Origin of the sequence: Serratia sp. 2723 (genome assembly GCF_050434425.1) — a bacterium.
Taxonomy (GTDB): Bacteria; Pseudomonadota; Gammaproteobacteria; order Enterobacterales; family Enterobacteriaceae; genus Chania.
Map to the genome: position 1 here is coordinate 1 of NZ_JBNDIN010000015.1, position 57,671 is coordinate 57,671.

A 57,671-nucleotide genomic window follows, 5' to 3' on the forward strand; every position below is an offset into this window, starting at 1 on the left:
CCTTTGCATTGCGGACAGGAAACCAAATGCCCTACCAGCGCTACGTTCGTCCCGCAGAACTGCATCACTGAAGATCCCTGTAACACGACCCCACCGTGAGAGGTTTTGTCGCCTTGTAAAATCACGGCCTTCCCTGCCATACGCCCACCATAGTTAGTATTTTCTTATCAGATTACAGGATGTTTTGAATTGAAAGAAGCAGAAAGATAATGGCTATTAATGAATATGTGAGCGGTGTGGGATACGGTGAATCTTTTAGCATTAATCTGGAATGGTTGAACTTTATCACCAGTGAAATACACGCTGGCTCGGCTTTGCTGTTCAACACCAAACTACCCGAAGAAGTTAGAGCGATTTTTCGTGAGAAGCTAGTGAATAGCGAACGCCTCCAACTCAAGGCAATCAAGAGTAACTACAGTCAACATCTAATGGCATACCGAGAAACATCGAAAACAAAAACCCCCAAGCTTATTATAAGCTTGGGGGTCAGGATATGGCGGAGGAGCAGAGATTCGAACTCTGGAACGGTTTCCCGTCGACGGTTTTCAAGACCGTTGCCTTCAGCCACTCGGCCACCCCTCCGTAATGCAGCGAACTATAAACACAGCCGATCCCGTTGTAAAGCCTGAAACCGTTCAACCGAACGAAAAAACGGCATCTGCAATCTAACCGATGAAGAAATCAGCAATCAGGGTTCAGCAATACCCCAGTAGTCACGTAGGGTAAAGAATGGTAAACAATCTTTAATCAATGGCTTGCACTGCAGTATCATCATAATCAATTTTGTGATGACCTGATAAGAGAGATCATATGGACCGCATTGTCGTCTCATCCTCCTCGCGCGACTCTTTGCTAAGCACGCATAAAGTCCTGCGTAACACCTATTTTCTGCTGTCGTTAACGCTGGCCTTTTCAGCACTGACCGCAACCGCCAGCACCATGCTGGGCTTGCCGGCTCCTGGGCTGCTGTTAATGCTGGTCGGCTTTTATGGTTTGATGTTCCTGACCCATAAGCTGGCCAATAGCCCTGCCGGTATTCTGGCAGCCTTCGCCTTCACCGGTTTTATGGGTTATGCCCTTGGCCCGATCCTGAGTTCGTTCCTGAACGCTGGCGCGGGTGATTTGATCATGCTGGCGCTCGGCGGTACCGCAGTGGTGTTCTTCTGCTGTTCGGCTTATGTGCTGACCACCCGTAAAGACATGTCGTTCCTGTCTGGCATGATGATGGCGGGCTTCGTGGTGCTGCTGGTAGCGGTTATCGCTAATCTGTTCCTGCAGATCCCTGCCCTGCACCTGGCCATTAGCGCACTGTTTATTCTGTTCTCTGCCGGTGCCATGCTGTGGGAAACCAGCAACATCATTCATGGCGGTGAAACCAACTATATCCGTGCCACCGTCAGCCTGTATGTTTCGCTGTACAACATGTTTATCAGCCTGCTGAGCATTCTGGGCTTCGCCCGCAGCAACTGATACAGCGCTTTTGTTTTGACCAGAGCCAGAGCCCCGCAATGCGGGGCTTTATTTTTGCCGGAGCAAAAGTTTGCTAGACTGTGGCCCGCAATGAATTACCGATCACCGAGGCTGTATGTTGGAGTTTGAAGGTCAGACGATAGAAACTGACGCCCAGGGCTACCTGAAAAACAGCGCCGACTGGCACGAAGGGCTGGCCCCACTGTTAGCGGCACAGGAAGAGATTGAACTGAGCGAAGCGCATTGGGAAGTCGTACGCTTTGTGCGTAGCTTCTATCAGGAATTTAATACCTCACCGGCCATTCGCATGCTGGTAAAGGCGATGGCGCAAAAATACGGCGAAGAGAAAGGCAGCAGCCGCTACCTGTATCGCCTGTTCCCGAAAGGCCCGGCCAAACAGGCCACCAAGATCGCCGGGTTGCCAAAGCCGGTGAAGTGTATCTAACCACCGGTTAATAGCGAATACTGAAGCCTTTATATTCGGCAACTCCACGCGGTTCCACCAGCACGCGGTCAACGCGAGCGCTGCGTGGGCCGCCGCTTTTCAGCCACGCCATCAGTTGGTCAACGGCCTGTTGTTCGCCACAGGCCAGCACTTCCACGCTGCCATCATCCAGATTACGCGCATAACCGGTTATCCCCAACGCGGTAGCTTGGTGTTGGGTGTTATAGCGAAAACCGACCCCCTGCACCACACCATAGACATACGCGGCAATACAAACTTGTGTCATAATCGGCTCCTGATCGATTTCATTACAGGCATTCTCTGCGCTGATGCCCAGAGTGTGTCACTCTTTTTTCTCTATCTGGCAGCATACTTAATTATGACCGCACGCTTGATCCTTGCCAAAGGACGTGAAAAGTCCTTACTCCGTCGCCATCCGTGGATTTTCTCTGGCGCTGTTCTCCGTGTCGAAGGTAAAGCCCAGTCCGGCGAAACCATCGATATCCATGACAGCCAGGGCAAATGGCTGGCACGCGGTGCCTATTCACCAGAATCGCAAATTCGCGCACGCGTCTGGACCTTCAAGCAGGACGAAGAGATTGATATCGCTTTCTTTATCAGCCGCTTGCAACAGGCACAGAGCTGGCGTGATTGGGTCGCAAAGCGTGACGGGTTGGACGGTTATCGCCTGATCGCCGGTGAATCTGACGGTATGCCGGGGATCACTATCGATCGCTTCCAGAACTTCCTGGTTTTACAGTTACTTTCCGCCGGTGCCGAATATCAGCGCGCCCCGCTGCTTTCTGCTCTCCAGCACTGTTATCCAGACTGTGCGATCTACGATCGTTCAGACGTTGCCGTACGAAAGAAAGAGGGCTTGCCACTCACCCAAGGCCCGGTGCTGGGCGATCTGCCCCCGGCCCTGCTGCCGATCACCGAGCATGGTATGAAACTGCTGGTGGACATTCAACAAGGCCACAAGACCGGTTTTTATCTCGATCAACGTGACAGCCGGTTGGCCGCGCGTAACTATTCCGCAGGCCGTCGCGTGCTCAACTGCTTCTCGTACACCGGCGCTTTCGCAGTGTCTGCCTTGATGGGCGGGTGCGAGCAGGTCATTAGCGTAGATACGTCGCAGGCCGCGCTGGACATCGCCAAGCAGAACGTCGAACTGAACCAGTTGGATTTGAGCAAGGCCGAGTTTGTACGTGATGACGTATTCCAACTGCTGCGCAATTACCGTACGCAGGGTGAAAAATTCGATCTGATCATCATGGACCCACCGAAGTTTGTCGAAAACAAAAATCAGTTGGCCAGCGCCTGTCGCGGTTATAAAGACATCAATATGTTAGCCTTCCAGTTGCTGAACCCTGGCGGTATTCTGCTCAGCTTCTCTTGCTCTGGCTTGATGCCGACCGATTTGTTCCAGAAAATTTTGGCCGATGCTGCTGTAGATGCCGGGCGTGATGTACAATTTATAGAGCAGTTCCGACAGGCTGCCGATCACCCGGTGATTGCGACTTATCCTGAAGGCTTGTATCTGAAAGGGTTTGCGTGCCGGGTGATGTAACTTGAAATGCGCTGTTTTTGTCCTCATATAGAGTTCAATGCATTGTTTCTCAGGAGGTCATATGATAGCCAGCAAATTCGGTATCGGTCAGCAGGTTCGTCACCGGCTGTTGGGGTATTTGGGGGTGGTGATTGATGTCGATCCAGAATACTCTCTGGAGCAGCCAAAAGCAGACGAGATTGCAGCCAACGACGAGTTGCGCCTCGCCCCGTGGTATCACGTGGTGATGGAAGACGATGAAGGCCAGCCGGTCCACACTTATCTGGCCGAAGCACAGTTGGCGGGGGAAGCACAGGATGCGCACCCTGAACAGCCTTCTCTGGATGAGCTGGCAGAATCCATTCGCAGCCAGTTGCAGGCCCCCCGGCTGCGTAACTAAACGTCGAGCCTGAGAAACCGACGCCGAGCGGGTTCAGCATGCCGCCACCCACGTAGCATAACGGGTTGAAGTCTACCGCAGTCTCAAACGCCAGGGCCAATCCTGGCGTTTTCACTTAATCAGCGTGCCAGCCCCAGGCGCGGGATCTCAATCTTCGGGCAGCGATCCATAATCACCGTTAACCCGGCCTGTTTGGCCAATGCCTCCGCCTGTTCGTTGATCACCCCGATTTGCAACCACAGCACCTTGGCACCTATTGCAATGGCCTCCTGTGCCACCCCATACGCCGCCTCCGAGTTACGAAATACATCCACCATATCGACAGGGTGAGGAATGGCCCCCAATGTGGCATAAACCTCCTGCCCAAGTAGAGTCTGCCCGGCCAGCTTCGGACTCACCGGAATGACCTGATAACCTTGCGCCAATAAATAAGCCATTACGCCATAGCTGGCTCGAGCCGGTTTATCACTGGCCCCCACCAACGCAATGGTTTTGACCTGCTTCAGTACCTCTGCAATTGCTAGGTCTTGCATTTTTCGCTCCTGATTTTTTGCCGGAAAAGCCCTTTCATCAGTGTAACCGAAACACCAACATCGGTTAAAACTGGTTATCAGTCTGCGGCTATACTGCTCGCAGGCCGGTTTGACCCAACATAATATTTCAAATGCCATCAAAATATGTGTAAATGTAAACCAAACGGCATTTTGAAAAGATTTGACATAACTAGTGGCGTATCCAACACTAGTCATCCTGTTCCACGAAAAGGAAGTAACAATGAAATTTGGTCTGGTGGTTGCGGGGCTGCTTGGAATGTCACTAAGCGTTTCGGCCGCAGCTACGACCCTGAAGCTTTCCCCGGACATCGAGCTTATGATGGTGGACGGCAAGCAAATGACGGGCTCGTTGTTAAAAGGAGCCGATAGTCTGGAATTAAATGGCGGGCAGCATCAATTGTTGTTCAAAGTCACCAAATCCGTACGTAAGGCACCACGATCTCAGATGCTTTACACTTCACCCGCACAGATTGTGGTGTTCAACAGTCAAAACGTCAGCGCCGTCACCATTGAGCTACCTCGTATCGAGAATGAACAGGATGCCCAACGGTTTGATAAAGCGCCGAATTATAAAATTCTGGGTAACCACGGCAAGCCGTTGGCAATCAGACACGATGTATTACCGCTAACAACCTCGCCCAAGGGGAATGACCTGGAAAAGATCGTTGCCGATTACAACGCTCAAAACCGCCAGGCCTCCGTTCCGGCGTTAGCAAATCTGCGTGCCAGTGTGATCGCAGCGGCATCGGGTAGCCCAGAGGTTACCCCCCTGAACGGCGACAACGTTGCCGAGAAAATACTGCAATACTGGTTACTGCGCGCCGATCTCGATACGCAAAAACGGTTTGTCGCCTGGGTTGGCCAATCTCGCAACCGTTAAATGCTGACTACCCCGCCTTTATCCCATAAAGGCGGGTTTTGTTCGCAATTTTCCGCGTTAACACTAGGCAGTGAAATACGCTTTCAGTAATCTGTGGCGAGTCATTCGATTTTCCGAGGATAGCGCCATGGAACAAACCACCCGCACCATCGCAGCACGCAAGCATATTGCGCTCGTTGCTCACGACCATCGCAAGCAGGCCTTGCTGAAATGGGTTGAAGACAATAAGAAAATACTTGCCCAACATCAGCTGTATGCCACGGGCACCACCGGCAATTTGATCCAGCGGGCCAGTGGTATCCCGGTGCAGAGCATGCTGAGTGGCCCAATGGGCGGCGATCAGCAAGTGGGTGCAATGATCGCCGAAGGCAAGATTGATATGCTGATCTTCTTCTGGGACCCGCTAAACGCCGTACCCCACGATCCCGATGTCAAAGCCTTGCTGCGCCTGGCCACGGTCTGGAACATCCCAGTGGCGACCAACCGCTCCACCGCTGATTTCCTTATCGACTCCTCGCTATTCAAGAGCGAAGTGACGATTGCTATTCCTGATTACGAAAAATACCTCGCCGAACGCCTGAAATAATGCCCAAGGCCTGGTGAAGTTGCCAGGCCTGTGGTTTACGGTTTTCTCTGCAACGGCACGCCAATCTCTTGCAACTGCTCGATAAATACCGACGGGCGTTCACGATCTTGTAATAACCAGACCTGGTGCCTGGCCCGCGTGAGGGCGACATAGAGCAAACGCCGTTCCTCCGCATCCGGGAAATTCTCTGGCTGAGGCAATAATACCTCTTCAAGCACAGACTCACGGGCCTCCGCCGGGAATCCATCCTTGCCTTCATACAGCCCGGCAATGATCACGTAGTCGGCCTGTTGGCCTTTGCTGGCATGAATGGTCATAAACTCGAGGTTCAGCTTCGGCCAACGCGTCACCGCCTTTTGCAACACCTCCGGCTTGAGATGATGGTAACGGGCCAGCACCAAGATCCTTTCTTGCGGCTTCGCATAGCCACTTAACTTGTCCAGCAACGCTTCCAACTGCTCCTGCGGCAGGATAACCACTGACTTCTTATTGCCCTTGCTCAGGCTATTGAGCGGCTTTTTCAACTGGTGCGGGTTTTGCTGTATAAAGCCGTTGGCCACTTCACCGATCCGATCGTTAAAGCGGTAGGTGGTATCCAGCGCACACTGATCGCCTACGCCAAAATTCTCGGCAAAGGCGGTGGTCAGCGACAGTTCTGCCCCGCTGAAACGGTAAATCGCCTGCCAATCATCGCCGACGGCAAACAGGCTGGTCTGCTTGTTTTGCTTGCGCAGTGCAGCCAGCAGTTGCGCACGCTGCGGTGAGATATCCTGGAACTCGTCCACCAGAATATGCTTCCATGGGCTGATAAAACGCCCCTTTTCCAACAGATTAACGGCTTGATGGATCAGCCCGGCAAAGTCGACCGCTCCCTCATCCTTCAGCGCGGTTTTCCACGCTTTCAGCAACGGTGCCATCAGGCGAATGCGTTTGCTGAACAGATCGCGGATCTCTTCGTCGGCCTGCTCTATCATTTCTGCCTGGCTACCTCCGTGGGTGCGCATCAAGCCAAGCCAGCGCTCCAGACGCCCACTCAAACGCTCAGCCAGACGCTGATCATGCCAGAAGTCGCCCTCAGGCAATTCCCACTCCAGCTCTTCCGTTAACCATTGCCGCCAACCTTTGGCCTGTGCTTTCTTCTCGCTGCACTGCTGTTGCCAGTGGGTGATTAGCAGCCTCCGGCGCGCTTTACTGTCGCTTTCCAGCTTGCTGATCGCTGGCGCTTTGCGGCTTCCTTGCTGAATAATCTGCAGCGCCAGCGCATGAAACGTTTTCGCCTGGATCGCCACGCTGCCCAAGCGTTCCTGAATGCGTTCGTTCATCTCTTCGGCAGCTTTGCGCCCAAATGCCAGCAACAGGATCTGTTCAGGTTCGGCCTCCTGACGCAGTAACAGCCAACCCGCCCGCGCCACTAGCACCGAGGTCTTGCCACTGCCAGCCCCTGCAAGAACCAGCACGGCATCCTCGCCGTTCACCACGGCCCGGCTTTGCGATTCATTCAACGGTGACGTTTCAACGGTCTGGAAGAAATCCTGGTGGGTTTCCAGCATCCGGTCGCACCACCTTTGATTACGTTGCGCCACACTGCGCAGGCCAGACTTGAGCCACTGCTGGCACAGGTGATAACTTTCTCGGCAGTTTTCAAACTCATCCAGCCGCGCCACCGGCATTGGCAAAGCGCCAAACGACTGGCGGATCTGCTGCTGCAAGTTGCTCAATTCGGCGCGCTTGAACCACTTGTCCCGTTGCTCTATTTGGTGGATATACTCGACCTGCTGTTGCAATACCTCGGCGCTCACTTCACTCATCTCGAGGCTCCACTGCTGCCAGGACTGCTGCAGATAGTGGTAAAAGCGCTGGGTTTCCTGCCATTCGGTACCGTGTAGGCGCACAACCTTTTCATCCGGCAACTCGAACTCAAGCTCCCCCCAAACGATCCCGCGTTTACAACGCACCTGGATCAACTGATTGAACGGGATCAGGTATTCATGCTTCTCGCCACTCACCTCGACGCCGGCATGCAACAACCGTACGCGGTTGTAAGGATGCTGTGCCAGGTGTTTGCCCAGCGATGTCGACTTTAGTTCCATATACCCACGCCATAATCATGTTGAGATATACCCGCCGTCTTTCAAGCTGCAGGCACTTGAAATCCGTTGGGTAAGGTTGCCGCCAGTTTACCCGCGTTAAGCAATGGCACTCTAGCGTTAAAAAAAGGGTAGAATAGTTTTTGCGTTATGCTGATGAATACTTCCCCCGTGCCGTTTGGCCATCATTAGAGCAGAATGACGACTATGCGTACTGTATTGAACGTTCTTAATTTCGTATTGGGTGGTTTTTTCACCACGCTTGGCTGGCTGATCGCCACCTTCTTCAGCGTCGTGCTGATTTTCACCCTGCCATTGACCCGTTCCTGCTGGGAAATTACTAAAATCTCCTTGCTGCCATTTGGCAACGAAGCGATCCATGTCGATGAATTATACCCAGAGAAAAGCAATGCCCTGCTGGCTGCTGGCGGTTCTTTGCTGAATATCGTCTGGCTGGTCCTGTTCGGCTGGTGGCTGTGCCTGTCACACATTATTGCGGGTATCGCCCAGTGCATCACCATTATTGGTATTCCGGTAGGCATCGCCAATTTCAAGATAGCCGCTATCGCCCTATGGCCGGTCGGCCGCCGTGTCGTTCCCGTTGAGGTGGCCCAACAGGCGCGGATCGAGAACGCCCGCCGCCGCTTTTAATCGCGTTAACTTTTCTCCCATTTAGGAGCTTGTTGTGCTCTCTTTTGCACCCAAAATTCGGCGTTATACCTATAACAGCAACCTGCTTTATAACCTGCGTATTTTTATCGCTCTGGCCGGGGCCTCTGCGGTGCCGTGGTGGTTGGGGGTCCCTAAACTGACCATACCGTTAACGCTGGGGGTCGTTGCTGCCGCGCTAACGGACCTGGATGACCGGCTAGCAGGAAGATTGCGAAATCTGCTCATTACGCTAGTTTGCTTTTTTGTGGCCTCAACCTCGATTGAACTGCTGTTTCCTTACCCCTGGCTGTTTGCCCTCGGGCTCACGACCTCAACCTGCGGCTTTATCCTGCTGGGGGCATTAGGGCAGCGTTACGCCACTATCGCCTTCGGTGCCTTACTGATCGCCGCCTACACCATGCTTGGTACCTCCATGTACGACACCTGGTACCAGCAACCTGCTCTGCTGATTATCGGTGCCGTGTGGTACAACTTGCTGACGCTGATCGGTCATCTGCTATTCCCTATCAAGCCCCTGCAGGAAAACCTGGCCCGCTGCTATGAACAGTTGGCCAACTATCTGGATGCCAAGGCCAACCTGTTCGATCCAGATGCCGAATCGGACGCCGATTTGCCCTGGGTGGATGTGGCGATGGCCAACAGCACGCTGGTCACCACGCTAAACCTGACCAAGGCTTCACTGCTGACCCGCTTGAAAGGCGATCGTGGCCAGCGCGGCACCCGCAGAACACTGCACTACTATTTTGTTGCGCAGGATATCCATGAACGTGCCAGTTCTTCTCACGTACAGTATCAGGCTCTAAGCCAACAGTTTCGCCACAGCGATATTCTGTTCCGCTTCCAGCGGCTGTTGGCCAAGCAGGCTCGAGCCTGCCAGCAACTGGCGCAGTCGATACTGCTACGGCAGAAATATCTGCATAACCCGCGTTTTGAGCCCGCTTTTTCGCGCTTGGAAGAGGCGCTGACCCGGATTACCGTTACTCCAGAAAATCGTGAACTGACCAGAGCGCTATCCCACCTGCTGAAGAATTTACGGGCAATTGACGCCCAGTTGGCCAATATCGAGTCTGAACAGTCCTTGGCGAGTGGCCAGACCGAGGAAAACAGTCTGTCAGACGACCGGCTCACCGGCTGGAGCGATATTCGCTTGCGTATCAGCCGCCACCTGACACCACAGTCAGCCCTATTCCGCCACGCCATCCGTATGTCCGTGGTGCTGTGCGTGGGTTATGCGTTTATTCAACTGACCGGGATGCAGCACGGTTATTGGATCCTGCTGACCAGCCTGTTTGTCTGCCAGCCAAACTACAACGCCACCCGCAGGCGCTTGGCATTACGAATTGTCGGCACTCTGGCGGGCATTTTGATCGGCCTGCCGATCCTGTATTTTGTGCCTTCGCTGGAAGGGCAACTCATCCTGATCGTTATCTCTGGAGTGTTGTTCTTCGCCTTTCGAACCGTGCAATATGCCCACGCCACGATGTTTATCACCCTGTTGGTCTTGCTATGCTTTAACCTGCTGGGCGAAGGGTTCGAAGTGGCTGCCCCGCGCGTCTACGATACCCTGCTGGGTTGTGCCATCGCCTGGGCTGCGGTGAGTTTTATCTGGCCAGACTGGAAGTTCCGTCAGTTACCGGCCATGGTGCGTAAGACACTGAATGCCGACTGCCGCTATCTGGATGCCATTCTGGTGCAGTACCATCAGGGCAAGGATAACGGTCTGCCTTATCGTATTGCCCGCCGCGATGCCCATAATAGCGATGCCGAGTTGGCGTCGGTGATCTCTAACATGTCTGCCGACCCTAAAGCCGATAAAACCATTCAGGAAGCGGCATTCCGCCTGCTGTGCCTTAACCATACCTTGTTGAGCTATATTTCCGCCCTGGGTGCCCACCGTGAGCGCCTGGAAAGTGCCGCCGTGCTGGACTTGCTCAACGATGCGGTTTGCTATGTTGATGGCGCATTACACCACGACGCTCATGATCAGCAGCGTATCACGCAGGCACTGGAGGCCCTCTCCGAGCGTATTACTGCGCTGGTTCCGGAGCCGGAAAGCAAAGAACAGCTGGTGTTGCAGCAAATTGGTCTGGTGCTCGAGTTGCTACCAGAGCTGACGGTACTTAATACGCAAATTACTCAAGCCGGTTGATAGTTCAAGGATGTGAGCCGCAGGCGCGGTCTTCTGGCCGCGGCTCAAAGCAGGGAAAGAGCACGTTATTTTCGAACCATTCGGTCAACGCTTCCCTTTGCAGATGGGGCAAGGCGGCATGATGGTAGCCCGCCATGGCCCCCGCCAGTGACATCAGCACTTTCATGCCCAGATTTTTTTGCTGTTGCAGTAGCTTCAGAAAGCTCTCTCTGGCCCCCAACAGGCGAAAATCATAAATATTGCATATGCCTGCTCGCCACAGCTGGCGCTCTAATGTGGCATCAATATTCGGTAAATCTTTCAATCTGCCATTGCAGCGTTTTTTCACCTTAATCTCTTTACGCGTCTCACAGAGAGCCTGCCAGGCAAGCGTACACAGTTCGCGACGCTGCCGCCAAAGTTCTTCATTCACCCAGTAATAGCGCATGACCATGGGGACCCCACGCTTTAAATAGGTCATATTCACCATGCCACGCTCACGGAATGCGCTTTCCAGGCTTTCTGTTGCTCGTAAATACAGCTCACCTTCGGTAATGACCGCAAACATTGTGCCGTCCGCCAGCAGGCCATAGCCGCCAAACTGCGAGCGTATGGCAATATTTCCCAGGGCGGCAAAGCAGGCTTTCGCCTGTTCGATCCTCCTTAGCGATCCTCCATTCATTTACCTCTCCTTATATAAGGCACAACCATTAGGAATTTTTTAGTTGGAATAAACGTAACCGGAACAACTAATTAAAAAAAATACGCATTATCCCCAGCCGTGCCAATCATAAATTCAAGGCGTATAAAAAATAATCCCAATTATGCGAAGCGTTACGAAAATTTGGGTTGATCTTCTGTTTCGATGGCTATACTGTACATACATACAGTAACACTACGGGCGGGAGACGACATGCGTACTCAATCACTTTATCAACCTCATTTTAGCCAATCCTCAATGCCTGCGGAGCAAGCGGTGAACCCTGTGCAACAGGGCAACGAAAATGGCCTAATCAGTGAGCTTGTTTACAATGAGCGGCAACCCGCCGTAGCCCAGTTATTGGTGCCTTTATTGCAGCAGTTGGGCAGGCAATCACGTTGGTTACTGTGGTTGACCCCGCAGCAGAAACTGAGCAAAACCTGGCTGCAACAGGCCAGCCTGCCGGTTGATAAGGTCGTACAGCTTAATCAGATCAATCCACTGGCTACCGTAGACGCCATGGAGAAGGCTTTACTGACAGGAAATTACAGTGTGGTGCTAGGCTGGTTACCGGAATTGACACAAGAGGATCGTCTAAGGCTCAGTCGAGCGGCAGAACTGGGCAATGCCTATGGGTTCATTATGCGACCTCAACGTGACATCGTTGCTGCCGACAGACACTATTCAACCTTAAAAATTCACTCTTCTTTGTATCATTAAGTAAATTTAGGAGTTTTCCCATCACTTTTTTCGCTTGGCCTGGCAATCGCAGAGAGATCAGGCGAAAAGCGAGGTTGGCTGCGGTTCGGCGTCACCTTCCAAGTGAAAAAAAGTCTCGTTTAGCGCCCCAAGATGTTAGAGGATATGTCTAATTCCATGTTTTTTTTTAGAGCTTTATCACATCACACTTGTAACTTTCGCGCCACGTTGTAGACTTTACATCGCCAAGGTTGCTCTATAACGCCAGAAAAACTGGCAGAGTAACAAACGAGGGCTCAAACCTTGGCGAAGGAATTTAAACCAAGGGCTTAAAGCAGCTTTAAAGCTCATTGCCTATTTGGATGATAACGAGGCGCAAAATGAAAAAGACAGCTATCGCATTAGCAGTGGCACTGGCAGGTTTCGCTACAGTAGCGCAAGCCGCACCAAAAGACGACACTTGGTACACTGGTGCTAAACTGGGTTGGTCCCAGTTCCATGACACCGGTTTCTACGGTAACGGTTACACCGTTGATAACGACGCACGTAAAGACCAGATTGGTGCTGGTGCGTTCGTTGGCTATCAGGCAAACCAATACCTGGGCTTCGAAATGGGCTACGACTGGTTAGGTCGTATGAAATATACCGGCGCTAACACCGGTTCTTTCAAAGCTCAAGGCGTTCAGCTGGCAGCTAAACTGAGCTACCCAATCGTTAACGATCTGGACATCTACACCCGTCTGGGCGGTATGGTATGGCGTGCAGACAGTGATGGTGCTGGCTCTAGCAATGGCAACCATGACACTGGCGTTTCTCCACTGGCAGCAGTGGGTGTTGAATATGCACTGAACCGTGACTGGGCTACCCGCCTGGACTACCAGTGGGTTAACAACATCGGTGACGCAGGTACCGTTGGCGCACGTCCAGACAACGGCATGCTGAGCGTAGGTGTTTCCTACCGCTTTGGCCAGGAAGTTGCTGCTCCAGTAGTAGCTCCAGCTCCGGCTCCAGCTCCAGTTGTTGAGACCAAGAAGTTCACTCTGACTTCTGACGTTCTGTTCGCGTTCAACAAAGCGACCCTGAAGCCAGAAGGCCAGCAAGCTCTGGATCAGCTGTACACCCAACTGAGCTCACTGGATCCGAAAGACGGTTCTGTTGTCGTTCTGGGCTTCACTGATGCAGTAGGTTCAGCACAATATAACCTGCGCCTGTCTGAGCAACGTGCACAAAGCGTTGTGGATTACCTCGTGTCTAAAGGTATCCCTTCAGACAAGATCTCTGCACGTGGCATGGGTAAAGCTAACCCAATCACTGGTGACACCTGTGGCTACCGTTCAGGCCGCGCAACTGCAGCTCAGATCGCATGTCTGGCTCCAGATCGTCGCGTAGAGATCGAAGTTAAAGGTATCAAAGAAGTTGTTTCTCAGCCTCAGGGCTAAGTAAGCGCTTCTTAGTAAAAAACCCCGCATTGCGGGGTTTTTTTTGGCCTGTACCTTAGATAGATTATTTATCATCCTTACCCAGGATCGCCTGTAGGTCCTGTTTCAGTGATGACATCTGGGTGGCATACTTCTCTTTGCGCTCGGCATCTTCGATCAGCTGTACGACGGTTTCCGACAGGGTGACACCACGGCGATGTGCCAAGGCAGCCAAACGTTGCCATACCAGGAACTCCAGATCGATCGATTTCTTGCGCGTATGCTGATGTTCTGAGTTAAAATGACGCTTACGCCGAGCACGGATGGTTTGTTTCATCCGGTTATCCAGCGTCGGATTCATGTGCTCATCGATCCACGCCAGCACTTTTACCGGGTCATTTTCCAGCTTCAGCAGTTCGTCAATGACCTCCTGAGCAAGGCTGTTTTCAATGTAGCGGGTGATCGCCTCACCTTCCCGGTGCTTTTTCACCAGGTACTTCCATTTCCAACCGCTCTCCAGATTTTCCAGTTGCTGATATTTCATCGTGAACTCTGCTGTGACCGTGTAACTTTAATAAGCATAACAGCTTTAGCCAACTTTTCCTCAGCAATTACCTGCCGTTTTTGACTGTTTTTTGCACAAAATTAGTGCAATGTCAAACTCCGGTGCTCAACAATGACTCTGGATGTATCAAGCTGCCGTTATTCTTGTATAATCGCGCTTTCCCTTTTTGACGATTGCATCTAACACTTTGACCAATAACCGACTTGAATGGCAATCTCTGTTGCCTGCCGCTACGCCTTATCAGGCGATTTTCGATTCCGCTGCTCAATTGGCACCCGTGGCCTTTTCTGCAATCCAGCCCCGTTTGGAGAATGCGCTGACGCTGTTTTTGCATCCGCTGTCTCTGCCACGTTTTATGCTGTTGAAAGCACAGGAAACACGTGAGTATCTGGCGTTGATCGCCCGAGCGGCAGAAGAGCTGCAACCGCAGAATACCGTTAAAGGCAGTCACTACGTGATTGAAGGCGACACCGTCAGCCTTAAAAATGCCATGCGCGGCGATGAACCTTTTGCCGCCGGCGGTGCTTGCGTTTACCAGGAATGGGTTGAGCCAGAACAGTTATTTGGCTGCGTCAGAATGCACAATGGTGCGATCACCTTGCAGCCGGGCCTGGTCCATCAGGCCAACGGCGGCGTGCTGATCCTGTCGGCACGTAGCCTACTGGCACAGCCGCTATTGTGGCTGCGTCTCAAGCAGATGATTACCCAGCGCCAGTTCCAGTGGCTGACGCCAGATGAAACCCGTCCGCTGCCGCTTTCCATCCCCCCCATGCCGCTGGAGTTACGTCTGATTGTGGTGGGCGATCGCCATGGTCTGGCTGATTTCCACGATATGGAGCCTGAAGTCTGCGGGCAGGCCGTCTACGGTGAATATGAAGACGACCTGCAACTCACCGAGCCAGACGATATGGTGCAATGGTGTGGCTATATCAATAGCGTGGTCGCCGAGCAGCAATTACCACCGCTGGCAGCCGACGCCTGGCAGCCTCTGATGGTCCAGGCGGTGCGCCATACCGGTGACCAGGGTAACCTACCGCTATCGCCACTGTGGGTCAGCCAGCAGCTTTCTGAGGCCGCTCTGTATGCCGAAGCCGAGCAGATCACAGCTAAAGCGTTAGAAGCAGCGCTGAATGCTCGCGAATGGCGTGAAAGCTATCTCGCAGAACGCATGCAGGACGAGATTGAGCTGGGCCAGATCATGATCGAAACCGAAGGTGAAGTGATTGGTCAGATTAACGGTCTGTCGGTGCTGGATTATCCAGGGCATCCGCGCAGCTTTGGCGAGCCTTCGCGCATCAGCTGTGTGGTCCATCTGGGCGATGGCGAATTCACCGATGTGGAGCGCAAGGCCGAGCTGGGGGGCAATCTGCATGCCAAAGGCATGATGATCATGCAGGCGTTCCTGATCTCCGAACTGGATCTCGATCAACAGCTCCCCTTCTCCGCCTCGATAGTCTTTGAGCAATCCTACGGCGAAGTTGACGGTGACAGCGCCTCGCTGGCCGAACTCTGCGCCCTGATCAGCGCATTGTCACAGCAACCGATCACTCAGCAAATCGCCGTGACCGGTTCCGTTGACCAATTTGGTAATGTGCAACCGATCGGTGGCGCAAACGAAAAAATCGAAGGTTTCTTCGAGGTCTGTCTGCGCCGCGGCCTGACAGGTAAACAGGGCGTGATCCTGCCAGCCAGCAACGTACGGCACCTCTGCCTGCGCCCAGACGTCGTCGAGGCGGTACGTGAGGGGCAATTCCATCTGTGGGCGGTAGATAGCGTTGCGGAAGCCTTACCGTTATTGACCGGCTATCCATTCACCGATGAACAGCAACCTAACCTACTGGCCGCCATCCAGGAACGGATTGCACAGGCCATGTTGCCAGAACGGCGTCCGTTGCCGTGGCCATTGCGCTGGCTTAACTGGTTCAGCCGTGGCTGATCGGACTTGTTCAGCGTACACGTGTAAGTTAATCTGCGTCCTTCATCAAAATAAGGTTTACTGAGAACATGGTAGATAAACGCGAATCCTATACAAAACAAGATCTCGAAGCATCGGGCCGTGGCGAACTGTTTGGCGCCGGTGGCCCACCGTTGCCATCAGGCAACATGTTAATGATGGACCGCGTGGTCAAGATGACCGAAGACGGTGGTAGCCACAATAAGGGCTACGTAGAGGCTGAGCTCGATATCAATCCGGACCTGTGGTTCTTCGATTGCCACTTTATTGGCGATCCGGTGATGCCAGGCTGCCTGGGCCTGGATGCCATGTGGCAATTGGTAGGGTTCTACCTCGGCTGGATGGGCGGCGAAGGTAAAGGCCGTGCGCTGGGCGTCGGCGAAGTGAAGTTCACCGGTCAGGTGCTGCCAACCGCCAAAAAGGTTACCTACCGCATCAACTTCAAACGCGTGATTATCCGCAAGCTGATCATGGGCGTGGCCGATGGCGAAGTGCTGTGCGACGGCAAAGTGATCTATACCGCCAGCGATCTGAAAGTGGGCCTGTTCAAGGACGCAGCAGCGTTCTAATGCCCTGCGGCGACCCACTCGGTCGCCGTTTATTTCCCCTGTATTATTACTGAGCTGGTCGTTTAATCGCCGCCCAGTGACTACAATAAATGTATTCACCAAGAGGGCTGTATGAAAAAAACCAGTTTTGCAACGACCCCCTGCCCAATCGCCCGTTCGTTGGGGCGCGTGGGGGAATGGTGGAGCATCCTGATCCTGCGCGATGCCTTTCATGGCCTGAGCAAATTTGACGAGTTTCAGCAAAGCCTGGGGCTATCCCCCACACTGCTGACCCGCCGGCTTAAATTTCTGGTGGAAAGCGGCATTCTGTATAAGCAACGCTACCAGACTCGCCCGGTACGCTACCAATATCTGCTCACCGAGCGCGGTAAGGATTTCTTCCCGGTATTGGTGACGCTGTTCCAATGGGGCAATACTCATCTGACCGAAGGGGTGCACAGCGCAGAACTGGTCGATCGGCGCAGCGGCCAACCGATACAGCCTCAATTAATCGATGCGCTAACCCAGCAGCCTATCGCCCTACAGCACATCACATTGGCGGCAGGTCCTGCGGCTGGAGAGGCCATGTCGCGCCGTGCTTCTCTGATGCAGCATCACTACGCCTTACTTAGCGAATCATCCAAGGAGTCACCATGAGCAGTCGTCGTATAGTTATCACCGGTATGGGGGCCGTCTCTCCTCTAGGTTGCGGCGTAGAGCCGATCTGGCAACGCCTGCTGGCTGGCCAATCGGGCATCAGCCCGCTGCCAGAACAGATAGTGGCAGATTTACAGGTCAAGATTGGTGGCCAGGTCCCCACGCTGGAGCAGGATGCCGCTGCCGGATTTGATCCAGACCTGAGTGTGGCACCAAAAGACCAAAAGAAAATGGATCGTTTTATTCTGCTCGCCATGGCCGCCGCTGACGAAGCCATCAAGCAGTCTGGCTGGCACGCCGATAGCGAGGAGAAACAGGAACGGACGGCCACCGTGATCGCATCCGGCATTGGCGGCTTCCCCGCTATCGCCCATGCGGTGCGCACCACGGATAGCCGCGGAGCAAAACGCCTCTCTCCTTTCACCATTCCCTCATTTTTGGTTAACCTGGCCGCCGGTCATGTCTCCATCAAGCATCAATTCAAGGGGCCGATTGGCGCACCGGTCACCGCCTGCGCGGCGGGGGTACAGGCCATTGGCGATGCGGTGCGAATGATCCGCAACGATGAAGCCGATATTGCCTTATGTGGCGGAACGGAAGCGGCGATCGATACCGTCAGCCTGGGGGGCTTTGCCGCAGCCAGGGCCATGTCTACCGCTCCTGCGGATGCCGCAACCAAAGCGTCACGCCCATTCGACAGCGCCCGTGACGGCTTTGTGATGGGGGAAGGTGCAGGGATGTTGGTGATCGAGACGTTGGAACATGCGTTGGCACGTGGTGCCAAGCCATTAGCGGAAATTGTCGGTTACGGCACCAGTGCGGATGCCTACCATATGACTTCCGGGGCCGAAGATGGCGACGGTGCTTATCGGGCAATGAAGATTGCGCTGAAACAGGCCGGCATCACGCCCGATCAGGTTCAGCATCTGAACGCGCACGCCACCTCAACCCCGGTTGGCGACCTGGGCGAAATCAACGCCATCAAACACCTGTTCGGCACCGATGGACATATCGCCATCACCTCCACCAAATCGGCCACCGGCCATCTGCTGGGTGCCGCAGGCGGCCTGGAAACCATTTTCACCGCTCTGGCGCTGCGCGATCAAATCGCCCCGGCCACCTTGAATCTGGATAACCCTGATCCCGCCGCAGCAGGTTTGCATCTGGTGGCCAATAGGGCAGAACCTATGGCGATCACCTATGCCTTGTCGAACGGATTTGGTTTTGGGGGAGTCAACGCGAGTATTTTGCTAAAACGCTGGCAAGGATAATCAAACGCTTAAGCTTAAAACGAAAACCTCCGCTTGTTTAGGCGGAGGTCGTTCCTTAATTCATGACAGAGAGCCGCTTAAGCGGTCACAGCCCTGTCCTCCATGGCTTGTCGCCACCCTCCCAGCCAGTTAGCCCGGGCGTCTAAAGATTGGTAGGGACAAAGTTCCCTTGAACGCCCTGCAATACCTGCTTGGTAACCACGTGATTCAGCTCGTTCCAGACGATCTCTTTTCTGTCTCTTCATGCCTCATTTCCCTCGTTGTTACTTTGTGGAAAGAAAACAATGGCCGCAAGAAATACAGCCACCTTTAAGGAATAGCCCTAAATGGCGAGAAGATCAATGTTCAAATTTCATACCGTTGTCATATTTGTGAGCTATGCACGGCGCATAAGCTAAGTGGCTGATATTGCTAGCCTGGATGTAATACCATGATTATAAAACAAAAAAATCCCGGAGAGGCTTTTGCTTTGCCTCGCCGGGATGGTTTTAGAACGAATTATTACAAGTTATGATTAAAGGCGAGCTGCCTGTGCAGCAATCTCCTGTGCTTCCTGCAACCAGCCCTGGGCCAAGGTGCGGACCAAGGCGTCATAGCCATCTTCACCCTGTTTCAATTCCAGGTTGAATGGCCGCTTGATAAGCCTGCCCTGATGGCTAAGCACCCATTCACCCCGAACGATCGCTTTACCATCGTAGCGGCCATGGAAGCCGCTGATGTTGACGTTAAGCACATCCTGATCGCTGCTCATCGGCTGTGATGACACCACCCACCCCGGCAAAGCGCTGCCCAGGTTGGTCACCAACGTCTGTTGCAGTTGCTGATCCAACGGGCTGGCCCACAGGTTGTTTTGCCCAATCACAAACTGCACATCGTTGGTCTGGTACACCACCCCACTCTGTGCCAGGAAATCCGCCACGCTGACATGCTCCAACCACAGCTGGCGTGATGCAGGGGTACCACTCACCTGAGCCGGCGTCCCCAACGCCGGTAGCTGATAGTAGGTCTTGTTTGGTGTACTGCTACAGGCACTCAGCAACAGCGCCAGAACTACCGGGATCCATTTTTTCATTTTTTGGCCTTCTTCGGCTGAGGGTCATTACTGCCCGCGGCTTCAAATACCAGGGCGTTGCTCTTATCGTTCAGGGTACGCAGCACCGGTTGCAGCTCACGCAACACCTGATCGAGACGCTGCATATCGCCAACCATTTTGTTGTAGGCCGGTGAGCCTGGCTGGAACCCTTTCATGCTGCGATTGAGTTCTTGCAGGGTTTTCTGCATATCTTCAGGCAATGCCTTCATCTCTTTACTGCTGATGATGTCATTGAGCGACTGCATGGTTTTCTGCGTTTCTTTCATGGTCTTCTGGCTTTCGGCCAGCGTTTTGGTCGCTTCGTTGATCATTGGGTTGATCGGCATCGCGTTAATCTTATCCAGCGTCTGCATCAGCTTCTGCTGGATCTGCGCCAGACCACCGCTGGTGGTTGGCAACAGCGGATAACCGAACAGCTCACGCGGCCCTTTCCACGGCTTCTCTTGTGGATAGAAATCCAGATCGATATACAACGCACCTGTCAGCAGGTTGGCGGATTTCAACGCGGCTCGCAGGCCACGCGACTCTGCATCTTTCAAATGCTGCGCGATATCGAAGTTCTTGCCCAGCTGTTGATTAAAACGCTCAGGCTCAATACGGATCAGCACCGGAATACGGTAATCGTTATCCAACCGCTGGCGCATCCCTTCTTTGTAGAATGGCACTTGCCCCACGGTACCCAGGCGAATACCCCGGAACTCGACCGGAGCCCCCGGTTGCAGCCCACGGATCGATTCGGAGAAGAACACCAGATAATCGGTATGCTCGGTATACAGCGAATCCTGAATATTGCGCTGGTTATCGAACAGGGCAAACTCGGCCTTTTCTTTCACCACTGGGCCACGTTCCCATCCTTCTGGCACGTCAAAGCTCACGCCACCACCGAACAGGGTCGCCAAGGATCCCATTTCCACACGCATACCCTGTGCAGACATATCGAAGGCAACGCCGCTGTCTTTCCAGAACCGGACGTTGCTGGTGATCAACTGATCGTAAGGCGCGGTAATAAACAGCTGATAGCGCATGGAGCGCAGCTTGGGATCGAAATAGCTGGTTTCTACCGAGCCGACGCGGTAGCCACGGAACAGCACCGGATCGCCAGCGTTCAACTGGCCGGATTTATCGCTGTCCAGTATGACGCGCAACCCTTTAGCGTCTGGCGAGGCCAATGGTGGAGCATCAAGCAACTGGTAATTTTCTTTACCTGCCTTACCCTTGTTGCCCGGTTGCAATTCAATGTAGGCACCGGATAACAAGGTTCCCAGCCCAGAGATACCTTCACGGCCAATCTGGGGTTTCACTACCCAAAAGGCGGAGTCATCGCGCAACAGCTTTCCCATGCCGGAATTGAGGCGAGCCTGCACCAGCACTTTGCTCAGGTCTTCGCTCAGGGTGACGCTTTCCACCGTCCCGACATCTACACTGCGGCTTTTGATCTTGGTTTTTCCCGCTTCCAGCCCTTCGGCGGAAGTTGTGACCAACGTCACTTCCGGCCCTTGATGGCTGAAGTGATAAAACAGGATCCACGCACCGATCAACGCCGTGACAATAGGAATGATCCACACCGGCGACCAGCGCTTGATCTTCTCAACATTCGCGACGCCATGATTACTTTCCGTCACCTTGCGGCTCCTTCTTTATTGTTTCATTTGCGCGATCCCAGGTTAGGCGGGGATCAAACGCCATAGCAGCAAACATGGTGAGAATGACCACCATGGCGAACAGTAGCGCCCCAATATCTGGATAAATACTCATCAACTGTCCCATACGTACCAATGCCGAAAGCACGGCAATCACAAATACGTCAATCATTGACCAACGACCAACAAACTCCACCACTTCATAAATCAGATGCATACGTTCGCTATCGGCATTGGCCTTGCCTTTGCCATTGGCATCCAGGCATAGCCAGCCAATCGCCAACATCTTGAGCGAGGGCACCATAATACTGGCAATGAAAATCACCATTGCTACCGGATAGGACCCTTCGCCCCATAGCAGCACCACCCCGGCCATAACCGTTGAAGGCATTTTATTGCCCAACGCCTCGGTGATCATAATCGGCATCAGCATCGCCGGAATATACAATATGATCGAGGTGACCAATAGCGCCATGGTCCATTGCAGGCTGTGGCGTCGGCGTACATAGCCCACCGTGTGACAACGCGGACATTTGGACTGCTGGGCGGGCAAGATGGCCGTACAGCAGGAGCAGGAACGAATGCCTTGGCGCAATCCGGTGCGCCCAACCTGCAACGGGCGCTCAATCAACGGGGCCGGTTCGATATCCTGCCACAACCAGCGACGATCGACGCATTGGAAGGCCCGCACCTGCAGCAGACAAAACAGACAGTAAGGGATGAAACTGGAACCAATGCCGATATCACCATAAGCCATCAGTTTGACAAAGCTGACCAACACGCCAGCCAGGAAGATCTCGACCATGCACCAGGTCTTTAACTGGAACAGCACCTTGGCCATCCAGATCTTCCATGGTCGTGCCTGCCGCACCCTGGCACACAACAGAATAATCGCCAACATGCAAAACGCCGGGATCAGTTGCACAAACACCATAAACAGGGTGGCCATGCTGGCATAGTCTTCTGCCACCATCACCTGAGGAATTTGGATCAGTTTGATTTCATTACCCAGACCGGCAACGCGCATATTGATAAACGGGAAGATATTGGCTAACACCAGCATAAATAATGCGCTGAGGGCAAAGCCAATCGGCTGTTTACGCGGTTCTGCCCAGCGGGCGCTGAGTGTCGTTTTACAACGGGGACAAACGGCCTTGGAGCCTGATTGCAAAGGCGGCAGCGCCACCAACATATCGCATTGTGGGCACAGTATCAGGTTATCCTGCTGACGCTCGCCATGCATCGCATGACTCTGCTGCTTAAGACTTTCGTGGGAACACACCATCATCCTCCTTAACCGTGTCGCTTATCGGTACAGCCTGGGTTGCCCACAGCAGCAGCGTGCGGGCAACGCGTTACCGATTAGCCGTTTTTCATTGCTTCCAGCTCTTCCCAACGGGCAAAAGCTTGTTCCAACGCCTGCTCCGCCGTGGCAAGATCGGCCAGCACCTGCTGGGTTTCGCTATGTGGGCGGGAGAAGAACCCTGCGTCGCTCACCTGTGCCTGCAAGGCTTCAATATCACTTTCCAACTGTTCAAGACGCTGTGGCAACTGCTCCAGTTCCCGCAGCAGGTTATAACTCAGTTTGGCCGTTGATTTCTTGGGCTGCTCGGTTTTTTTCTCCACCGCGGCCTTGGTTTGGCTGGCGGCAACCGTGCGGATCGGCTTGGCGGTGGCACGTTGATGGTGTGCATCATAGTAGCCCCCGACGTAAGTATCGATCACGCCATTGCCTTCGAAAATCCAGCATTCGGTCACGGAGTTATCAACAAACTGCCGATCGTGGCTCACCAGCATGACGGTACCCTGGTAACTATCGATCATCTCTTCCAACAGTTCCAGCGTTTCGACGTCCAGATCGTTGGTTGGTTCATCGAGGATCAGTAAATTGCTAGGTTTCAGAAATAACTTAGCCAGCAATAAGCGGTTACGTTCCCCGCCCGATAGCGCTTTGACCGGCGTCATCGCCCGTTTAGGGTGGAACAGGAAGTCCTGCAGATAGCCCAGCACATGGCGCGAACGGCCATTGACCATCACTTCCTGCTTACCTTCCGCCAGGTTGTCCATCACCGTACGTTCAGGATCCAGCTCGGCGCGGTGCTGGTCAAAGTAAGCCACTTCCAGCTTGGTGCCGCAGTGCACTCGCCCGCTGTCGGCTTTCAGTTGACCGAGCATCAATTTCAGCAAGGTGGTTTTACCACAGCCGTTTGGCCCCACCAGCGCGATTTTGTCACCGCGCTGCACCTGGGCGCTGAAGCCCCGCACCAGCACTTTGTCGGCGACCTGATAACTGACGTCTTCCATTTCGAACACAATCTTGCCCGAACGCACGGCCTCTTCCACCTGCATCTTGGCGGTACCCATCACTTCACGACGTTGTGAACGCTCGTTACGTAACGCCTTCAGCGCGCGCACCCGGCCTTCGTTACGCGTGCGGCGTGCCTTGATGCCCTGACGGATCCAAACTTCTTCCTGTGCCAGCTTGCGGTCAAATTCGGCGTTCTGCAGCTCTTCGACCCGCAGCGCTTCTTCTTTGCTTTCCAGATACAGCTCGTAGTTGCCTGGCCATGACACCAGCTTGCCGCGATCGAGATCGACAATGCGCGTGGCCATATTGCGGATAAACGAACGGTCGTGCGAGATGAAGACGATGCTGCCCTGGAACTCTTTCAGGAACCCTTCCAGCCAGTCGATGGTGGTGATATCCAGGTGGTTGGTAGGTTCATCAAGCAGCAACACGCGCGGTGAACTGACCAACGCCCGGCCCAGTGCCGCTTTGCGCAGCCAACCACCGGAAAGGGAGGACAGTTCCGCATCGCCGTTGAGGCCCAGTTGCAACAGGACTTCACTGATACGGCTGTCTAGCTGCCATAAGCCCTGGTGATCGAGGATCTCCATGACCTGCGCCATACGCGTCAGGTTCTTTTCACTCGGATCCAGCTCTACCTGGTGCGAGATAGCGTGGTACGCCTTCAGGTGTTCCGCCTGCTCGGCCACGCCTTCGGCCACAAAATCGAACACCGTACCGCCGATATTGCGCGGAGGATCCTGCTGCAAACGCGCCACAATCAGATCCTGCTCGTAAATGATGCGCCCGTCGTCCAATGGGATCTCTTTACCGAGGATCTTCAGCAGGGTCGATTTACCGGCCCCGTTGCGCCCAACCAGGCAGACGCGTTCATTGTCTTCAATATGAATTTCGGTGTTGTCTAACAAAGGTGCATCGCTGAAAGAGAGCCAGGCACCGGACATGCTGATTAACGACATAGTAATTATTTTCCTTCGCCGGCGTGGGTGACCAGCCAGCAGTTGTGGATCTGACGGTTACGGGCAAAGTCTTCTGACTGCGTCTTGGCGGTAATTTCTTTCGCCTCCAGACCCAGTGCGTTCAGACCTGCCAGATCCATCTGGAAACCGCGTTTGTTGTTGGAGAACATGATGGTCCCGTTACGCCGCAGTATCCGTTGTAAATCTTTCATCAGCGCCAGATGGTCGCGTTGTACGTCAAAGGTGTTCTCCATCCGCTTGGAGTTGGAGAACGTCGGCGGATCGATAAAGATCACATCGAACTGTTCGTCGGCATTGTGCAGCCAGGACAGGCAATCTGCCTGGATCAAGCGGTGCTGTCTACCGGTCAGGCCGTTAACCCGCAGGTTCTTCTCAGCCCATTCCAGATAGGTGCGCGACATATCCACCGTGGTGGTGCTACGTGCGCCCCCCAATCCGGCATGTACGCTGGCAGTGCCGGTGTAGGCAAACAGGTTGAGGAAGTCTTTGCCTTTGCTCATCTCCCCCAGCATACGGCGAGCGATGCGGTGATCGAGGAACAACCCGGTATCGAGATAATCCGTCAGGTTGACCCACAGCTTGGCATTGAATTCTTCTACCAGCAGGAACTCCCCCTTCTGCGCCAGCTTCTCATACTGATTCTTGCCCTTCTGACGTTCGCGAGTTTTCAGGATCAGCTGATTAGATGGCAGCTCTAACACCGCCAACGTGGCGTTAATCACGTCAAACAGGCGCTGGCGGGCTTTCTGCGCGTCGATGGTTTTCGGCGGCGCGTACTCCTGGACCACCACCTTACTGCCATAGCGATCCACCGCCACATTATAGTCAGGCAGATCGGCATCATACAGGCGATAGCATTCGATCCCCTGCTGCTTCGCCCATTTGTCCAATTTCTTCAGATTCTTGCGCAGGCGGTTGGCAAAGTCTTCCGCTACCTGCACGCCACCAGCACCCTGCGGGTTTTCTGCCAACTGGTAGTTTTTCTGTACGCAATCCAGCGGGCCATTTTTCGCTTTGAACTGGCGCTCGGCGCGCAATTGCAGGCAACTGAGCAATTCCGGTGAGGCGCTGAACAACGAAAGCTGCCAGCCACCAAAGTTGCTCTTCATGATGCGCCCTAACATATTGTGCAGCGCAATCAGGGCCGGTTCGCTCTCAAGGCGTTCACCATATGGCGGGTTGCTGACCACCGTGCCTACCGGACCTTCAGGCAGTGGGTTGGTCAGTTTGCTGACATCATTAACGTTAAAGGTGATCAATTCGGCCACGCCAGCGCGGCGGGCATTGCCCTTCGCCATTTCGATGACGCGACGATCGATATCGGAACCGAAGAAACGTGACGGGGTTTCTTGTAGACCACGTTTCGCCCGCACCTGCGCTTCGGTGACCACTTCACGCCACAATTCGGCATTGTGACCGTTCCAGGCGGTAAACCCCCAATGTTGGCGATGCAGGCCAGGCGCACGATCGGAGGCGATCATCGCCGCTTCGATCAACAGCGTGCCGGAGCCGCACATCGGGTCCAGCATCGGTGCCCCTGGTTGCCAACCGGAACGTTGGACAATCGCCGCCGCCAGGTTTTCCTTCAGCGGAGCCTGGCCGGTAAGATCGCGATAGCCACGCTGGTGCAAACCTTCGCCACTCAGATCGAGCGCTACGCTGGCCATATCACGCTGCAGAAAAACGTTCACGCGAATGTCCGGCTGCTGTTTCTCTACCATTGGCCGATCGTTGAGCTTGCGGGTAAAGCTGTCCACAATGGCATCTTTGACCTTCAACGCACCATATTGGCTATTGCGGATCTCTTCATTAAGGCCGCTGAAGTGTACGGCAAAGGTTTTATCCAGGCCAAATATCGATGGCCAGTCAATGGCCTGTACACCAAGATACAGATCCAGATCGCTGTGCACGCGAAATTCATTCAGCGGCAACAGAATACGCGAAGCCAGGCGGCTCCAGAGCAAGCTTTGGTACAGAAGACGATCGTCACCCTGAAAATGTACTCCCCCCTGCACCACTTTGCAGGAGTGAGCGCCAAGCCGCTCCAGTTCGCTTTTTAACAGTTCTTCCAGTCCACGCGCCGTGCTGGCAAACAGAGTGTTCATATCGTGCTTATCACCAAAAAGAAAATTGTTGCGCATTATAGCTAATCCAGACCGCTTGTCATAAAGTTGCTCCCTTCTATTTCATATATCGTACGGAGGCAGGGGTGATCACGCTCTCCCGACTTTACGTTCATCCGGTCAAATCACTACGGGGTTTGCAGCTTTCTCACGCCCAGGTGGCCAGCCATGGCCTGGCTTTTGATCGCTCTTTTATGATCACCGAGCCAGACGGTACCTTCATCACCGCCCGCCAATACCCGCAAATGGTGCTGTTTACCCCGGCGTTGTTAGCCGATGGTCTGTTTCTTACCGCCCCGGACGGTGAAAGCGCGGCTATCCGCTTCATTGATTTCGCACCAGATGCGCAGCCGACCGAGGTGTGGGGCAACCATTTCACCGCGTTGATCGCGCCGGTGGCAATCAACACCTGGCTAAGCGGTTATTTTCAGCGTGAGGTACAGCTACGCTGGGTTGGGCCTGAACTAACCCGTAGGGTAAAAAAGCACCCGGAGATCCCGCTCTCCTTTGCCGACGGTTACCCTTACCTGCTGATTAATGAAGCCTCATTCCAGGATCTGCAGCAACGCTGCCCAAGCAGCATCAGGCTGGAGCAGTTTCGCCCAAACCTGGTGGTGAGCGGCAGCCCGGCCTGGGCAGAAGATGGTTGGCAGGTGATCCGCGTCGGCAACGTGATGTTCGATCTGGTAAAACCTTGCAGCCGCTGCGTATTGACCACGGTCAGCATCGAGCGTGGCCGCAAGCACCCGAGCGGCGAGCCGTTGAGTTCGCTGCAACAGTTCCGTACTGCCGATAATGGCGACGTCGACTTTGGTCAAAACATGATTGCCCGTAACAGCGGTATTATCCGCGTCGGCGATAGCGTTGAAGTACTGGCAACCAAACCGCCACGGCCTTACGGGGCAGGCAAGGTCGTCGAAAACCTGCAGGCACCGCAGGACAGCACCACCAGCGTAAGTATTGAGTATCAAGGAAAGGTGTTTGCCGGTAATAACCAGCAGATCTTGTTGGAGCAGTTGGAGCAGCAAGGCATTCGCATCCCTTACTCCTGTCGGGCTGGCCTGTGCGGCAGTTGCAAGATAACGTTGGTGGAGGGCGAGGTTGCGCCGCTAAAGAAAAGCGCAGTGGCCGCCAACGGCACTATCCTCTGTTGCAGCTGTATTCCTAAAAGCAATGTGAAGCTGGCGTAACAGAAAGCTGTGTCCCTCAATTGACCGCGCCCCTTCGGGCTGGGGCCATCTGGGGGACACAGCCTTATACTGCCCTGTCGTAAGCCGGGGCAGACTGTTCATCCGGGACGCAAGGTTTCAGACGATCGTGCATCACTTTGATCGCATCCCCCAGCACCATGGTACGCCCAGCCAGCACCAGCTGATTTTGTGCCAGCAGGCACAGGCTGGCATTATCCCCAGCTTCCACCACTAGCAGACGCGCCTCGACACCGGTATCCATCACCTTCACCATCGCCAACTCACCATTTTTAGGGCGTAGCGGATAGCGCTGTTGAGCAAAATGCCAACTTTTGGGCATCAGGGGTTTGAGAAAACGAAAGGCCACTAACGCATTTAATACCAATTCGGCACGTTGTTCATGGCTGAGCTTTATCTGCTTGCACTGTTCTTCATAATCAAAATAAAGCGCCGCATCATCGACACAGAATGCACTTTCTGCGAAGGCGTCCGGAGTTAGCATTTTCGCCGGAAAGCGTGAACGAAAGATCATACCATTGGCTAAATCGAGCATCAGTCGATCGTGCTCTGCGTCAAAATACCAACGCCAATTGTCGTCAGGTTTTATCTTCATTGCTTATCCTTCTCACCACATGCCAACACAATATTACGCAAAGGGCGATTTTATCACCAGAAAGGTTGCTTACACATCGGATAATTCCGCTACCGAACAAAATATAGACGAGCCGGAGGCAGAAATAAACCCCCGGCCGAAAATGAAAGGTAAAATATTAGATATGGGTAACGATATCTTTAATCAAACGCGGCCCGTGGAAGATAAATCCGGAATAAATCTGTACCAACGTTGCCCCGGCCTCCATTTTTTCCCGCGCCGCCGTCAGGGAATCAATTCCGCCAACGCCGATAATCGGCAAGCGTCCTTGTAACTCCTGCGACAGACGACGGATCACTTCGGTGCTGCGTAACTGTACCGGGCGGCCACTTAATCCCCCCGCCTGATCGCAGTAATTCAACCCCTGAACCAGTTTACGATCGAGGGTAGTATTGGTGGCAATGACCCCATCAATATTATGACGCACTAAACTGTCCGCTATTTGGATCAGTTCTTCTTCTGAAAGATCCGGCGCGATCTTTACCGCAACCGGCACATATTTGTGATGGCGAGCCTGCAATTGGGCCTGCTTATTTTTTATCGCCGCTAGCAGATCGTCCAGCGCTTCACCATACTGTAAGGATCGCAATCCTGGAGTATTGGGTGATGAGATATTAATCGCGATATAGCCAGCATACGGATAAACCTTATCCATACAGATCAGATAATCGTCTTTACCCTGCTCGACCGGCGTGTCTTTATTCTTGCCGATATTGATCCCCAGCACGCCGCCAAAATGGGATTTTTTAACGTTTTCAACCAGATTGTCTACACCGCGGTTATTGAACCCCATGCGGTTGATCAGCCCTTCGGCCGGGACCAGGCGGAACAGACGTGGTTTATCATTGCCCGCTTGCGGACGCGGCGTAACGGTACCGACCTCAACAAAGCCAAAGCCCATCGCGCCAAAGGCATCAATACACTCGCCGTCTTTATCCAGGCCAGCAGCCAAACCTAACGGGTTGTTAAAAGAGAGCCCCATGCAGCTCACCGGCTTGCTCGGCACCGACTGGCGGATAAGAAACTCTAGTGGGGTGCCGGTAATACGGCGCAGTTGACTGAAGGTCAATTCGTGTGCGCGCTCGGGATCGAGCTGGAACAAGGCTTTCCTGACGATGGGGTAGTACATGTACTCTCCTGATTTCCCGGTTATACCCTGCAGACTTGAGGATACTGTTAAATCGCTGCGCCTGATGGTGCGACCGGGGGCGTATTATCCGGTATCCCCTCGCCAATTGGAATTGATTAAAGGCAAAAAAAGCGCGTTTAGCGCAATCGTTTCCCTTGTATGGCGCGATTTCCCCCGCTTTCCCCCTTTACGCATATCAAAATCAAAAAAAGAGATTTAAATAACGTCCCCTTTTGCTGTTAGCTTTAAAACACTTTTCGAACATTAATTTAACATTGATAACTTTTCGATATAAGGAGTAGCGATGCGCGTTATCTCTCTGGCTGGCAGCCCAAGGATCCCCTCACGTTCGGCAGTGCTGTTACAGCTAAGCCAACGCTGGCTACAACAGCAGCAGGTGGAAGTGATCCCCTATACCCTGCACGATTTCCAGGCGGAAGATCTGCTGCGCGCCAATTTTAACAGTCCTGATATCCGAGCCTTTGCCGCGCAATTGGCCGCAGCGGACGGCCTTTTAATCGCTACGCCGGTTTACAAGGCTTCGTTTTCTGGCGCACTGAAAACCTTACTCGACCTGCTTCCTGAACGAGCGCTGGAACACAAAGTGGTTTTGCCGCTGGCCACCGGTGGCTCCGTCGGCCACATGCTGGCGGTGGACTATGCGTTGAAACCAGTGTTGACGGCGCTGAAAGCCCAGGAAGTGCTGCACGGCGTGTTTGCCGATGACGGCCAGATAGTGCTTAACGGTGAACTGGCCCAACTATCCGATGGGGTGGCCGCGCGCCTGACCGAAGCGTTGGACAGTTTTTATCTGGCACTCAGCCGCCGTAAACCGCCGGTACTAAACACCGTCGCCTCTCTGTTAACCCGGCAAACTGCCTAACCGCCCTAAGGAAATCATCATGCCACTCTCTTTTCGCCGTTGGCTTAACACCGGTGCGCTGACCGCCATCATGGCGCTGGCGCTGACCAATACCGCCGTCGCACAAGATAATGCGCCCGCTCAGTTTCGTATCGGCTACCAAAAAGGCTCGGTAAGTCTGGTGCTGGCCAAAACCCATCGGTTACTGGAACAACGCTTCCCCACTACCAACATCAGCTGGATTGAATTCCCGGCAGGCCCGCAGATGCTCGAGGCGCTGAACGTCGGCAGCATCGATCTGGGCAGCACCGGCGATATCCCGCCAATCTTTGCCCAAGCCGCCGGGGCCGACCTGCTGTACGTCGGCGTAGAACCGCCAAAACCCAAGGCGGAAGTGATCCTGGTGCCGGAAAATAGCCCGATCCACAGCGTCGCCGAGTTGAAAGGCCACAAAGTAGCCTTCCAGAAAGGCTCCAGCTCACACAACCTGCTGCTGCGGGCACTGCAAAGGGACGGCCTGAAGTTTACCGATATCCAACCGGTTTATCTGACGCCCGCCGATGCCAGAGCGGCCTTCCAACAGGGCAACGTCGATGCCTGGGTGATCTGGGATCCCTACTATTCTGCCGCGTTGCTGCAAGGCGGTGTACGGGTGTTGACCGATGGCAGCCACTTGAACCAGACCGGCTCCTTCTACCTGGCCGCTCGCCCTTATACCGAAGCCAACGGCCCGTTCATTCGGCAGGTGCTGGAGGTTCTGACCCAGGCAGATGCGCTGACGCATAGCGATCGGGCGCAGAGCATTACCCTGCTGGCCAAGGCGATGAGCTTACCGGAGGCGGTTATTGCCAGCTATCTGGATCATCGCCCGCCAACGGCCATCAAACCCTTGGGAGAAGCCACCATTACTGCCCAACAGAAAACCGCCGATCTCTTTTTCGCCAACCGGTTGGTTCCGGTGCAGGTCGATATTTCTCAACGCGTATGGCACCCAGCCGCACAATAATCAGGAGAGAGCGCTATGAGCATTAACGTATTCTGGTTTTTACCGACTCACGGAGATGGCCACTATCTGGGAAGTTCGGCAGGGGCACGTGCGGTCGATTACGGTTATCTTCAGCAGATCGCCCAGGCCGCTGACCGGCTCGGTTTCGGCGGCGTACTGATCCCAACGGGGCGCTCTTGCGAAGACTCTTGGTTAGTTGCCGCTTCATTGATTCCGGTTACGCAGCGGCTGAAATTCCTGGTGGCCCTGCGCCCTGGCATCATCTCCCCAACGTTGGCAGCCAGGCAAGCCGCCACACTTGATCGGCTTTCCAATGGCCGCGCCCTGTTCAATCTGGTGACCGGTGGCGATCCGCAAGAGCTGGCAGCGGAAGGATTGCACCTTAACCACACCGAACGTTACGAAGCCTCCGCCGAGTTTACCCACGTGTGGCGCAGGGTTCTGGAAGGTGAAACCGTCGATTTCGCCGGTAAGCATATTCAGGTGAAAGGCGCCAAGCTGTTGTTCCCGCCGGTACAGCAGCCCCGCCCACCGCTGTATTTTGGCGGTTCCTCAGAGGCGGCGCAGGATCTGGCAGCCGAGCAGGTCGAGCTGTATCTGACCTGGGGAGAACCCCCTGCGCAGGTGAAGGAAAAAATAGAGGAAGTACGAGCCAAAGCAGCGGCGCTGGGGCGCAAAGTCCGCTTCGGTATCCGCCTGCACGTCATCGTGCGCGAAACCACCGAACAAGCCTGGCAGGCGGCCGACCGTCTGATCGCCAATCTCGATGATCAAACCATTGCCGATGCGCAGAAAGCCTTTGCCCGCTTCGATTCCGTTGGCCAACAGCGTATGGCGGCCTTACACGGCGGCAAAAAGGACAATCTGGAAATCAGCCCTAATCTGTGGGCCGGTGTCGGACTGGTGCGTGGCGGCGCAGGCACTGCCCTGGTGGGAGATGGCCCGACCGTCGCGGAACGCATCCAGGAATATGCCGATCTGGGTATCGATACCTTTATTCTTTCCGGCTACCCGCATCTGGAAGAAGCCTATCGCGTAGGTGAATTGCTGTTCCCTCACCTCGATCTGGCCACCAGCGAGCAACCAACGCAGCTGCGTGCGATCAAACCGCAGGGTGAAGTGGTCGCTAATATCTATGTCCCACAAAAAGTGTCACAAAGCTGAGGAGCATGAGGATGGCGAAAGGTGCACAACAAATTCTGCACCGGCTGGCCCCCTGGGCTTTGCCGGTCGCACTGGTGATTGGCTGGCAGACCGCCGTTGAGGCTGGCTGGTTATCTAACCGTATCTTGCCCGCACCAAGCGCCGTAGTGGCTGCCTTTTGGGCTTTAACCCAGAGTGGCGAGCTATGGCAACACCTGACCATCAGCAGTTGGCGTGCGCTGATTGGCTTCAGTATCGGTGGCAGCATGGGTCTGGTACTTGGGTTCATTACCGGCCTGTCCCGCTGGGGGGAGCGGCTGCTCGACAGCTCGGTACAGATGATCCGTAACGTGCCGCATCTGGCGCTGATCCCGCTGGTGATCCTGTGGTTCGGCATCGACGAGTCCGCCAAAATCTTCCTGGTGGCGCTGGGTACGCTGTTCCCGATCTATCTGAACACCTATCACGGCATCAAGAATATCGATCGTGGCCTGCTGGAAATGGCGCGCAGCTACGGCCTGAGCGGCTTTAGCCTGTTTACGCAGGTGGTGTTACCCGGTGCGCTGCCTTCGATCATGGTCGGCGTGCGTTTTGCCCTCGGGTTTATGTGGCTGACGCTGATCGTCGCCGAAACCATCTCCGCCAACTCGGGCATCGGTTATCTGGCGATGAACGCCCGTGAATTTCTACAGACCGACGTGGTCGTTGTCGCCATTATTCTGTATGCCCTGCTCGGCAAGCTGGCCGATGCCTGCGCACAGTTGCTCGAACGTGTCTGGTTACGCTGGCACCCGGCCTATCAACTGAAATCAGGAGAAGCATAATGACGGCCCCGACTCGCCTCCCGCAAGGCACCCCCATTACGCTGGAAGCCATCGCCAAACGTTATGGCAACCGAACCGTATTGGACGATTTGCAACTCCGCATCACCGCGGGCCAGTTTGTGGCCGTGGTTGGCCGCAGCGGCTGTGGTAAGAGCACCTTATTACGTCTGCTCGCCGGGCTGGAAACGGCCAACAGCGGGACACTGCTGAGTGGTAATGCGCCACTCAGCCATGCCAAAGACGATACGCGGCTAATGTTTCAGGATGCTCGCCTGCTGCCGTGGAAAAAGGTGATCGACAACGTGGGGCTTGGCCTGCGCGGCAACTGGCGTGATGCTGCATTGCAGGCGTTAGCCACCGTTGGGCTGGCCGATCGAGCCAATGAATGGCCAGCCGCGCTGTCTGGCGGACAGAAACAACGTGTCGCACTGGCCCGCGCGTTGATCCATCGCCCACGGCTGTTGCTGTTGGATGAACCTTTGGGGGCTCTGGATGCACTAACCCGTATTGAAATGCAGGGGCTGATCGAAACGCTTTGGCAACAGCATGGCTTCACCGTGCTACTGGTCACGCATGACGTTAGTGAGGCGATCGCACTGGCCGATCGGGTGCTGTTAATCGAAGAGGGACGTATCGGATTGGATCTGACTATTGATTTGCCGCGGCCACGCCGCAAAGGTTCGGCAAAGCTGGCGGAATTGGAAGCAGAAGTGCTGGCAAGAGTGTTGGCACCACCGCAAGCCGTTGAGACTTCCCGCCAGGTGGCAAATTAATCAGGGGACGGCAAATGCCGCCCCCTTGCTTTTTACGCGTCTAACGCCTTGGTGATCTTCTCAAACAGATCGCCAGACAGGTTCTCCAGCCCTTTCAACTGCTCCAGCGCCTGACGCATCAACGCCTGACGAGAGGCATCATAACGCTTCAGGCGGATCAGAGGTTCAATCAGCCGCGCGGCAACCTGTGGGTTACGCTTGTTCAGATCGCTGAGGATCTCTACCAGGAACTGATAGCCGCTGCCGTCTGCCGCATGGAATGCCGCCGGGTTAGCCGAGGCGAACCCACCAATCAGCGAGCGGGTGCGGTTTGGATTACTCAGGCTGAAGGAACGGTGTTGCAGCAGCGCACGCACCTTGCAGAGTACGTCTGCCGCCGGGCTGGTGGCCTGGAGGATGAACCACTTGTCCATCACCAGACCATCGTGATGCCAGCGCTCATCAAACTCGGTCATCAAGGCATCACGGCAAGGCAACTGTGCCCCCATCGCCGCTGCCAGTGCCGCCAGCGAATCGGTCATGTTATCGGCCTGCTGGAACTGTTGCACCACCAGCTTGTCGGCCTGCTCTACATCGTCGAAAGCCAGATAATGCAGACAAATATTGCGCAGCGAACGCTTGGCAATATCGCCATGCTCAACCCGGTACCCTTCGGTTTTGTTAGCGTGATACACCGCCAGCCACTCATCGGCCAGCTCTTTAGCCAGGCAACGGGTGATCGCCTCATGCACCGCCGAAATGGCTTGTGGATCGATGATGGCGAACAGCTCGGCAATTTCGTTTTCCGATGGCAGCGTGAGGATCTGCGCGGCCAGGGCCGGATCCAGCTTCTCATCCAGCAGCACCGCCCGGAAGGCATCTGCCACGTGCAGCGGCAGCGACAATGGCTGCTTCTGCTGATATTTGGCCACGTTCAGCTTGATGTAGATGGCCAGCAGGCTCTGCGCGGCATCCCAGCGAGCAAACTCATTGCGTGCATGCTGCATCAGGAAGGTCAGTTGCTGATCGCTGTACGGATAATCCAGCTTGACCGGTGCCGAAAACTCACGCAACAGCGAAGGAACCGGCTTATGCGCGACGCCATCAAACACAAAAGTCTGTTCGGCGGCGGTGACGTTCAACACGTTATTGACTGGTGAACCGTCTTTCTGCAAGGCAATGACGTTGCCTTCGCTGTCGTAAAGCTCAATATCCAGCGGAATATGTAACGGCAGTTTTTCTGGCTGATCGGCCGTCGGGGCGGTTTTCTGGCTGACGTGCAAACGGTACTGCTGATCCTCGGCGCTATAGTCATCACGCACCGTCAGCAGCGGCGTGCCGGACTGGCTGTACCAGCGACGGAACAGCGACAGGTCGACGTTGGAAGCATCTTCCATTGCCTGCACAAAATCATCGCAGGTGGCCGCACTGCCGTCGTGGCGTTCGAAATAAAGCTGCATCCCCGCCTGGAACTGTTGTTCCCCCAGCAGCGTGTGCAGCATGCGGATCACTTCGGATCCCTTCTCATACACCGTCAAGGTGTAGAAGTTGTTCATCTCGATCACTTTATCCGGCCGGATCGCGTGCGCCATCGGGCTGGCGTCTTCGGCAAACTGCGCTCCACGCATCACCCGCACGTTATCGATGCGGTTGACCGAACGGGAACCCAGATCTGAACTGAATTCCTGATCGCGGAACACCGTCAGCCCTTCTTTCAGGCTAAGCTGGAACCAGTCGCGGCAGGTCACACGGTTGCCGGTCCAGTTATGGAAATATTCGTGACCAATCACCGCTTCAATATTCAGGTAATCCTTGTCCGTGGCGGTTTCGGCCTTGGCCAACACATATTTCGAGTTAAAGATATTTAACCCTTTGTTTTCCATCGCCCCCATGTTGAAGAAATCCACGGCGACGATCATGTAGATATCCAGATCGTATTCCAGGCCAAAGCGGGTTTCGTCCCACTTCATCGAATTTTTCAGCGAGGTCATGGCCCAATCGGCACGATCCAGGTTGCCACGATCGACAAACAGTTCTAAGGCCACCTTACGACCAGAACGGGTGGTGAAGCTATCGCGCAACACGTCGAAATCACCCGCCACCAGCGCAAACAGATAGCTAGGTTTCGGGAACGGATCCTGCCATTGCACCCAGTGACGGCCGTCTGCCAGATCGCCTTCAGCCACTCGATTGCCGTTCGACAGCAGGAACGGATAACGCGCTTTATCGGCAACGATGCGGGTAGTAAAACGGGCCAGCACGTCTGGGCGATCCAGATAGAAGGTGATATGGCGGAAGCCTTCGGCCTCGCATTGGGTGCACAGCGCTTCGCCAGACAGGTATAGCCCTTCCAGCGCGCTATTTTTGGCCGGATGGATGTCGTTCACGATCGTCAGGGTAAACTGGGCCGGTAGCTGTTCAATCACCAGTTGGTTTTCCTGCTGGCGATAGGCGCTCCACGGCTGCCCATCCACTTGAATACTCACCAGAGTCAGGTCTTCGCCATTCAGCGTTAGTGGGGCACCGGCGGCACCCTGCCGTTTGATCTGGCTGACGGCGGTAACGCGCGTGGTGTCTGCATCCAGTTCAAAATCCAGGTCGATATCGGTGATGGTATAATCTGGGGCGCGATAATCGTGGCGATACTTCGCCTGTGGCTGTTGTGTCATAAAAACCCTTTGACGTCTCAGTGAGTTACAGATCCCGGACTCGGAGCGTACCGCCATGCAGGACGGCGCAGTACCTCAATGGCCCGATTGTGAATAAACTGTATCACAGCTATAAAAAAAACCCAGAAATGGCAGCAAATCGCACCAAGAAAACACACGACTCGCACAGACATTCGCTGTTGTTTGCTATGCTCCTGCTACCCTGACGCTTCGCTTAACGTCAAACTCAGCATTTTATGCTTAAACAGGCGCAGTTTCGTCCCCATTGACAACCGAATTGCGGGGGAAAACCAGCGGTAGCAATGATATAATCATCCAAGAGCCAGTAGGAGAAACAGATTGGCATGAAAGTAAAATACCTGATCTATTTCTTCACCTTTGCCATCATGCTGTCCTTTGCGGTTTTTATTGCCAATGGGCTGATAAAGGCACGGGCCAGTCACAATCAAAGTCTGGAAAACCTGTATAAAATCAGCAGGACCAAAGAAGTGGCCGAGGCCTTTCAGGCTACGTTGCTGGCACACCGGTTAAAACGATTAGACCTGGTTGATAAATCCGTGACCCAAGCCCATTGGCAACAGGCCGATAAAAAAGCGCGTGAAAAAATCGCTATTGTTAAATCCAATGTCGATGCCGATCTCGCCCTGCGCTTGGGCATTCGGCAAAAGATCGCCATACTTTCCATGCTCGATTGGATGGAAAGGCTGCTGGATAACGATTCACGTCAGGTCTCGCAAGTCCACACGACCAACAGCAATCTGTTCAACATCAACAGCGCCTATTATATCGTCCAGACCACCAAAGCTTTCTACCGCTATACCTACGACACCCGGCTGATCAATGCAGACTCATTTCTGTTTTTGGAGGCTGTTCGCCTCAATAACCGGCTGAATATGTCGCTGACCGAACTGATCGATCAGATTATCGACATCAATCTCAGCAGTATTGAACGCAAGAATGCTTATCTGAAGGCTATTCAATTGACCGGGGTATTCACCCCGCTCGGTACCCGTTTGGCGTTCTTAAAGCTGGCCTATAACGATCCGCAGATTACCGAACTGGTAGATGAGATACTGCGTAACATCTCCAGCAATCGGATCAGCAACATTTCGGATGGGTTATATAAAGCCATTACCCACAATACCGTCTATGACATCAACCTGATTGCTGGCTATATCGAGGTAATGGACAAGCTTTCCCAAAGACTCTATGAACGCAGCTTTGAGCTGGAGATGGCCGCTTCCGAAGCCAAAAAGTATGATAGCCAGACGGCCATCTACGGCATGATTTCCCTGAGTGGGCTGATTGCCCTATTCATCCTGCTGCCTTCCATGATCTTCTGTTCCAACATCACCCGCTGGCTGACCAAAACGCATAAAAATATTCTGCGCCTGTCACAAGGCGATATGAATATTGATGACAACGATGCTTTTTACAGCAAAGAGCTGATCGCCATCAGTGATGCCATCACCCAGCTTAAACAATACAATCAGGTCAAACTGGCGCTGGAAAACGAAAAACAGCAGTTGATCAAAGAGCTGGAAGTCTCATCGTTCTTTGATCCGTTGACCAACATTTATAACCGCCGCAAATTTTTCCTCGAGTGTGAGATGCTCGCCCAGAGTAGCTATCCGCAGGCGTTCTGTCTGATCGATATCGATAATTTCAAACGCCTCAATGATACCTATGGCCACGATATCGGCGACCGAGTGCTGGTGATGTTCGCCCAGTCGTTAAGTAACACCTTTCGTTCCAGCGATATCTTTTGCCGCTATGGCGGTGAAGAGTTTGCCTTGCTGCTCGGCCACTGTTCCCTGGAAAATGCCCGCAGCATGATGGAAGCGCTGCGTGAGCAAACCCAACAGATGTGTCTGGAGTTGCTCAACGGAAAACGAGTGCGCTTTACTATCAGCTGTGGCATCGCCGCCGTAGGCGACCTGGCAGAACTGCATCCAGCCATCAAACAGGCCGACGAAGCGCTCTATTTTTGTAAGAAGACCGGGCGCAACCGGGTCAGTATTTATACGCCAACCGGTTTTATCTGAATCTGTGTTTAAAATAATTAACCTCATAATTTTTATGAGTAAATCAACTAAGTTATTCAGTTTATTGGATTAAATGGCTTTTTCTGTCTGGGGTTGCGCCCCCGATAAAATAAAGGCACGTTTTAGCCTCGACCGGTTCCGACCATTTGTGGTGTGATGAGGCTTCAATAACAGGATAATCCGGGTATACTCCCCCCCACTTTTTATGATTATCCGGATTTGGACCACGCGCCTGACGAGGATGCTGTAACGCGATATGACTCTATACGCTTCCCCGATTTTGACTTCACTGCTCGATACTGACGCCTACAAGCTTCATATGCAGCAAGCAGTGTTCCATCGCTACCCCGCAATTACCGTTGCGGCGGAGTTTCGTTGCCGTGGCGACGAACTGCTGGGCGAATATGCCGACGAGATCCGCGCGCAGGTTGCCATGATGAGCGAGTTGGCGCTAACCGAAGCCGAACACCGCTATCTCTCCAGCCTGCCTTTCTTCCATCAGGATTACCTGAGCTGGCTACGAGAGTTTCGCTACGATCCGCAGCAGGTCAGCATTAGCAATCACGACGGCAGATTGCATATCCGTATCGCTGGCCCCTGGCGCGAAGTGATTATGTGGGAAGTGCCGTTGTTGGCGGTGATCAGCGAAGTGGTGCATCGCCAGCGTTCGCCACAGGCCACGCCAGAGATGGCAATTAGCCAGTTGCGCCAGAACCTGGCACAGTTCAAGCAACTGAGCGGGGATATTGATATCTCACGCTTCAAGCTGATGGACTTCGGCAGCCGTCGCCGCTTCTCCCGTGATGTGCAACAGGCCATTGTCAGCACGTTGAAAAACGAATTCCCCTATCTGGTTGGTACCAGTAACTACGATTTGGCACATCGGCTGGATCTGATACCGGTTGGTACGCAAGCCCATGAATGGTTTCAGGCTCATCAACAGATTAGCCCGGTGTTGGCCAACAGCCAACGTGCCGCCTTGCAGGCCTGGCTGGATGAATATCCCGATCAGCTCGGCATTGCGCTTACCGACTGTATCACCATGGATGCTTTCCTGCGTGATTTCGGCAAGCAGTTTGCCCAGCGTTATCAAGGGTTGCGCCACGACTCGGGCGATCCGATCGAATGGGGTGAAAAAGCCATTGCCCATTATCAGCAATTGGGTATCGATCCCATGAGCAAGACGCTGGTGTTTTCAGACAATCTGGATCTGGATAAGGCGCTCGCACTGTATCGCCACTTTGATCGGCGTATCAATCTGGCGTTCGGCATCGGCACGCGTCTGACCTGCAATATCCCCGGCGTCAAGCCGTTGAATATCGTGATCAAGCTGGTCGAGTGCAAAGGCAAGCCGGTGGCCAAACTGTCCGATAGCCCAGGCAAAACCATCTGCCAGGACCCCGCGTTTGTCAAAGCGCTGCGCAAAGCCTTCGATCTGCCGCTGGTGAAGAAAGCCAGTTAAGGCGCCCCCTCACGCCAACCCTCTCCCACAGGGAGAGGGAGCTGTACGGAGCTGCATTAAAGAACAGGAGCCAATTGGTAACACTGTTGGTTTTCCTTCCTGCCACCGATGAGATTTAGGCGAAATCAGGTACTGGCACCAATGGGTGATGCAAACGTGTGGGCATTTCTCGCCAGCGTTCCCTCTCTTCCTTTATATACCTCGCGTTTTTTATCCCACTGCAATAAATGTTGTCCCATTCTGATGATTTCTGCTTGTGCTCTGCAACGCGGCAAGTAACATAGCAATATCCCCAAATTCTTGGGTTGTTAGCCTATTTCTGAAAAACTTATAAGAGAGAAATCTATGAGCGTAGTGCCTGTAGTCGACGTACTGCAAGGTCGTGCTGCGGTTGACAGTGAAGTCACCGTGCGCGGTTGGGTACGTACCCGGAGAGATTCTAAAGCTGGTATCTCCTTCCTCGCCGTTTATGACGGCTCCTGCTTTAATCCGTTACAGGCCGTCGTTAATGATTCTCTGCCGAATTATCAGGACGAAGTGTTACGCCTGACCACCGGCTGTTCCATTGAAGTGACCGGTACCGTGGTGCCATCGCCGGGTGAAGGCCAGAGCTTCGAGCTGCAAGCCACGACCATCAAGGTAGTCGGTTGGGTTGACGATCCTGACACCTATCCAATGGCGGCCAAACGCCACAGCATCGAATACCTGCGCGAAGTTGCCCACCTGCGCCCACGCACCAACCTGATTGGCGCGGTTGCCCGCGTTCGCCACACTTTGGCACAGGCAATCCACCGCTACTTCCACGAGAACGGTTATTTCTGGGTTTCCACCCCGCTGATCACCGCCTCTGATACCGAAGGTGCCGGTGAAATGTTCCGCGTCTCCACGCTGGATATGGAAAACCTGCCACGCACCGATAAAGGTGCGGTCGATTTCAGCCAGGATTTCTTCGGTAAAGAAGCCTTCCTGACCGTGTCTGGCCAGTTGAACGGCGAAACCTATGCCTGTGCGCTGTCAAAAATTTATACCTTTGGCCCCACCTTCCGTGCCGAGAACTCGAACACCAGCCGTCACCTGGCGGAATTCTGGATGATCGAACCGGAAGTCGCCTTTGCCACTCTGGACGACGTTGCCGGGCTAGCCGAAAGCATGCTGAAATATGTCTTCCAGGCGGTGCTGGATGAACGTGCCGACGATCTGCAATTCTTTGCTGAGCGGGTAGATAAAGACGCTATTGACCGCCTGAAGCGCTTTGTCTCTTCCGATTTCGCCCAGGTGGACTACACCGAGGCGGTCGAGATCCTGATCGCTTCGGGCCAGACCTTCGAAAACCCGGTTTCCTGGGGTATCGATCTGTCATCTGAACACGAACGCTATCTGGCCGAGCAGCACTTCAAGGCTCCGGTAGTTGTGAAAAACTACCCGAAAGATATCAAAGCCTTCTATATGCGCATGAACGAAGATGGCAAAACCGTAGCGGCAATGGACGTGCTAGCGCCGGGCATTGGTGAGATCATCGGTGGTTCACAGCGTGAAGAACGTTTGGATGTGCTCGATCAACGTCTGGCAGAGATGGGCCTCAATAAAGAAGATTATTGGTGGTATCGTGATCTGCGCCGCTATGGCACCGTGCCACATTCTGGTTTTGGTTTAGGTTTTGAGCGTTTAATCGCCTATGTCACTGGCGTGCAGAACGTCCGCGACGTGATCCCGTTCCCAAGAACGCCACGTAACGCCAGCTTCTAAATCATAAAACCAAACATAATTTAACCATTTTTTTACATAATAAAGGCCAGCTTAGCTGGCCTTTCGCATTTTTGATTATTGACCTGCATCACAAAGTTCCCTCAAATACACAAATTGTTACACATGGTATCTTTCTGAAACCAGATTACGACATTGGTAGCATTTTCGCTCTAGATAAACCTGCCCGTGAATGGAACACTGCGTGCAGACACAGGACGACACCAATCTATCAACAATAGTTCCAAAAGAATTATTGGCGGCAGTGGCAAGGTGTCCGAATAAAACCAATGAGGGTAATAATGATGATGAAGCGCAACATTCTTGCAGTAGTGATCCCAGCTCTGTTAGCAGCTGGTGCAGCCAACGCAGCTGAGATCTACAACAAAGACGGCAACAAACTGGATCTGTACGGTAAAGTTGACGGCCTGCACTACTTCTCTAACGACAAAGAGAACGATGGCGACAAGTCATACGTTCGTTTTGGCTTCAAAGGTGAAACCCAGATTACTGACCAACTGACCGGTTACGGCCAGTGGGAATACAACGTGCAAGCTAACCACGCCGAGTCACAAGGTACCGAAGGTACTAAAACTCGTCTGGGCTTCGCGGGTCTGAAATTTGCTGACTACGGTTCATTCGATTACGGCCGTAACTACGGCGTAGTGTATGACGTTGAAGGCTGGACAGATATGCTGCCAGAGTTCGGTGGCGATACTTACACCTACACCGACAACTTCATGACTGGCCGTACTAACGGTGTTGCTACTTATCGTAACAACAACTTCTTCGGTATGGTTGATGGCCTGAACTTCGCTGTGCAGTACCAAGGCAAGAACGAAAACGACAAGCGTGACCTGAATAAACAAAACGGTGACGGTTGGGGTATCTCCTCTACTTACGCAATCCTGGATTCAGGCGTGAGCGTGGGTGCTGCCTACTCTGGTTCTGACCGTACTAATGCTCAAACCGAGCTGTCTACTGCTGGTGGTAAAGACGCTGAAGCATGGACCGTTGGTGCTAAATACGACGCGAACAACGTCTACTTGGCGACCATGTATGCGGAAACCCGCAACATGACCCCATACGGCGAATCAGACTTCACCATCGCTAACAAAACTCAGAACTTTGAAGTGGTAGCTCAGTACCAGTTCGATTTCGGCCTGCGTCCATCCATCGCTTACCTGCAGTCTAAAGGTAAAAACCTGGCTGGCCGTAACGCAAACGGTAGTAACTTCGGCGGCGGCGACGCTGACTTGGTTAAATACGTTGACGTAGGTGCGACTTACTACTTCAACAAAAACATGTCTACCTATGTTGATTACAAAATCAACCTGCTGGACGACAACGAATTCACTCGTGCTAACAAGATCGCTACTGACAACATCGTAGCTACCGGTCTGGTTTACCAGTTCTAAGTTGTTGCACTTGATGACGGTTCGCCGTCAGCTAAGTTAAAAAAACAGGGCTTCGGCCCTGTTTTTGTTTTTAGCGCTTTGCGCCATTTTTTATTCTGCCAATCCGCCCTTCCCCGTCATTTTTTGTGCTGAATCTGCCGCCGTCACAAGATCGAGGTGTTTTTCTCGCAAACGGTTGGCAAAGACGATAACTGGCGCTACCCTGATGTTTCTGTCTGCTTAACTCTAGGCCATGGAAGCATCTGACATGTTTGAAAAAATCACCGCTGCACCTGCCGATCCGATTCTGGGTCTGACCGACATTTTCCGCGCGGACAAGCGTGAGAATAAAATCAACTTAGGGATAGGCGTCTATAAAGACGAAACTGGCAAAACGCCGGTGCTGACCAGCGTTAAAAAAGCTGAACAGTATCTGCTGGAAAATGAGACCACCAAAAACTATCTGGGCATTGAAGGCATCCCTGAATTTGCCAGCTGCACGCAAGAACTATTGTTCGGCAAGCAGAGCCCAATTATTGCCGACAAGCGTGCCCGTACCGCGCAAACCCCTGGTGGTACCGGTGCCCTGCGTGTCGCAGCCGACTTTATTGCCAACCAGACCAACGCCAAACGTATCTGGGTCAGTAACCCAAGCTGGCCAAACCATAAAAACGTCTTTGGTGCCGTTGGCCTGGAAGTGTTGGAATACAACTATTACGACGCCGCCAACCACGCGCTGGACTTCGACGGTCTGCTCACCAGCCTGAACCAGGCTCAGGCTGGTGACGTGGTGCTGTTCCACGGTTGCTGCCATAACCCTACCGGCATCGATCCAACCGAAGCACAATGGGCTCAGTTGGCTGAGCTGTCCGTGACCAAGGGCTGGTTGCCACTGTTCGACTTCGCCTACCAAGGCTTCGCCAAGGGCCTGGAAGAAGATGCACAGGGTCTGCGTATCTTTGCTGCCAAACATCAGGAACTGATCGTTGCCAGCTCCTACTCGAAGAACTTTGGGCTGTATAACGAGCGTGTCGGTGCCTGCACCGTGGTGGCTACCGACGCAGAAACCGCCGAACGTGCCTTCAGCCAGGTGAAAGCCGCGATCCGTGCCAACTACTCGAACCCACCGTCACACGGTGCCGCCGTAGTTGCCACCATCTTGGGTAACCCAGCGCTGCGCGCCATTTGGGAACAAGAGCTGACCGACATGCGTCAGCGTATTCACCGTATGCGCCAGCTGTTCGTTAACACCCTGCAGGAAAAAGGGGCGGAGCAGGATTTCAGCTTTATCATCAACCAGAACGGCATGTTCTCTTTCAGCGGCCTGACCAAAGAGCAGGTTCTACGTCTACGTGATGAGTTTGGCGTGTATGCCGTTAACTCCGGCCGCGTTAACGTGGCGGGGATGACGCCGGACAATATGGCGCCGCTGTGCGAAGCCATTGTTGCCGTGCTGTAAGCAGATTTGGCATTGAAAAGGGGCGCATTGGCGCCCCTTTGTTATTTTGCGGGAAGCCCCCTACCAGATGGCAGGTTCTTCGCGCAGGAACGGGTTGGTTTGACGTTCATGGCCAAAGGTAGACATTGGGCCGTGTCCTGGAATAAACGCCATATCGTCGCCCTGAGGCAGTAACTTACTGCGGATCGACGCGATCAGTGCCTGATGATCTCCGCGCGGGAAATCGCTGCGGCCAACGCCACCGTTGAACAATACGTCGCCCACTAACGCCAGGCGCGCCTGTTCGTTGATAAAAACGATATGGCCAGGCGTATGACCAGGACAATGCAGTACGTTCAGTGACATCTCACCCACCTGCACTTTATCCCCCTCTTGCAACCATTTGGTCGGCGTCAGAGCGGCGCATTCATCCAGGCCAAACATACGGCTCTGTGCTGGCAAACCTTCAAGCCAGAAGGCATCTTCCTTATCCGGCCCATAGATTGGCACCTGATAATGCTCGGCCATTTCTGCCGCTGCACCTACATGATCGAGATGGCCGTGCGTCAATAGGATCTGGTTGATCTGCACGCCCTTTTCGGCAATGGCAGCCTTCAGTTTTTCCGGATCGCCACCAGGATCGACCAGCGCCGCCTGTTTGGTCACGTCGCACCAGATGAGCGTACAGTTCTGGCTGAACGCCGTTACGGGGATGATATGGTATTTCATAAAGCTCCAACGACAACAGAACCACGCCCGAGGGGCGGGTGCCATTCACCGATCATGATGCACAATGATTACCAGGTCCGCACCGGGCCGGTATCGATGTGCACAAAGTTACTACGTGGATAATAGCCTACACCGCCGGCACGCATTTTTAACGCAGCCTTACGGATATTACTCAGTTGGATCCCTTCGATATGGAAATCCATCGCCTGACCTTTGGTATGGTAGCTCTGCTTGGCCACGCCACGGCTATGCGCACGCATTTCGGTATTGGTCGCCATTGAACGGTAGCCAGAAATCAGCTGTACCGGTTTGCTGGTACCCAGCATCACCTGTAGGCGATAGAGATGATCAAACAGAGCAGGATCGATACTCTTGACCTTATTGGCCCGATAGTCACGGAAGATATGGTTCAGACGCGCCAACTCTTCTTTATTGTAACCTTTACCGTTGAAGAACTCGGCCTTGATGGATTCGCCGGTATTGAGGTTGTTCAACAACAGAATACGCGGGCGAGCGGTAGAAATACTGGCAAACGCCTGCCCAGGAAGCAGTGCGATACCCACGGCGGCGCTACCTAACGCCAGCCATTTACGGCGATGATGATCAATTTTGTCCATGACTCTTTAAACTCGGCAAGAATGTCAAAATATATGCACAAAACTGCGCACTGCCCGAACCATAACCGCCAGCGTATGCGGAGTCAACCCGCGATACGCTGTGGTTTACCGGCACTCACAAAAAAAAGTGCCTGTTACTGACCAGACATTCAGACCGCTATTTAGCTAGAATTACTGCATTTATTGCATCAATTTTTCGGCCTGAGCCAAAATTTGTGCGCCCGATCTCACTGTCGCATCATAATTGTAAATATCTGTACGGAACTGTGGCTTACCGTCATCCGAGATCCAGGCTGTCAGGTAATACAACTGAACTGGAATATGCTGGCGGATGTTCACGTACGTGGTGTTGCCCTGTTTCAGCGTAGAGGAGACGCGGGTATTGTTCCAACCGGCATCCTGCAACAGCATGTTGGCCAGATCGGAAGCCTTGTTAACGCGCACACAGCCAGAACTCAAGGCACGGATATCTTTCTGGAACAGGCCGTGGTTCGGGGTGTCATGCAGGTAGATGGCATCCGAACTTGGCATGTTGAACTTGAAACGCCCTAACGAGTTGCTGGTCCCCGGCGCCTGCTGGATGCGGTAAGGGAAATTGCGCGGCGAAACTACGGCCCAGTCAATCATTGCCGGATCGATCACTTCCGCATCGTTGCTCCACCCTGAGAACACCCGGTAGCCGTGTTTCTGGAAGTAGCTGGCATCACGCATGGCCTTGGGCACGATATCTTCACGGATCAACTTGGTTGGCACGTTCCACGGTGGGTTGACCACCACGTTATTCAACGCGCTGCTCATCAACGGTGTCTTACGGCTCGGACGGCCAACAATCACCCGCGAAGATAACACTTCATTACCATTCAAATAGTAGGTGAGCGAGTAGTTCGGGATGTTGACCATAATGCCGGTATCAACGTGCCCCGGCAGAATGCGCAGGCGCTGGATGTTCAACGCCAGCAGTGAAGCACGAGTTTGTGGCGAAACGTTCAGCCATTCACGCGTCCGGGTACCGATGATGCCATCAGGCGTCAGACCTTGCCAGATCTGGAAACGTTTGACCCCTTCCACCAGATCTTCTGTGTAACGATTATCCGTTACCGAAACCGGACTGGCAGGTTGGACCTGCGCGGTCGCCTCTGGAGAAGGAGCAAGATCTTTGATCGATGCCGCTCCAGGGCTAACGACAGCCACTGCGGTAGCACGATCCTTCTCTTCATCTACCGACAGGTCATCATCCGCCGCCGGAGTCGTCACGCTGGCGCTGATAACTTCAGGCTCAGGCGAAGCGGGTGCTACCGCCGGAGTGGCGATCAGCATACCGGTACGCGCCAGAATATCGCGCAGCGCAGGAATATCGTCGCTGAGCTGACCTGGACGCAAGCTTGCGCCATTGGTCATTTGTGGCCATGGCCGCCCATCCGCCAGCATCTCGCGCAGCGCCAAATGCATTTTGGCGTACTGAGGATGCTGCGGGGCCAACGAATTGATATAGGCCAGCGTTTTGCCCTGATGCAGCGAGAGCTGCCACTGGTTGATCACCGTATTCGCCGGCACCTTCAGCTTGTAAGGAATATTGCTGTACAGCCAATTGTTGCCGTTGGCCCCGATTGAGGAGACAAACTGCAAATAACCCAGCATGGCATCCGACAGCACAATATCACGCGCCATATCGGTGATGAGCGGATCGGTCAGCAGTTTTACCCATTGAGTAAACTGCGGCTGTACGCCAGAAATTGCCAACTCAGCCAGCTGCTGCTGAAATTGCAGTACCGCTTCCCGATCTTGCCACATAGGTTGCATCTGGTTGGCAGCATACAGCTGTGCCAAAGTGGAGAGATAATACGGCACTACGCTTTTCGGCAATGCCGTAAGCAGTTCGGCACGACTTTGTGCCGTGGACATCCCTGATGACGATGACGCCATCGGTAACGCCGGTACAGTTGCCCATGCGGAAAACGACATGGCAAAACCACACGCGATTGCGCAACTCAATGCCAGACGTCGTACTGAGTTTCCATTTTTAAGCAACATCCCTTGCCCCCTGTAGGCTCACAAAAATACTGCACAGACTATTATTAGTTTCAGTATACAAACAGAACGACGCTTTTGCTCTCGGCGCCGTAAATAACCATTTCATCCCAGCTTATCACTGGCAAAAAAACAGACCTATCATCCTCGTCATGTAAAAAAATAGCCACCTTCAGGCGGCTATTTTCAGATTTATAGGGCATTTTTTTAGCTTTGTGACGTTTATTCCGACACCGAGTCTAAAGCCGGTTGTTCACTGGCGAACCCACGCAGGCCAACCACGTGCACATGCTCATGGTTCTGGAACACCTTACGCACCAGTTTATAGGTAGTCCCCTTTTCCGGGCTGATGTTTTCTGGCGCGGCGATAATCAACTGCATCTCCAGACGATCGCACAGCTCAAACAGCGTAGCGATGGATTTGGCATCCAGACGCGCGGCTTCATCAAGGAACAGCAGGCGACAAGGCGAAATATCTTTACCCCGCAGGCGGCGTGACTCCTCTTCCCAGCTCTGCACCACCATCACCAGAATTGACATGCCGGTACCGATCGCCTCCCCGGTAGACAGCGCGCCACTTTCCGCACGCAGCCAGCCGTCGGAGCCACGGAAGACTTCCACCTCCAGCTCCAGGTAGTTACGATAATCCAGCAACTCTTCACCAATGGTTTGTGGCGTACGCTGGCCCATATCGATCTGCGGGTTCAGGCGCTGATACAGCTTGGCCAACGCTTCCGAGAAGGTCAGACGGTTGCTGTTAAACAGATCCTGATGCTGTTCCTGCTGCTCGGAGAGCACATCCAGCAAGGTGGCATGTGCTTCCCGTACGTTGACGTTCAAACGCACGCTCTTCACCTGACCGAAGGAAACCGCTTGCAGCCCCTGGTTGAGCATCCGGATACGGTTCTGCTCGCGCTGAATGGTCTTGCGGATAATGTTCGCCACGCTCTTCGAACTGATCGCCAGTTTCTGTTCGCGCGCAGTCAGCTCTTCGGTCAGACGGCCCAGTTCGATCTCCATTTGTTCGATAGCTTCGACCGGATCGTCAGTGCGGATAATATCCTGGCGGATACGCTCGCGCAGATGCTGATAGACCGCGATAAAGAACTGGATCTTGCGCTCTGGCCGTTTCGGATCTTCCGACAGGCGCAGCACATCACGCAGATGTTCGTTATCCGCCACCGCCAGACGCAGCGCACCCAATGCCTTATCCGACATCGAACGCAGCTCGTCACCGTCCATATAGGCCAGTTCACGACGGTGCAGACGGCGTTCAACCCCGTTGTCTTTCACCAGACGCATCACGGCACACCAGCCCGCCTTGGCCGTCACCACTTGCTCACGCAGTTGATAATAATCACGCTCCAGCTTGCGCAGTCTCTTTTGCAGGCTGTCCATTTCCGCTTCGCAGAAGGTCAGCTGTTTCTCCAACTGGTTACGGCGGTTACGGTTATTGCTCAGCGATGCATGTAATTCGTCCCGGCGCTGCCGCGCGCGGGCTTCGGCATTGGCATCGGCCTGCACGCCAATGTCCACCAGTTCCTGGCTCAGCTCTTTAAGCATGTCGCGTTTGGCGTCATAAGAGCTTTTCAGCGAGGCCAGTACTTGGCTGTATTGCGTAAACTGGGTCTGATACTGGCGCAGTTGCTCACGGGCGCGGGTACGTTCCGCTTCCGCATGTTCCAGGCGTTGACGCAGTTTATCGTTGAGATCGTTATCGGCATTCTGCATGCCGGCAGAATCGGTATAGCTGAAGTGTGCGCGGCGCTGTACCACTTCCGTCAGGGAAAAGGCTTGCTGTTTGGCCTGGCGTTGGGTGGCCTGGGCCTGAGCATAGTCCTGCTGTAACTGCTCATGCTGCTCCGGATCGCTTTGCAGCACCGACAACATCGGTTCCAGCTTGGCCAAGGAAACGCCGTGCTGTTGGATATAGCGCGCAGCATCCTGCGCCTCTTCCATTTCCTCGCGGATCTCTTCGACACGATCCTGCAAGGTTTCATCATTCAACAGTGAAACCAGCGGCATCAGGCGGTTGAGCGCAGAAATGCCCTCTTTTGCCTGATCGTATTGCTGACGCTGCTGTTGGTTCTGCGCTTCGTGGTTATTGAGCGCACGCTCAATTTCACCCCGCCGGCTGTTCAGCGCGCGGATATCCGCCTCGGGATCCGCGTCAAACGCCACGGCGAGGTGCGAGCCGATAAAACGGCTGAACGCCTGATGAGAACGCTGGGTTTTCTGCACGTCAAATGACAAGGTGGCGTAGCGTTCGGCCAATAAGTCACGTTCTGCGTACAGCACTTCCAGGCGATTTTCCCGAGCAGCACGGCCAAATAGCGGCACCTCAGGGTAGCGCGAGTAACGCCACTGGCGATCGGCAATTTTCACTACCACCGCTTTTTCTTGCTCTTCGACAGCGAACACACTGTCGTCAAACGACTGCGGATCCCCTTCGATCAGGTAGAGATCTTCCGGGCAATCTTCCAACCCTTCCAGCATCTCGCGCACCAGCGACAGATCCGGCACCACAATGGCGTGGCGCGACGGGCCGTACAGCGCGGAGAAGTACGGGGCATCGTCAATGGTGACATCGTCATAGATTTCCGACAGCAGCACGCCGCCAAAGCGCTCCGCCAGCGTCACCAGACGCTGATCTTCTGCCCCGCTCGGCTGGCTGAGGCGCTCAACCTGCGCTTCGATTTCGCGCTTGCGGCTGGCGACTTCGTCACGTTCAACCGTGGTTTCGCGTTCGCGCTCCAGCAGTTGCTGCATGTATTCGGTAACCTGCTGACCATCTTCGAAGGCTTCACCGCTCTGCTCGCTGAGCTGGGTCAGTGAATCCTGCGCGGCCAACCAAATTGGTGCCCTGGCGGTCAGCTCTTTGATGCGCTGTTGGATCTGCTCCAGCTCCTGGCGCATTTCCATCCGGCGCTCACCGGCTTCGCTGACGCTTTGCGACAACGATTCCAAACGCTCTTCCAGCTCCTGCTGCAAGGCATCAAGCTCATCCGGCTGATAACTCTGCCCGTGACGTTTGCAGAACTCCTGCAACAGACGTTCGGCATCCTGCTGCGAGCGCAAGCGTTGCTCCAACTCGCTCAAACGTATCCGCAACGGCTGCACACGCTCGGCCTGATGCTGCTGCGAAGGCCAGTCACGCAAGAGCTCACGCGCAGTTTGCCAGGCTTCACTGCGGCTGACTTCGCCCGCAATTTTACCCACCAGCTGGTAGGCCTGCTCGAACTGGCTGTGAGCCGCATCCGCCACGCTTAATTTTTGTTCCAACTGCAACAGGGACTCTGTCGCTTCCTGCTCGCGTGCCTGGAAGGTATCCAGCCACTCTTCGGCATTTTCGGCGGTGAGTTCCGGCACCTGGCACAGCGCACGGGCGCGCTCAAGCGCCTGGAGTGCCTGCTGATATTGAATGGCGCGGGTTTGCTGCACGTCCAGCGCCTGCTGGTAATCGGCGAGCTGGCTTTTCAGCTCATCCACCTCCAGCTCTGCGGCTTCGGCACGCGCTTCGTTTTCCGCCTGCTGCTCACTCGCTTCGGCGACAACCTCATTCTGTTCTTCCAGACGGTAGGTCAGCTCTTCCAGATCGCCTTCATAGCGTTCGATCTTTTCCTGCTGGCGCATTGCGGTCTGCACCAGATTGAGGTGATCGCTGGCGGCCTGATAATCGGTTTCCAGATCGGATTCGGCACCGCTTTGCTCAGCCAGCTCACGCGCCATTTCAACGTGGCGGAACTGCTCGGCGGCCAGCTGTTTGCGACTGCTCAGCAACTCGTTGCGCAATACCAGCGCCCCATCCAGATGGATACGCCGTTCATTGGCGTGTCGCATGTAGTCTGCGGCAACGTACGAGGTCGCTTCGGAGATCAGATGCTTGAACAGATCACGGTCCGACTGGGTGACGCGGATCGCTTCCAGCGTCATGCGGTTCTCGCGCAGCGCGGCTTCCATATCCTGGAACGCTTTACGCACGCCGCCGTTTTCCGGCAACAGGTAATCACGCAGAGAACGGGTGATGGCACTGGAAATCCCGCCGTACAGCGAGGCTTCGATCAAGCGATAGAACTTGCTGCGGTCGGAAGACGTGCGCAGACGCTTAGGCAGCACCCCCAGATCAAACATCAGGGCGTGGTAATCGGTGATGGAGTTGAACTGCTTGAACTGCACTCCTTCCATCTCTTCAACACGCTCTTTCAATTCCTGCAACGAAAGGACTCGAGCCTGACGCTCGCCCACGGTCTGGGTCAGCAGTTCGGTCGGTTGCACCGCCGTTGGCAGCCCCTGAATGGTGAAAGGTTTGATATCGACCTTACGATCGCGCCCCGCTACCTGTTGCAGACGAACCCCGACCACCACACGCTGGTGGCGCGAGTTGACCACGTCTAACGTTGAGTAGCAGACACCGGCACGCAATTTACCGTGCAGGCCTTTATCGCGCGAACCGCTGGTAGCTCCGGCTTCGGTGGTGTTACGAAAGTGCAGCAGCGTCAGATCCGGGATCAGCGCCGTGACGAAGGCCGCCATGGTAGTGGACTTGCCGGCCCCGTTACCGCCAGAAAGCGTAGTGACCAACTCATCCAGATCAAAGGTTCGAGCAAAGAAACCGTTCCAGTTAACCAGCGTCAGTGAGCGAAATTTACCGCGTTCAATCATTCCTGTTCATCCTCTGCACTGTCCGGGGTGGTCTCTGCCTGCGCATCTTCCGCATCAACTTCATCGTTCAGTGACAGGCTGTTTTCAACCGGCATTGCCTCACCGTCACGGATCATCCGCAACTGGGCTTCGCGCGGGTCGTCACCGCTACGCACATCGGCACCAAAGCGGAACACCGCCTCGGTAATGCGGAATTTGCTGTTGTCATTGCCCATGAAATACACCATGCCCAGACGGCGCAGGCGATTGAGCGAGGAGCGCACTTTTTCGTGCAGTTTCTGACGATCGAGATCCGAACCGGTGGAACGCTGGTTGACGAACTTCAGCAGCTTGCTCTCATCCGCCAGGCTCAACAGTTCATCGTACAGCTCCTGCTGGCTGAAAATGCCTTCATGCGCCAGGCGTTCGGGGCTCAGGTAGAGGTAGCACAGGATCTTGCCGACCATCATGTCCAATTCGGAAAGCACCGAGCGTGGAATGAGCGTGGTCGAGCGCGGGCGCAAATAGAAGAACCCTTCCGGCGCCCGGATCAGCTCGACGCCGTAACGGGTATAAAACTCTTCCAGCTCGTCTTGAAAATCCATGAGGAATGCATGGTTGTCCAACTCATCGATACCGATGTGACGACCTGCGCGCAATTGGCTGTCCAACGCCGGAAACAACGTATTAGACAATGCCTTGGCCAGCTTGACTGGCATTACTTGTTCAATATTTGTCGATGACATGGGCCTGTACCTTGGCTCCGTAATCATTGATTGCCTGCCATTGCGCGGGCAACCCTGAAAAATCAGCTTCAGCCACACCAAGGCGCACTGCCTGGTCGACCACTATGCGGGCAACGTCAAAGTGACGCACACGCGGATATTGCGCCAGATAATCGCGCATCACGGCCCCTAAATCGAGCGGCATTTTTTGTTCCTGGTAAACCTTCAGTGCCTGTTCGATCATCGCTGCCAACTGTTCGCGAATTTCGCTGAACTCTTCATATTCCAGATCTGGCGGCAGCTCCCCGGTGACTTCCTCACTGCGTAACGCCAGCTCTTCGTCTCGCATATCGAGCAGACGAGAGGCTGAGGCATGGGTCAGCGTCCAAGGGTTATCGAAGTAGTTTTGTACCGATTGGCGCAGGCGTTGGGCGAACACGCGGTTTTTATCCATATCGATCGCGGTACGGATAAACTTGTGCACATGGCGATCATAGCCGATCCACAGGTCAATCGCCTGTTGGCCCCAGCTGATGATACGATCCAGCTTGCTTTGCAAATCAAACACCAGCTTATCGACAAAGCCCAGCTCCATCTCCCCCAGCGTGGCGTCCTGAATACGCAGCAGGTTGGCCTGGAGTTTATCACCAGCGGCCTCCAGCGTATCCTGTAGTTCACGCAGGGTGCCGGAGGTTTCCGACAGCAGCATCTCACAACTGGAGATAGCCGCACGCCAATCCTGGTTGAGCAGCGCCGCGATATCTTCTTTCACGCTCTGCTGCTGTTCATCCATCAGGCGCTGGGTCAGATCGATACTGTCGAAGATCTCCGCTACCGAGTATTTCAGCGGAGCAAAGACGTTGCGGTGCCAATGGAAATCATCGCCGCCCTCTTCGGCAGCGTCTGCGGCACGCTTTAACTCTTCCGCCACGATCGACAGCTGCATGGAAAGGCGCAGGGTCGAAAACTCACGTTGGCGGATATAGTAATCGGTAATCCCAATGCCCAACGGCGTCAGACGATAGATGGCATTGCCGTCCGCCAACTCGCTGGTAAAACGGTTCAACAGGCGCTGGCGCACCATGTCGTTAATCGCATTGTTGGCGCGCATCGCCACCGTTTCATGCGTCTGTTCAAACCCTTTGCTGACATGGCGAAATGCATCAACCAGCTCACCTTCGCTCATCTCGCCGTCCAGCCGCTCACCATTTAACGTGGCGATAGCCAGCAAAAACGCAAGACGCTCAGTGGGGAGCGAAATAGAGAAATCATTTTTCCGTGCCCAGGCGACCAATTCGGGTACTGTCTGGGAAAATTCACTCATAGTTCGTCCTTCAGGATCGGTTTATGCGCCGAGACGTGAATATAGCGCCCCAAACTCACGTACGGCTCTTGCCGACAATAGAGCTGTTCAAGCGCCAGTAACTCTTCAAATTTTTGGGTCTGTAGCTGCCTGCTTTGCAGATAATCATGGAAAACCCTCACGCCGGTTTTGCCTGAAATCTGCATGCCCATCTGCTCCAACCAGCCGTAAACCAGCGGTGGACTGTGTGGATACTGCGGCGACAGCGAACGCTTGCGACGCCGCCTGATCTCGGGATCCACCAGTTGGAAATTGCCCAACACCACATTACGCATCAACAAACCGTTGGCATTAAAGAACATCAGTGACAGTGCGCCGCCGGGCACCAGGCATTCAAACAACGCCTGTAATGCTACCTGTGGTTCGGCGATCCACTCCAAAACCGCATGGAACAATATCAGATCGACCGGTTGTGCCAAATGCTGACCAATCTCTTGCGCCGAACTTTGTATGAATTGCATGTTCTGGCTCACACCTTTCTGCTCGGCCAGCAACGCAGCGCGTTGGATCATCTCACCAGAAAGATCGCACAACAAGACCTGATGTCCTAATTCTGCCAGTTGGCAAGCCATATGGCCTTCGCCCCCTCCGGCATCCAGAATGCGCAGCGGCCGCTGTGGCAACTGGGCCAGCAGCGTGGTCAGATCCTGCCAGACTACCGCCTGACGGATTTTCCCCTTGGTGGTGCCGTAAATATTACGCGCAAACTTCTCGGCAATATCGTCAAAATTGCGATCCTGCATGGACAACGGCTCCGCTGATTCTATCTTGGCCGACGGCAAAGCGCCTGCCCATTCAAACCTGCTATTTTGGCACAGACTGGCTTAGAATAAATCTTCTTGCAGCATGAATGCGGCCAGATGCCGTTTTTTCGCCCAAAAGGACCTGATTTTTGATGTTATTTCACCTAAAAAAATTTATTGGTGGCCTGATGATGCCACTACCTGCCCTGCTGTTGTTAATGGGGCTGGCATTATTGCTGCTGTGGTTTACCCGTTGGCAGAAAAGCGGCAAAGTCATATTAAGCCTGAGCTGGCTGCTGTTGCTGCTGCTCAGCCTGCAGCCGGTCGCCGATCGCCTGTTGCGGCCGCTTGAGTCCAGCTACGCGACCTATAGGGGTAACGGCCCGATTGACTATATCGTGGTGCTGGGCGGCGGTTACACCTATAACCCAGACTGGGCACCCAGTTCCAACCTGCTCAACAACAGTCTGCCACGGGTGACGGAAGGCGTCAGGCTATACCTGTCGCACCCAGGTAGCAAGATGGTCTTTACCGGCGGAAAAGGCGCGAAAACGCGAAGCAGCGCGGCCACCGCAGCACTGGTGGCGGAAAGCCTCGGCGTGCCTGCCAACGACATCGTACTGGTGGACCGCCCGCGGGATACCGAGCAGGAAGCCGCAGAGGTCGCCAAATTGGTGGGACAACAGCCGTTTGTGCTGGTGACATCCGCCAATCACTTGCCGCGTGCCATACGCTTCTTTGAGGCCCAGGGCCTGCACCCAATCCCGGCTCCGGCCAATCAGCTGGCCATAACCTCACCGCTGAATATCTGGGATCGGGTGATGCCTTCCGCTATGTTTCTTGGACACAGTGAACGAGCGGCATATGAAACGCTGGGCAGTCTGTGGCAACGGCTAAAAGGGGACAATGAGGCCAGCAGCGATTAATGAGCCAACCAGGGCCGTAGCTGCTGCGCGGCCTGATCGAACGCCGGGCGATCCAGCTTGCCGGTATGGATCAGCCTGGCCACCGCTTCCCACACCACATAGAGCCAACGGCGCATCAGGAAGGACTCCGCCACCGGCGCACGTTGTAGGTAGTGGAACAGTAACCGATCCGGCATCCCCGCCTCACAGAGCCTGAACAGCTCATATTCCCGCGGTGCCCACAGCATCATGCCTGGATTGAGCATCGCCAGCAGTTGGTCGGTTTTGGCATCTTTCAGCATGCTGCGTAAACCCAGATTACCGTGCACCAGCACGCAAGGATCATCAAAATCGGCAAAAAAGTCGATCAGCATTTCACGCGAACGGTACAGCAGACGGCGATCTGCCATACTTAACAGCGGCGAGTTAAGATTACCCAGGGTTGACCAAAGCACCTCGACACGCTGCTGATACCAGCTGCACCAATCATTCTCCTGCGTGCTGTCTACCGAGCCCACGCAACCGTGGCTGTCAATACGGTGCCAGGCCAGCATGCCGTCGACAATCTGGTCCATCAAGGCTTCCCAACGGGCCAAAGTCCGTGTTGGAGCTTCGACCGACACGCCACGCAGGCGTTCGATCAGCAAAATCTCTTTGTAGGGCGCTTGCCGGGTGTAAACCACGCCAAACACCGTTGGCAGACGAATATCCCCTTCACGCGCCAGCATGGATAGCTTGTAAGCTTCCTGCTGGGCAATGCCCTCACAGACAAAGCTTTTCGCCATCAACGGGATCGCATGATCCTGGCGATCGTAGAGTGAATACAGATGGGCATAAGGTTGTTCGCTGACGCGTTCCAGACGACCGACGGACTCCCCCAG

The 57,671-nt window shown here is 54.2% G+C and carries 49 protein-coding genes, 1 tRNA gene and 1 pseudogene (1 of these 51 running past the window's edge); 27 read left to right on the top strand and 24 right to left on the bottom strand.

Going from position 1 to position 57,671, the window contains the following annotated elements:
• The coding region (locus ABIE29_RS19435; protein WP_429619448.1) for a PAAR domain-containing protein at positions 1–140 on the bottom strand (140 nt) is incomplete at its 3' end.
• 129 nt (positions 141–269) lie between these two features.
• On the opposite strand from ABIE29_RS19435, the pseudogene ABIE29_RS19440 reads away from it, so the two are divergent.
• Positions 270–371: pseudogene (locus ABIE29_RS19440) on the top strand (glutathione transferase GstA); the annotation flags it as partial.
• A 123-nt stretch (positions 372–494) separates the two neighbouring features.
• On the opposite strand, the gene ABIE29_RS19445 reads toward ABIE29_RS19440, so the two are convergent.
• Positions 495–582 (bottom strand) — tRNA-Ser (locus ABIE29_RS19445).
• A 228-nt stretch (positions 583–810) separates the two neighbouring features.
• Here ABIE29_RS19445 and yccA point away from each other — a divergent pair.
• Positions 811–1,470: an FtsH protease modulator YccA gene (yccA, locus tag ABIE29_RS19450; RefSeq protein WP_021181987.1), complete on the top strand. Its 660-nt coding sequence runs from the start codon at positions 811–813 to the stop codon at positions 1,468–1,470.
• A 115-nt stretch (positions 1,471–1,585) separates the two neighbouring features.
• Positions 1,586–1,915, top strand: coding sequence for a sulfurtransferase TusE (tusE, locus tag ABIE29_RS19455; protein WP_024485653.1), 330 nt, complete (start codon positions 1,586–1,588; stop codon positions 1,913–1,915).
• Positions 1,916–1,922: 7 nt separating this feature from the next.
• Here tusE and yccX read toward each other — a convergent pair whose 3' ends face one another.
• Positions 1,923–2,201, bottom strand: coding sequence for an acylphosphatase (yccX, locus tag ABIE29_RS19460; protein WP_429620441.1), 279 nt, complete (start codon positions 2,199–2,201; stop codon positions 1,923–1,925).
• 93 nt (positions 2,202–2,294) lie between these two features.
• Here yccX and rlmI point away from each other — a divergent pair, with 93 nt between their 5' ends.
• Together rlmI and hspQ are read left to right on the top strand one after the other, a co-directional pair.
• A complete protein-coding gene (gene rlmI, locus ABIE29_RS19465; protein ID WP_429620443.1) occupies positions 2,295–3,485 on the top strand; it encodes a 23S rRNA (cytosine(1962)-C(5))-methyltransferase RlmI in 1,191 nt (396 codons plus the stop codon).
• 61 nt (positions 3,486–3,546) lie between these two features.
• The gene (gene hspQ, locus ABIE29_RS19470) at positions 3,547–3,864 is read left to right on the top strand and encodes a heat shock protein HspQ (protein WP_429620445.1); all 318 of its coding nucleotides are present in this window, start codon (positions 3,547–3,549) and stop codon (positions 3,862–3,864) included.
• Between the two features lie 119 nt (positions 3,865–3,983).
• On the opposite strand, the gene ABIE29_RS19475 is transcribed toward hspQ, so the two are convergent.
• Positions 3,984–4,397, bottom strand: coding sequence for a CoA-binding protein (locus ABIE29_RS19475; RefSeq protein ID WP_429620447.1), 414 nt, complete (start codon positions 4,395–4,397; stop codon positions 3,984–3,986).
• 241 nt (positions 4,398–4,638) lie between these two features.
• Here ABIE29_RS19475 and ABIE29_RS19480 point away from each other — a divergent pair, with 241 nt between their 5' ends.
• Positions 4,639–5,298: a DUF2057 family protein gene (locus tag ABIE29_RS19480; protein ID WP_429620449.1), complete on the top strand. Its 660-nt coding sequence runs from the start codon at positions 4,639–4,641 to the stop codon at positions 5,296–5,298.
• A 127-nt stretch (positions 5,299–5,425) separates the two neighbouring features.
• Complete coding sequence (locus ABIE29_RS19485; RefSeq protein WP_429620451.1) at positions 5,426–5,884, top strand: methylglyoxal synthase; 459 nt, start codon at positions 5,426–5,428, stop codon at positions 5,882–5,884.
• 35 nt (positions 5,885–5,919) lie between these two features.
• Here the strand turns inward: ABIE29_RS19485 and helD are convergent, their stop codons facing one another.
• Positions 5,920–7,974 carry a DNA helicase IV gene (gene helD, locus ABIE29_RS19490; protein WP_429620453.1) on the bottom strand — a complete coding sequence of 685 codons (2,055 nt, stop codon included), beginning with the start codon at positions 7,972–7,974 and terminating at the stop codon, positions 5,920–5,922.
• A gap of 204 nt (positions 7,975–8,178) precedes the next feature.
• On the opposite strand from helD, the gene ABIE29_RS19495 reads away from it, so the two are divergent.
• Together ABIE29_RS19495 and yccS are read left to right on the top strand one after the other, a co-directional pair.
• Positions 8,179–8,622: a YccF domain-containing protein gene (locus ABIE29_RS19495; protein ID WP_024485658.1), complete on the top strand. Its 444-nt coding sequence runs from the start codon at positions 8,179–8,181 to the stop codon at positions 8,620–8,622.
• 34 nt (positions 8,623–8,656) lie between these two features.
• Positions 8,657–10,792, top strand: coding sequence for a YccS family putative transporter (gene yccS / locus ABIE29_RS19500; protein ID WP_429620455.1), 2,136 nt, complete (start codon positions 8,657–8,659; stop codon positions 10,790–10,792).
• A 4-nt stretch (positions 10,793–10,796) separates the two neighbouring features.
• Here the strand turns inward: yccS and ABIE29_RS19505 are convergent, their stop codons facing one another.
• Complete coding sequence (locus ABIE29_RS19505; protein WP_429620457.1) at positions 10,797–11,453, bottom strand: TfoX/Sxy family DNA transformation protein; 657 nt, start codon at positions 11,451–11,453, stop codon at positions 10,797–10,799.
• Positions 11,454–11,684: 231 nt separating this feature from the next.
• On the opposite strand from ABIE29_RS19505, the gene sulA reads away from it, so the two are divergent.
• Together sulA and ompA are read left to right on the top strand one after the other, a co-directional pair.
• Positions 11,685–12,191, top strand: coding sequence for an SOS-induced cell division inhibitor SulA (gene sulA / locus ABIE29_RS19510; protein ID WP_429620460.1), 507 nt, complete (start codon positions 11,685–11,687; stop codon positions 12,189–12,191).
• A 359-nt stretch (positions 12,192–12,550) separates the two neighbouring features.
• Positions 12,551–13,609: a porin OmpA gene (gene ompA / locus ABIE29_RS19515; RefSeq protein ID WP_429620462.1), complete on the top strand. Its 1,059-nt coding sequence runs from the start codon at positions 12,551–12,553 to the stop codon at positions 13,607–13,609.
• Positions 13,610–13,673: 64 nt separating this feature from the next.
• On the opposite strand, the gene matP is transcribed toward ompA, so the two are convergent.
• Complete coding sequence (gene matP / locus ABIE29_RS19520) at positions 13,674–14,132, bottom strand: macrodomain Ter protein MatP (protein WP_429620464.1); 459 nt, start codon at positions 14,130–14,132, stop codon at positions 13,674–13,676.
• Between the two features lie 208 nt (positions 14,133–14,340).
• Here matP and ABIE29_RS19525 point away from each other — a divergent pair, with 208 nt between their 5' ends.
• The 4 genes from ABIE29_RS19525 (at position 14,341) to fabF (ending at position 18,583) form a co-directional block, all read left to right on the top strand.
• A complete protein-coding gene (locus ABIE29_RS19525) occupies positions 14,341–16,089 on the top strand; it encodes an AAA family ATPase (protein ID WP_429620466.1) in 1,749 nt (582 codons plus the stop codon).
• Positions 16,090–16,157: 68 nt separating this feature from the next.
• Entirely contained in the window at positions 16,158–16,676 is a 519-nt protein-coding gene (fabA, locus tag ABIE29_RS19530; RefSeq protein ID WP_024485665.1) for a bifunctional 3-hydroxydecanoyl-ACP dehydratase/trans-2-decenoyl-ACP isomerase, read from the top strand.
• 111 nt (positions 16,677–16,787) lie between these two features.
• Entirely contained in the window at positions 16,788–17,312 is a 525-nt protein-coding gene (locus ABIE29_RS19535; RefSeq protein ID WP_429620469.1) for a winged helix-turn-helix transcriptional regulator, read from the top strand.
• Entirely contained in the window at positions 17,309–18,583 is a 1,275-nt protein-coding gene (gene fabF / locus ABIE29_RS19540; RefSeq protein WP_429620471.1) for a beta-ketoacyl-ACP synthase II, read from the top strand. The genes ABIE29_RS19535 and fabF overlap by 4 nt, the downstream gene beginning before the upstream one ends.
• 77 nt (positions 18,584–18,660) lie before the next feature.
• Here fabF and rmf read toward each other — a convergent pair whose 3' ends face one another.
• The 6 genes from rmf to rlmKL all read right to left on the bottom strand — a co-directional run bounded on the left by rmf (position 18,661) and on the right by rlmKL (position 26,709).
• Entirely contained in the window at positions 18,661–18,828 is a 168-nt protein-coding gene (gene rmf / locus ABIE29_RS19545) for a ribosome modulation factor (protein ID WP_071784464.1), read from the bottom strand.
• A 269-nt stretch (positions 18,829–19,097) separates the two neighbouring features.
• Positions 19,098–19,655, bottom strand: coding sequence for a membrane integrity-associated transporter subunit PqiC (pqiC, locus tag ABIE29_RS19550; protein WP_429620474.1), 558 nt, complete (start codon positions 19,653–19,655; stop codon positions 19,098–19,100).
• A complete protein-coding gene (pqiB, locus tag ABIE29_RS19555; protein WP_429620476.1) occupies positions 19,652–21,298 on the bottom strand; it encodes an intermembrane transport protein PqiB in 1,647 nt (548 codons plus the stop codon). Before pqiB ends, pqiC begins: the two co-directional genes overlap by 4 nt.
• Positions 21,285–22,559 (bottom strand): membrane integrity-associated transporter subunit PqiA, encoded by a 1,275-nt coding sequence (pqiA, locus tag ABIE29_RS19560; protein WP_429620619.1) that lies wholly within the window; start codon positions 22,557–22,559, stop codon positions 21,285–21,287. Before pqiA ends, pqiB begins: the two co-directional genes overlap by 14 nt.
• A gap of 119 nt (positions 22,560–22,678) precedes the next feature.
• Positions 22,679–24,583 (bottom strand): ABC transporter ATP-binding protein, encoded by a 1,905-nt coding sequence (locus ABIE29_RS19565; RefSeq protein ID WP_429620478.1) that lies wholly within the window; start codon positions 24,581–24,583, stop codon positions 22,679–22,681.
• Between the two features lie 5 nt (positions 24,584–24,588).
• Positions 24,589–26,709, bottom strand: coding sequence for a bifunctional 23S rRNA (guanine(2069)-N(7))-methyltransferase RlmK/23S rRNA (guanine(2445)-N(2))-methyltransferase RlmL (rlmKL, locus tag ABIE29_RS19570; protein ID WP_429620621.1), 2,121 nt, complete (start codon positions 26,707–26,709; stop codon positions 24,589–24,591).
• A gap of 104 nt (positions 26,710–26,813) precedes the next feature.
• Between rlmKL and ABIE29_RS19575 the strand changes: the two genes are divergently transcribed.
• Entirely contained in the window at positions 26,814–27,917 is a 1,104-nt protein-coding gene (locus tag ABIE29_RS19575) for a YcbX family protein (RefSeq protein ID WP_429620480.1), read from the top strand.
• A gap of 64 nt (positions 27,918–27,981) precedes the next feature.
• On the opposite strand, the gene ABIE29_RS19580 is transcribed toward ABIE29_RS19575, so the two are convergent.
• Both ABIE29_RS19580 and pyrD read right to left on the bottom strand, forming a co-directional pair.
• Positions 27,982–28,530 (bottom strand): cell division protein ZapC, encoded by a 549-nt coding sequence (locus tag ABIE29_RS19580; RefSeq protein WP_429620482.1) that lies wholly within the window; start codon positions 28,528–28,530, stop codon positions 27,982–27,984.
• 157 nt (positions 28,531–28,687) lie between these two features.
• The gene (gene pyrD, locus ABIE29_RS19585) at positions 28,688–29,698 is read right to left on the bottom strand and encodes a quinone-dependent dihydroorotate dehydrogenase (RefSeq protein ID WP_248946621.1); all 1,011 of its coding nucleotides are present in this window, start codon (positions 29,696–29,698) and stop codon (positions 28,688–28,690) included.
• A 304-nt stretch (positions 29,699–30,002) separates the two neighbouring features.
• On the opposite strand from pyrD, the gene ssuE reads away from it, so the two are divergent.
• Genes ssuE through ssuB form a run of 5 tightly spaced genes read left to right on the top strand, consistent with a single transcriptional unit; the run spans position 30,003 to position 34,306 of the window.
• Positions 30,003–30,581, top strand: coding sequence for an NADPH-dependent FMN reductase (gene ssuE / locus ABIE29_RS19590; RefSeq protein ID WP_429620484.1), 579 nt, complete (start codon positions 30,003–30,005; stop codon positions 30,579–30,581).
• 19 nt (positions 30,582–30,600) lie between these two features.
• Positions 30,601–31,566 (top strand): sulfonate ABC transporter substrate-binding protein, encoded by a 966-nt coding sequence (locus ABIE29_RS19595; RefSeq protein WP_429620486.1) that lies wholly within the window; start codon positions 30,601–30,603, stop codon positions 31,564–31,566.
• 15 nt (positions 31,567–31,581) lie between these two features.
• Entirely contained in the window at positions 31,582–32,730 is a 1,149-nt protein-coding gene (gene ssuD / locus ABIE29_RS19600; protein WP_429620488.1) for an FMNH2-dependent alkanesulfonate monooxygenase, read from the top strand.
• Between the two features lie 11 nt (positions 32,731–32,741).
• Positions 32,742–33,533, top strand: a complete 792-nt coding sequence (gene ssuC / locus ABIE29_RS19605; protein WP_429620490.1) for an aliphatic sulfonate ABC transporter permease SsuC — start codon at positions 32,742–32,744, stop codon at positions 33,531–33,533.
• Complete coding sequence (gene ssuB / locus ABIE29_RS19610) at positions 33,533–34,306, top strand: aliphatic sulfonates ABC transporter ATP-binding protein (RefSeq protein WP_429620492.1); 774 nt, start codon at positions 33,533–33,535, stop codon at positions 34,304–34,306. Before ssuC ends, ssuB begins: the two co-directional genes overlap by 1 nt.
• Before the next feature lie 32 nt (positions 34,307–34,338).
• Here the strand turns inward: ssuB and pepN are convergent, their stop codons facing one another.
• Positions 34,339–36,954, bottom strand: a complete 2,616-nt coding sequence (gene pepN, locus ABIE29_RS19615) for an aminopeptidase N (RefSeq protein ID WP_429620494.1) — start codon at positions 36,952–36,954, stop codon at positions 34,339–34,341.
• A gap of 344 nt (positions 36,955–37,298) precedes the next feature.
• Between pepN and ABIE29_RS19620 the strand changes: the two genes are divergently transcribed.
• From ABIE29_RS19620 to ABIE29_RS19640, 5 genes are all read left to right on the top strand, one after another.
• Entirely contained in the window at positions 37,299–38,999 is a 1,701-nt protein-coding gene (locus ABIE29_RS19620; RefSeq protein WP_429620496.1) for a GGDEF domain-containing protein, read from the top strand.
• Between the two features lie 256 nt (positions 39,000–39,255).
• Positions 39,256–40,461, top strand: coding sequence for a nicotinate phosphoribosyltransferase (gene pncB, locus ABIE29_RS19625; protein WP_429620498.1), 1,206 nt, complete (start codon positions 39,256–39,258; stop codon positions 40,459–40,461).
• Between the two features lie 345 nt (positions 40,462–40,806).
• Entirely contained in the window at positions 40,807–42,207 is a 1,401-nt protein-coding gene (gene asnS, locus ABIE29_RS19630; RefSeq protein ID WP_429620501.1) for an asparagine--tRNA ligase, read from the top strand.
• A gap of 302 nt (positions 42,208–42,509) precedes the next feature.
• A complete protein-coding gene (gene ompC, locus ABIE29_RS19635; protein WP_429620623.1) occupies positions 42,510–43,622 on the top strand; it encodes a porin OmpC in 1,113 nt (370 codons plus the stop codon).
• A gap of 247 nt (positions 43,623–43,869) precedes the next feature.
• Complete coding sequence (locus ABIE29_RS19640; RefSeq protein WP_429620503.1) at positions 43,870–45,060, top strand: amino acid aminotransferase; 1,191 nt, start codon at positions 43,870–43,872, stop codon at positions 45,058–45,060.
• 60 nt (positions 45,061–45,120) lie between these two features.
• On the opposite strand, the gene ABIE29_RS19645 is transcribed toward ABIE29_RS19640, so the two are convergent.
• The 7 genes from ABIE29_RS19645 to cmoM form a co-directional block, all read right to left on the bottom strand.
• Positions 45,121–45,768, bottom strand: a complete 648-nt coding sequence (locus tag ABIE29_RS19645; RefSeq protein ID WP_429620505.1) for an MBL fold metallo-hydrolase — start codon at positions 45,766–45,768, stop codon at positions 45,121–45,123.
• A 68-nt stretch (positions 45,769–45,836) separates the two neighbouring features.
• A complete protein-coding gene (locus ABIE29_RS19650) occupies positions 45,837–46,385 on the bottom strand; it encodes a DUF882 domain-containing protein (protein WP_429620507.1) in 549 nt (182 codons plus the stop codon).
• Between the two features lie 180 nt (positions 46,386–46,565).
• Positions 46,566–48,416, bottom strand: a complete 1,851-nt coding sequence (ldtD, locus tag ABIE29_RS19655; RefSeq protein ID WP_429620509.1) for a L,D-transpeptidase — start codon at positions 48,414–48,416, stop codon at positions 46,566–46,568.
• A 219-nt stretch (positions 48,417–48,635) separates the two neighbouring features.
• On the bottom strand, positions 48,636–53,075 hold the full coding sequence (mukB, locus tag ABIE29_RS19660) for a chromosome partition protein MukB (RefSeq protein WP_429620511.1): 4,440 nt from the start codon (positions 53,073–53,075) through the stop codon (positions 48,636–48,638).
• On the bottom strand, positions 53,072–53,800 hold the full coding sequence (mukE, locus tag ABIE29_RS19665) for a chromosome partition protein MukE (RefSeq protein WP_429620513.1): 729 nt from the start codon (positions 53,798–53,800) through the stop codon (positions 53,072–53,074). The genes mukB and mukE overlap by 4 nt, the downstream gene beginning before the upstream one ends.
• Entirely contained in the window at positions 53,781–55,103 is a 1,323-nt protein-coding gene (gene mukF / locus ABIE29_RS19670) for a chromosome partition protein MukF (protein ID WP_248946610.1), read from the bottom strand. The genes mukE and mukF overlap by 20 nt, the downstream gene beginning before the upstream one ends.
• Positions 55,100–55,885, bottom strand: coding sequence for a tRNA uridine 5-oxyacetic acid(34) methyltransferase CmoM (cmoM, locus tag ABIE29_RS19675; RefSeq protein WP_429620515.1), 786 nt, complete (start codon positions 55,883–55,885; stop codon positions 55,100–55,102). Before cmoM ends, mukF begins: the two co-directional genes overlap by 4 nt.
• 152 nt (positions 55,886–56,037) lie before the next feature.
• On the opposite strand from cmoM, the gene elyC reads away from it, so the two are divergent.
• Entirely contained in the window at positions 56,038–56,811 is a 774-nt protein-coding gene (gene elyC / locus ABIE29_RS19680; protein WP_429620517.1) for an envelope biogenesis factor ElyC, read from the top strand.
• Here the strand turns inward: elyC and ABIE29_RS19685 are convergent.
• Positions 56,808–57,671, bottom strand: the 3' portion of a protein-coding gene (locus tag ABIE29_RS19685) for a YcbJ family phosphotransferase (RefSeq protein WP_429620519.1). The gene runs 33 nt beyond the window's last position; the window shows 864 of its 897 coding nt (coding positions 34–897); its start codon lies beyond the right edge, outside the window — the gene reads right to left on this strand; its stop codon occupies positions 56,808–56,810. The genes elyC and ABIE29_RS19685 overlap by 4 nt on opposite strands.

Coding starts and splice junctions, on each gene's coding strand:
- yccA (WP_021181987.1), top strand. CDS start 811: ATGGACCGCATTGTCGTCTCATCCTCCTCGCGCGACTCTTTGCTAAGC.
- tusE (WP_024485653.1), top strand. CDS start 1,586: ATGTTGGAGTTTGAAGGTCAGACGATAGAAACTGACGCCCAGGGCTAC.
- yccX (WP_429620441.1), bottom strand. CDS start 2,201: ATGACACAAGTTTGTATTGCCGCGTATGTCTATGGTGTGGTGCAGGGG.
- rlmI (WP_429620443.1), top strand. CDS start 2,295: ATGACCGCACGCTTGATCCTTGCCAAAGGACGTGAAAAGTCCTTACTC.
- hspQ (WP_429620445.1), top strand. CDS start 3,547: ATGATAGCCAGCAAATTCGGTATCGGTCAGCAGGTTCGTCACCGGCTG.
- ABIE29_RS19475 (WP_429620447.1), bottom strand. CDS start 4,397: ATGCAAGACCTAGCAATTGCAGAGGTACTGAAGCAGGTCAAAACCATT.
- ABIE29_RS19480 (WP_429620449.1), top strand. CDS start 4,639: ATGAAATTTGGTCTGGTGGTTGCGGGGCTGCTTGGAATGTCACTAAGC.
- ABIE29_RS19485 (WP_429620451.1), top strand. CDS start 5,426: ATGGAACAAACCACCCGCACCATCGCAGCACGCAAGCATATTGCGCTC.
- helD (WP_429620453.1), bottom strand. CDS start 7,974: ATGGAACTAAAGTCGACATCGCTGGGCAAACACCTGGCACAGCATCCT.
- ABIE29_RS19495 (WP_024485658.1), top strand. CDS start 8,179: ATGCGTACTGTATTGAACGTTCTTAATTTCGTATTGGGTGGTTTTTTC.
- ABIE29_RS19505 (WP_429620457.1), bottom strand. CDS start 11,453: ATGAATGGAGGATCGCTAAGGAGGATCGAACAGGCGAAAGCCTGCTTT.
- sulA (WP_429620460.1), top strand. CDS start 11,685: ATGCGTACTCAATCACTTTATCAACCTCATTTTAGCCAATCCTCAATG.
- ompA (WP_429620462.1), top strand. CDS start 12,551: ATGAAAAAGACAGCTATCGCATTAGCAGTGGCACTGGCAGGTTTCGCT.
- matP (WP_429620464.1), bottom strand. CDS start 14,132: ATGAAATATCAGCAACTGGAAAATCTGGAGAGCGGTTGGAAATGGAAG.
- fabA (WP_024485665.1), top strand. CDS start 16,158: ATGGTAGATAAACGCGAATCCTATACAAAACAAGATCTCGAAGCATCG.
- ABIE29_RS19535 (WP_429620469.1), top strand. CDS start 16,788: ATGAAAAAAACCAGTTTTGCAACGACCCCCTGCCCAATCGCCCGTTCG.
- fabF (WP_429620471.1), top strand. CDS start 17,309: ATGAGCAGTCGTCGTATAGTTATCACCGGTATGGGGGCCGTCTCTCCT.
- rmf (WP_071784464.1), bottom strand. CDS start 18,828: ATGAAGAGACAGAAAAGAGATCGTCTGGAACGAGCTGAATCACGTGGT.
- pqiC (WP_429620474.1), bottom strand. CDS start 19,655: ATGAAAAAATGGATCCCGGTAGTTCTGGCGCTGTTGCTGAGTGCCTGT.
- pqiA (WP_429620619.1), bottom strand. CDS start 22,559: ATGCATGGCGAGCGTCAGCAGGATAACCTGATACTGTGCCCACAATGC.
- ABIE29_RS19565 (WP_429620478.1), bottom strand. CDS start 24,583: ATGTCGTTAATCAGCATGTCCGGTGCCTGGCTCTCTTTCAGCGATGCA.
- rlmKL (WP_429620621.1), bottom strand. CDS start 26,709: ATGAACACTCTGTTTGCCAGCACGGCGCGTGGACTGGAAGAACTGTTA.
- ABIE29_RS19580 (WP_429620482.1), bottom strand. CDS start 28,530: ATGAAGATAAAACCTGACGACAATTGGCGTTGGTATTTTGACGCAGAG.
- pyrD (WP_248946621.1), bottom strand. CDS start 29,698: ATGTACTACCCCATCGTCAGGAAAGCCTTGTTCCAGCTCGATCCCGAG.
- ssuE (WP_429620484.1), top strand. CDS start 30,003: ATGCGCGTTATCTCTCTGGCTGGCAGCCCAAGGATCCCCTCACGTTCG.
- ABIE29_RS19595 (WP_429620486.1), top strand. CDS start 30,601: ATGCCACTCTCTTTTCGCCGTTGGCTTAACACCGGTGCGCTGACCGCC.
- ssuD (WP_429620488.1), top strand. CDS start 31,582: ATGAGCATTAACGTATTCTGGTTTTTACCGACTCACGGAGATGGCCAC.
- ssuC (WP_429620490.1), top strand. CDS start 32,742: ATGGCGAAAGGTGCACAACAAATTCTGCACCGGCTGGCCCCCTGGGCT.
- ssuB (WP_429620492.1), top strand. CDS start 33,533: ATGACGGCCCCGACTCGCCTCCCGCAAGGCACCCCCATTACGCTGGAA.
- pepN (WP_429620494.1), bottom strand. CDS start 36,954: ATGACACAACAGCCACAGGCGAAGTATCGCCACGATTATCGCGCCCCA.
- ABIE29_RS19620 (WP_429620496.1), top strand. CDS start 37,299: ATGAAAGTAAAATACCTGATCTATTTCTTCACCTTTGCCATCATGCTG.
- pncB (WP_429620498.1), top strand. CDS start 39,256: ATGACTCTATACGCTTCCCCGATTTTGACTTCACTGCTCGATACTGAC.
- asnS (WP_429620501.1), top strand. CDS start 40,807: ATGAGCGTAGTGCCTGTAGTCGACGTACTGCAAGGTCGTGCTGCGGTT.
- ompC (WP_429620623.1), top strand. CDS start 42,510: ATGATGAAGCGCAACATTCTTGCAGTAGTGATCCCAGCTCTGTTAGCA.
- ABIE29_RS19640 (WP_429620503.1), top strand. CDS start 43,870: ATGTTTGAAAAAATCACCGCTGCACCTGCCGATCCGATTCTGGGTCTG.
- ABIE29_RS19645 (WP_429620505.1), bottom strand. CDS start 45,768: ATGAAATACCATATCATCCCCGTAACGGCGTTCAGCCAGAACTGTACG.
- ABIE29_RS19650 (WP_429620507.1), bottom strand. CDS start 46,385: ATGGACAAAATTGATCATCATCGCCGTAAATGGCTGGCGTTAGGTAGC.
- ldtD (WP_429620509.1), bottom strand. CDS start 48,416: ATGTTGCTTAAAAATGGAAACTCAGTACGACGTCTGGCATTGAGTTGC.
- mukB (WP_429620511.1), bottom strand. CDS start 53,075: ATGATTGAACGCGGTAAATTTCGCTCACTGACGCTGGTTAACTGGAAC.
- mukE (WP_429620513.1), bottom strand. CDS start 53,800: ATGTCATCGACAAATATTGAACAAGTAATGCCAGTCAAGCTGGCCAAG.
- mukF (WP_248946610.1), bottom strand. CDS start 55,103: ATGAGTGAATTTTCCCAGACAGTACCCGAATTGGTCGCCTGGGCACGG.
- cmoM (WP_429620515.1), bottom strand. CDS start 55,885: ATGCAGGATCGCAATTTTGACGATATTGCCGAGAAGTTTGCGCGTAAT.
- elyC (WP_429620517.1), top strand. CDS start 56,038: ATGTTATTTCACCTAAAAAAATTTATTGGTGGCCTGATGATGCCACTA.